The 46,906-nt window shown below is 44.4% G+C and carries 42 protein-coding genes; 1 reads left to right on the top strand and 41 read right to left on the bottom strand.

All coding sequences use genetic code 11. From position 1 onward, the window contains the following. On the top strand, positions 1-220 hold a 220-nt coding region (locus tag ISALK_RS15150; protein ID WP_236660369.1), incomplete at its 5' end, for a Tm-1-like ATP-binding domain-containing protein. A gap of 375 nt (positions 221-595) precedes the next feature. Here ISALK_RS15150 and ISALK_RS12460 read toward each other — a convergent pair. The 41 genes from ISALK_RS12460 to ISALK_RS12260 all read right to left on the bottom strand — a co-directional run. Beyond that, positions 596-1,111, bottom strand: a complete 516-nt coding sequence (locus ISALK_RS12460; protein WP_160722800.1) for an ECF transporter S component — start codon at positions 1,109-1,111, stop codon at positions 596-598. 55 nt (positions 1,112-1,166) lie between these two features. Then, positions 1,167-2,639: a 4Fe-4S dicluster domain-containing protein gene (locus ISALK_RS12455; protein ID WP_160722798.1), complete on the bottom strand. Its 1,473-nt coding sequence runs from the start codon at positions 2,637-2,639 to the stop codon at positions 1,167-1,169. Between the two features lie 22 nt (positions 2,640-2,661). Further along, a complete protein-coding gene (locus ISALK_RS12450; protein ID WP_160722796.1) occupies positions 2,662-2,895 on the bottom strand; it encodes a (2Fe-2S) ferredoxin domain-containing protein in 234 nt (77 codons plus the stop codon). A 15-nt stretch (positions 2,896-2,910) separates the two neighbouring features. Further along, the gene (locus tag ISALK_RS12445) at positions 2,911-4,083 is read right to left on the bottom strand and encodes a SpoIIE family protein phosphatase (protein WP_160722794.1); all 1,173 of its coding nucleotides are present in this window, start codon (positions 4,081-4,083) and stop codon (positions 2,911-2,913) included. Beyond that, on the bottom strand, positions 4,083-5,798 hold the full coding sequence (locus ISALK_RS12440) for a [Fe-Fe] hydrogenase large subunit C-terminal domain-containing protein (RefSeq protein ID WP_160722792.1): 1,716 nt from the start codon (positions 5,796-5,798) through the stop codon (positions 4,083-4,085). Before ISALK_RS12440 ends, ISALK_RS12445 begins: the two co-directional genes overlap by 1 nt. 207 nt (positions 5,799-6,005) lie before the next feature. Next, positions 6,006-6,548, bottom strand: a complete 543-nt coding sequence (locus tag ISALK_RS12435; protein WP_160722790.1) for a tetratricopeptide repeat protein — start codon at positions 6,546-6,548, stop codon at positions 6,006-6,008. A gap of 128 nt (positions 6,549-6,676) precedes the next feature. Further along, the gene (locus tag ISALK_RS12430; protein ID WP_160722788.1) at positions 6,677-9,754 is read right to left on the bottom strand and encodes an efflux RND transporter permease subunit; all 3,078 of its coding nucleotides are present in this window, start codon (positions 9,752-9,754) and stop codon (positions 6,677-6,679) included. Beyond that, positions 9,751-11,043 carry an efflux RND transporter periplasmic adaptor subunit gene (locus tag ISALK_RS12425; protein ID WP_160722786.1) on the bottom strand — a complete coding sequence of 431 codons (1,293 nt, stop codon included), beginning with the start codon at positions 11,041-11,043 and terminating at the stop codon, positions 9,751-9,753. The genes ISALK_RS12430 and ISALK_RS12425 overlap by 4 nt, the downstream gene beginning before the upstream one ends. 23 nt (positions 11,044-11,066) lie before the next feature. Next, positions 11,067-11,789 carry an ABC transporter ATP-binding protein gene (locus ISALK_RS12420; RefSeq protein WP_160722784.1) on the bottom strand — a complete coding sequence of 241 codons (723 nt, stop codon included), beginning with the start codon at positions 11,787-11,789 and terminating at the stop codon, positions 11,067-11,069. Positions 11,790-11,792: 3 nt separating this feature from the next. Beyond that, positions 11,793-13,238 (bottom strand): ABC transporter permease, encoded by a 1,446-nt coding sequence (locus tag ISALK_RS12415; RefSeq protein ID WP_160722782.1) that lies wholly within the window; start codon positions 13,236-13,238, stop codon positions 11,793-11,795. Positions 13,239-13,635: 397 nt separating this feature from the next. Next, positions 13,636-14,706 (bottom strand): sulfate/molybdate ABC transporter ATP-binding protein, encoded by a 1,071-nt coding sequence (locus ISALK_RS12410; protein ID WP_160722780.1) that lies wholly within the window; start codon positions 14,704-14,706, stop codon positions 13,636-13,638. Then, a complete protein-coding gene (gene modB / locus ISALK_RS12405) occupies positions 14,703-15,392 on the bottom strand; it encodes a molybdate ABC transporter permease subunit (RefSeq protein WP_371723970.1) in 690 nt (229 codons plus the stop codon). Before modB ends, ISALK_RS12410 begins: the two co-directional genes overlap by 4 nt. Further along, complete coding sequence (gene modA / locus ISALK_RS12400) at positions 15,389-16,192, bottom strand: molybdate ABC transporter substrate-binding protein (RefSeq protein ID WP_160722778.1); 804 nt, start codon at positions 16,190-16,192, stop codon at positions 15,389-15,391. The genes modB and modA overlap by 4 nt, the downstream gene beginning before the upstream one ends. Before the next feature lie 92 nt (positions 16,193-16,284). Further along, entirely contained in the window at positions 16,285-16,965 is a 681-nt protein-coding gene (locus ISALK_RS12395) for a Crp/Fnr family transcriptional regulator (RefSeq protein WP_160722776.1), read from the bottom strand. 39 nt (positions 16,966-17,004) lie between these two features. Then, the gene (locus ISALK_RS12390; RefSeq protein ID WP_160722774.1) at positions 17,005-18,063 is read right to left on the bottom strand and encodes an aromatic acid exporter family protein; all 1,059 of its coding nucleotides are present in this window, start codon (positions 18,061-18,063) and stop codon (positions 17,005-17,007) included. 123 nt (positions 18,064-18,186) lie between these two features. Beyond that, positions 18,187-19,821, bottom strand: coding sequence for a methyl-accepting chemotaxis protein (locus tag ISALK_RS12385; protein WP_160722772.1), 1,635 nt, complete (start codon positions 19,819-19,821; stop codon positions 18,187-18,189). A gap of 131 nt (positions 19,822-19,952) precedes the next feature. Continuing rightward, the gene (locus tag ISALK_RS12380; RefSeq protein WP_160722770.1) at positions 19,953-20,585 is read right to left on the bottom strand and encodes a nucleotidyltransferase family protein; all 633 of its coding nucleotides are present in this window, start codon (positions 20,583-20,585) and stop codon (positions 19,953-19,955) included. Next, complete coding sequence (locus tag ISALK_RS12375; protein WP_160722768.1) at positions 20,569-22,950, bottom strand: xanthine dehydrogenase family protein molybdopterin-binding subunit; 2,382 nt, start codon at positions 22,948-22,950, stop codon at positions 20,569-20,571. The genes ISALK_RS12380 and ISALK_RS12375 overlap by 17 nt, the downstream gene beginning before the upstream one ends. Then, complete coding sequence (locus tag ISALK_RS12370; RefSeq protein WP_160722766.1) at positions 22,950-23,486, bottom strand: (2Fe-2S)-binding protein; 537 nt, start codon at positions 23,484-23,486, stop codon at positions 22,950-22,952. Before ISALK_RS12370 ends, ISALK_RS12375 begins: the two co-directional genes overlap by 1 nt. Before the next feature lies 1 nt (position 23,487). Beyond that, on the bottom strand, positions 23,488-24,342 hold the full coding sequence (locus tag ISALK_RS12365; RefSeq protein ID WP_160722764.1) for an FAD binding domain-containing protein: 855 nt from the start codon (positions 24,340-24,342) through the stop codon (positions 23,488-23,490). Between the two features lie 322 nt (positions 24,343-24,664). Continuing rightward, positions 24,665-24,994 carry a winged helix-turn-helix domain-containing protein gene (locus tag ISALK_RS12360; protein WP_160722762.1) on the bottom strand — a complete coding sequence of 110 codons (330 nt, stop codon included), beginning with the start codon at positions 24,992-24,994 and terminating at the stop codon, positions 24,665-24,667. Positions 24,995-24,997: 3 nt separating this feature from the next. Beyond that, positions 24,998-25,798 (bottom strand): XdhC family protein, encoded by an 801-nt coding sequence (locus tag ISALK_RS12355; RefSeq protein ID WP_160722760.1) that lies wholly within the window; start codon positions 25,796-25,798, stop codon positions 24,998-25,000. Between the two features lies 1 nt (position 25,799). Continuing rightward, the gene (gene yqeB, locus ISALK_RS12350) at positions 25,800-26,660 is read right to left on the bottom strand and encodes a selenium-dependent molybdenum cofactor biosynthesis protein YqeB (RefSeq protein WP_160722758.1); all 861 of its coding nucleotides are present in this window, start codon (positions 26,658-26,660) and stop codon (positions 25,800-25,802) included. 63 nt (positions 26,661-26,723) lie between these two features. Then, complete coding sequence (locus ISALK_RS12345) at positions 26,724-26,966, bottom strand: hypothetical protein (protein WP_160722756.1); 243 nt, start codon at positions 26,964-26,966, stop codon at positions 26,724-26,726. A gap of 31 nt (positions 26,967-26,997) precedes the next feature. Next, positions 26,998-28,032: a molybdopterin-binding protein gene (locus ISALK_RS12340; protein WP_160722754.1), complete on the bottom strand. Its 1,035-nt coding sequence runs from the start codon at positions 28,030-28,032 to the stop codon at positions 26,998-27,000. Positions 28,033-28,154: 122 nt separating this feature from the next. Next, positions 28,155-29,342 carry a CaiB/BaiF CoA transferase family protein gene (locus tag ISALK_RS12335; RefSeq protein ID WP_160722752.1) on the bottom strand — a complete coding sequence of 396 codons (1,188 nt, stop codon included), beginning with the start codon at positions 29,340-29,342 and terminating at the stop codon, positions 28,155-28,157. Positions 29,343-29,492: 150 nt separating this feature from the next. Beyond that, on the bottom strand, positions 29,493-30,293 hold the full coding sequence (locus tag ISALK_RS12330; protein WP_160722750.1) for a cyclase family protein: 801 nt from the start codon (positions 30,291-30,293) through the stop codon (positions 29,493-29,495). 139 nt (positions 30,294-30,432) lie between these two features. Beyond that, a complete protein-coding gene (locus tag ISALK_RS12325; RefSeq protein WP_201756915.1) occupies positions 30,433-31,686 on the bottom strand; it encodes a YlbE family protein in 1,254 nt (417 codons plus the stop codon). 37 nt (positions 31,687-31,723) lie between these two features. Then, positions 31,724-31,894: a fdrA domain protein gene (locus ISALK_RS12320; protein ID WP_160722746.1), complete on the bottom strand. Its 171-nt coding sequence runs from the start codon at positions 31,892-31,894 to the stop codon at positions 31,724-31,726. Between the two features lie 11 nt (positions 31,895-31,905). Then, positions 31,906-33,462, bottom strand: a complete 1,557-nt coding sequence (gene fdrA / locus ISALK_RS12315; RefSeq protein ID WP_160722744.1) for an acyl-CoA synthetase FdrA — start codon at positions 33,460-33,462, stop codon at positions 31,906-31,908. Further along, positions 33,453-34,310: an oxamate carbamoyltransferase subunit AllH family protein gene (locus ISALK_RS12310; RefSeq protein WP_160722742.1), complete on the bottom strand. Its 858-nt coding sequence runs from the start codon at positions 34,308-34,310 to the stop codon at positions 33,453-33,455. Before ISALK_RS12310 ends, fdrA begins: the two co-directional genes overlap by 10 nt. A gap of 120 nt (positions 34,311-34,430) precedes the next feature. After that, on the bottom strand, positions 34,431-36,119 hold the full coding sequence (locus ISALK_RS12305; protein ID WP_160722740.1) for a PucR family transcriptional regulator: 1,689 nt from the start codon (positions 36,117-36,119) through the stop codon (positions 34,431-34,433). A gap of 10 nt (positions 36,120-36,129) precedes the next feature. Next, complete coding sequence (locus ISALK_RS12300) at positions 36,130-37,275, bottom strand: MFS transporter (RefSeq protein ID WP_160722738.1); 1,146 nt, start codon at positions 37,273-37,275, stop codon at positions 36,130-36,132. A gap of 115 nt (positions 37,276-37,390) precedes the next feature. Beyond that, entirely contained in the window at positions 37,391-38,350 is a 960-nt protein-coding gene (gene arcC / locus ISALK_RS12295) for a carbamate kinase (protein ID WP_160722802.1), read from the bottom strand. 181 nt (positions 38,351-38,531) lie between these two features. Then, a complete protein-coding gene (locus tag ISALK_RS12290) occupies positions 38,532-39,785 on the bottom strand; it encodes a uracil-xanthine permease family protein (protein WP_160722736.1) in 1,254 nt (417 codons plus the stop codon). A 99-nt stretch (positions 39,786-39,884) separates the two neighbouring features. Next, positions 39,885-42,200, bottom strand: a complete 2,316-nt coding sequence (locus ISALK_RS12285) for a xanthine dehydrogenase family protein molybdopterin-binding subunit (RefSeq protein WP_160722734.1) — start codon at positions 42,198-42,200, stop codon at positions 39,885-39,887. 14 nt (positions 42,201-42,214) lie between these two features. Then, the gene (locus ISALK_RS12280) at positions 42,215-42,676 is read right to left on the bottom strand and encodes a (2Fe-2S)-binding protein (protein ID WP_160722732.1); all 462 of its coding nucleotides are present in this window, start codon (positions 42,674-42,676) and stop codon (positions 42,215-42,217) included. Positions 42,677-42,691: 15 nt separating this feature from the next. Then, positions 42,692-43,525, bottom strand: a complete 834-nt coding sequence (locus tag ISALK_RS12275; RefSeq protein ID WP_160722730.1) for an FAD binding domain-containing protein — start codon at positions 43,523-43,525, stop codon at positions 42,692-42,694. A gap of 435 nt (positions 43,526-43,960) precedes the next feature. Further along, a complete protein-coding gene (locus ISALK_RS12270) occupies positions 43,961-44,395 on the bottom strand; it encodes a universal stress protein (RefSeq protein ID WP_160722728.1) in 435 nt (144 codons plus the stop codon). A gap of 263 nt (positions 44,396-44,658) precedes the next feature. Beyond that, positions 44,659-46,152 (bottom strand): amidase family protein, encoded by a 1,494-nt coding sequence (locus ISALK_RS12265; protein WP_160722726.1) that lies wholly within the window; start codon positions 46,150-46,152, stop codon positions 44,659-44,661. 263 nt (positions 46,153-46,415) lie between these two features. Then, positions 46,416-46,906 (bottom strand): sodium ion-translocating decarboxylase subunit beta (locus tag ISALK_RS12260; protein ID WP_160722724.1); only part of this gene is annotated, 491 nt, incomplete at its 5' end.

The following is a 46,906-nucleotide window of genomic DNA, read 5'->3' as shown; positions in this document are numbered from 1 at the left end:
CTTTATTTTCATATATAATTATAACATAAAAGTAAAGGGGATTAAAAAGAATCCTGGAAAATTTTCCATTTTTATTCATACCACACACAGCGCATTACAAAAGAAGCCCCTCATTTCCGCAACAATGTTTGTGGTTACCACTCCCTGTGAGGATACCGCTGGAGAATATGTACAGATAGTCTACACTGACTTCATCAAACAAACTCACGGTTCCTTTTAAGACCGATGAACCGGCAACACTTTTTATCGATTCTTATAAAACTGCATTACCACTAACCCAAGGATCAGCACAATTACAATCAAGGCAACATTCTCCAGGAAGCCGTATTGTCCCTGGTAACCCTCCGGTGCCCTTAAATTATTGTAGATCCCGAACTATGCTCAGGTCATGAGGACCGCAAATATGGCGTTCTTTGTATCAACAAATCAATCAACCGAAGCATACAATAAGATAACCGCCTGCGGGATTTAGAAAGATCCCGCAGGCGGTTATTTTAGTTGAGTGAAAGTTGAGTGAAAGTTGAGTGAAATAGGTTTGGATGACAAAAAGTCCGTCCCCCTGTCACCCCTGTCACCCCTGTCAACTTTTAAATTTTTAACCCTTATGAGGGATTTTCTTATAAAGAAGTAAGGCAAACCCTCCTCCGATCAAGGCCGTATACAACTGAGGAAACATAAAAGCCGTCGTAATCATCGACGGCACCTGTGGTAAGAAAAGCGGTACAACAAATTGAATTCCCAAAGTCATAACCCCAAATTTTCCCAGGGCGGAAATCACCACGGCCACATAGCCATTAATACGTTGAGTTCTATCAAACAACAAGACATAAGTCGTATTTCCCAGGATCACCAAGGGCACCACCGGAAACAAGGGCATAATTCCAAGTATGTAAGCCAACATGGGAGTCATAAACCCTATCATCATGGCACCTTGCTTTCCCACCATCAAAACCGACAAAATTAAGGTCATATTCACTAGAGGACCAACCACCGGCTGCATAAACCGGGCGAAAAATATTTGAAAAACCAAAGCCATCCCCAGAAGTAGTCCTGTTTGTGCCACTTGTAGTTCCCTTTTCTTTTGATGCATAACCGCATTTCCCGGATTCATAATATCAGCTCCTATCCATTTTTTTTATATTACCTTTGAAAGCTTCCCGCATCCCTTACTCTAAATTTATCGAATGATCTCGATGGTACTCTATGGACTGAAGATCAAAAGCCCTTAAGGATTGCTCCTGATCAGGTTCCAAGGCCAACTCTCCGTATTTATCCACCGCCTTTTTATCTTTAGGTCCATGACTTAGAGATGCTGCGCCCCCAATGCATCCCCCTTTACAGGCCATCCCTTCAATAAAGTTATGCTCCAGTCTCCCAAACTTAAGCTTCTTCAATGCTTTATCACATTCAGCGATCCCGTCACAAGTGATGGGACGGAAAGGATTTTCTGCCGGATCTTTTTCCAAAAGCTTGCCCAGGGCCTTGGTCAATCCTCCGGAACGGGCAAATATTCTACCGTAAAAGGATGCATTATCCAGTAGTCTCTCCTCTAGCTGATCCAGGACAATGTCCTGGGAATCCAACATGGCTGCCAACTCTTCAAAGGTCAAGGCATAGTGTGTGGCTCCTTTTAAATCCTCTTTTTGAATTTCTTCTTTTTTTGCGGTGCAAGGTCCTATAAATACCACTTTCCCCTCGGGGTCCAAGGATTTAATCAATCTTGAAATCGCAATCATTGGAGATACCAATGTGGAAAGATGTTTTTTAAGCTCCGGATAGACCTTGTATACATGTTCTACAAAAGCAGGACAACAGGAGTTGGTCATGGTTTCAATTGTTCCAATTACCTTTCGGTATTCCTTGGCCTCTTCCAAGGCCACCATATCCGCCCCGAGGGCTACTTCAATAACATCATGGAATCCAAGTTTTTTGATCCCGGCCATCACTTGTCCGATGGAAGCATAGGTGAACTGGGAAGAAATAGATGGTGCAATAATCGCATAGACCTTCACTTTCGATTCCTTGGAATCTTTCAGGGTTTTGATCACATCATTAATCGATGATTTGTCCATAATCGCCCCGAAGGGACATTGATAAACACAAGCCCCGCAACGAATACACTTTTCTTCGTCGATCACTGCTTTTTTTTGTTCATCAATACGGAGGGCTCCCACTTCACAAGCTCTGCGACAGGGTCTCATAACATCGGCGACGGCATTATAGGGACAAATTTCTTTGCATTTTCCGCATTCGATACACTTTTCCTGATCGATCACCGCTTTTGAACCGATAATGCTGATGGCATCTGTGGGACAGGCTCCGGTACACCTGTGGGCAAGACATCCTCGGCAAGCCTCCGTAATAATAAAGCGATTGATCGTGCACTCATCACAGGCTTCATCAATTACTTCGATGATATTAGGATTCTCTTTATCACCGCCTAATGCCATACGAATTCGATCCATCGTAATCACCCGTTCCTTATGAATACAACACCGAATTCTTGGAGCAGGCCCCGGGTCTGTACGATAGGGGATCAACGGGATTGCCCCTTCCAAATTCCCCTGAAAAGCTGCCCGGGATACTTCTTTTAGAACTTCATACTTCATCTCCTGCACGTGATTTTCAAATTTTCTCATGTTTATGCACCTCACCTTAGCACTAAAGTAGTTTTTCTAAAAAAGCCTCCACTTCCTTTTCCGTTAATGAAACCACCGCGCCTTCATCTACTTTTACCGACACCGCATTTGTACAGTTCCCTAAACAAAAGGCCGCTTTTATGATAAAATAATCTTCTAACTTTTTTTCTTCAACAATCTTTTGCAGACGGTTTACAACTTGATAAGCTCCTTTTAAATGACAGGCACTTCCCACACAAACATGAATCGTTTTCATATTCTTCACCCTTTCCTAATAATAGTGTATCTTAACTTTCTTTCCCAAGGCTTCTAATTGACTTTTTAATTGATCGATCATCCGAAGCTTTATGCTTAAATCCTTTGGTAAATCAGGATTTTGATGGGCGGGATTAATGGCTTTTCCCACATAAAAATTCAAATGGGTACTGTCTTCTAGAAATACCCGGGTTAATAACTCTGCCCCGTTTATTTGCTCTTTGTTTTTTTTAGGGGGCATTAATTCCCTTTTTATTCGATAGTCTTCAATATTTTCTACGACGTGGCTTAGGGTAATCACCCCTTCCGTGACAAAGTCGATCCCTGAAATCTTCCCTCTCGGCGGAATCGAATCCGTTCCGGTCTCAAAGAGGACCTCTACTTCCCTTTGTAATTCCCGACTGACAATGTTAGCTGCAGTCCCTCCACAAACCACTTTTTTTCCTCTCCCTTTCATAAAAGCCTCTACAATTTTCGGATCCTGCTCGGGAGCTTCCGGAGGGCCGGAAAAAACATCCAAGGTTTCAGGTTTTCTTGCTCTTAAGCTGACTACCGTAGTGTCGTCCCCCGGTTTTTGTTCATAAAGATAGGCACAGGTACTCATTAATTTATTGGCAATTCCCTTAGCGGTTTTTTCCATTGCCGACTGCCTTATTAAATACTCCTCCACATTGGACCACTGCCATCCGAGATTGAGCACTCCCCCTACCCCTGCATGAATGACACCGTCACTGACTAAGGTTACCATATCGCCCTCTTTTAATTGAAAAATACTTTCCAGAATTTTCTTTCCATGAATAAACTTCTCTTTTTTTTTCAATTCATAACTTTTGTTGTTTCGCACCATAAATACCGGAGGATTATCATATTCAATGAGGTGAACCTTTCCTGTTTTCGATATTTTCATAATAATAAAAGTGGAGTAAGCAAGTTTTCGAATATTGCATACCGGCAGGGTTTTTGCGATGGTTTCAATGGTCTCATCAATACTGGCCCCTTCCTTTAGCATGGTTCCTGCAATTTTTGTGGTCATTGTTGCTAAGATATTGGCTTTCACACCACTGCCCAATCCATCAGCCAAAACAATGATGGTGCTGTCCTCAGCTTCCACAACTTCTACTTTATCTCCACAGAGCTCTTCTTGCATTTTATTCAAACTGTCATAAGCGAAGTCGTAAAATAATTCCATCACCGCTCTCCTCCCTCTCCAAGAACAATCTCTTTTAATTTGCTCAAGGTAACCTTGGTTTCCGCTGTGGTCTCTCCTAAAAGACTGGCTATTTCCTGGGCTACTCTCATTTGTTTATCAATAACGTTTTGTGCCGCGTGAATGGTCTCTCCCTTAACCCTTTCCAGCTCTTCTTTATTTTTCTCCGCCGATGTTACATCGGTCATAATAGCCATTAAAACCCCTTCATCTTCCAAGTAAATAATATTTGCAATCAGAATTACCCCGTATTGGGGATATTCAACTTTTTTACCAATGGTGTTTACCTTTGTTTCCATCACTTCACGAAACAAGTCCTCGGCAATCACTTTGCTAATGGGCTGATCCTTCATTTGATCACTGGCTACCTGAAATATTCGTTCTGAGGAGGGATTGAATTCTTTGACCTGATAATTAAAATCCACCATGAAAATGGCATTTGGACTATGATCAAAAATTACATTTTTCAAACTCTCCGCCTTTGCCCGCATAAAAGGCAAACACATATTCACTCGAGAGGTCCCCCGTAAAATTGATTCCCCATGGGCCCTACAGGTCCCATACCCACAGGCATCACAGTTAATTTCATCCTCTTTTTTGTTTTTCCCCATACTCCCTAGTACCCCTTCCACTTCTTCTCTGGAATAGCTGGGTATTTCCACGCTTTGATCATATATCAACTTCGTAAGCTCATAGGGGGCTAGTTTGTTGAGGGGGTCCCTCCTTTTACCCTCTTTTACTTTCTTTTCCTCAAGGTATTGCTTCGAGCGTTTGCGCCGAATATAATAACTGATGTCATCCTTGGGCATTCCCGTTCCATTGGTACAGCCCCGTTCACAGGAAGCCACCTCTAAAAATACTCCTTCAAGATCCCCTGCAAGCAAGCATTCTAAAATCTCCTTGCTTTTTTCCACACCGCTAACCAACATTTTCTCAAAGCGATCCGCACCGGCTCTTTCAAGGTTGATTTTATAGGGAATCATACTTCCTTTCATGGAACCTTCTTTATCAAAGCTTGTGCTCGTTAAAGATTGGAGTTCAATCCCCTCTTCTTCCAGCCACTCTTTCAATTCAACAAAAGTGATCACCGTATCCACAGCGCCCCGATTTTGCATTTCTCGAGCTTCCGCTTTTTTTGCCAGGCAAGGGCCGATATATACCACGTGACTGTCCTTACCATATTCTTTTTTTAAGAGTTTCCCATGGGACATCATGGGAGAAATAATGGGAATCATATTCTCCCGCAGTTTCGGATAGTATTTTTCAATTAAATAATTAGTGGAGGGACAGGTCGTTGCTATTAGATTCTTTTTTTCGGTCGTTGCTAAATACTTTTCATAAGCCTCGATCACAAGGTCGCCACCCACAGAAGTTTCTTCCACTCGGTCCACTCCCAGTTTTTTAAGGGCCGTAACCATCTGTCCCACTTCGTCAATCTCGAAAGCTCCGGAAAAGGAAGGGGATAGGCTGACGATTACTTTTTTCGATGAACTGATCGCCTGCTTTGCCTCTGAAACCTTATCGATGATATACAGTGCCTCCTGCTCACAGGTAACGTAACATTCTCCACAGGATATGCAACGCTTCTGATCGATTTCTGCACTTGTTTCAAAAATAGAAATTGCCTTTGGAGAACATACCCGAATGCATTTATAACAATGGTTGCAATGCTCCTTCGCGTAATTAATAAACTTCATATTCCCACCTCCATAGTCATCATTTTGTTATTTTTTTAACGATATATTCTATTATAACGCATCCCCTTTTACTTTCCAATTCCCTTGTAAATATTTCCTTTATAGAAAATATTCAGAAATCTGTATGGATCAAATAAACCAAAGGGGACGGAGGTATTCGGTAGATGATCTACCGAATACCTCCGTCCCCTTTGGTTCACCTTTGGTTTACCTTATGAAAATCAGGGCGATGAGTATCGCGATTACCACAATAATCATCACTTTTTCTTTGGAAAAGTATTGTTTCCTTTCAGAAGAAGCCGGTTTTTTATTCTTCCGCTTCTCCATGTATCTTCGTTTATAATCCTTCTTGAACTTCTTGGAACGGTCATAGTCCCCTTTCTTTTTATAAAGGGCACTTAAATTGTAATAGGGTGTGTCATAGGAGGGATCCTTGGATATGGCCTGTTTATAATAGTTCTCTGCGGCGTCCGGATGGCCGGTTTCCAAATAGATATTTCCCAGGTTCACAATCACGGTTAAGTCCTCGGGACGATGATCCAGGGCTAGGAGAAAATATTCCTCCGCCTTTTCGTATTCCTTCTTTTTGGCATGGATAATGCCTTTGTTTTTAAGCCATGTGGGGTCATTTTCTGCACGACTCAACTTTTGATCGATGATCGCTTCCGCCTCATCCAGTTTCTTGAGATCGATCAGGCCTTTGACTTCTTCCTCCCCCATTTCTTGGGCGTTCTTGTTTTTTTCATCCATGGATACTCCCCCAGTAGTAAAGGATTGAACTGTCTTGGCCAAAAATCCTGTTACTGCAATTATAGTATGCAACCTTGAAAAAGTAAAGCGGAGGACGGAAGACCCAGTTTTTTAGCCCTTTCGGAAAATCAACCCGGGCTTCCTTTTTGAAAAAACCGTAGATTTTTCAAGTCATCCAAGAGGCTATACATCACCGGTACCAGCACTAAGGTTAGTACCGTGGACGCGATTAATCCCCCAATAACCACCGTGGCCAGGGGCGCCCGGACTTCGCTCCCCTCTCCCATGGCCATAGCCATGGGAAGCATGCCTAAAATCGTGGTTAAACTGGTCATTAAAATCGGTCGGAGTCTGGTCACCCCGGCGGTTAACAAGGCCTCTTTACGCTCCATCTTTTGTTGATGGTAGAGCTGATTGGTGTAATCCACCATGACAATCCCGTTGTTTACCACAATGCCCGCCAGCATAATCACACCGACGAAGGCAATAATGCTCAGACTCCGATTGGTAATCAATAGGGCGGCTATAATCCCGATAAAGGTCTGAGGCAGGGTAAACATAATGATCAGGGGATATACCAGAGATTCAAACTGGATCGCCATGGTCATAAACACCAGGACAATGCCCAGAATTAACGCCAGGCGCAGTCCGGAAAAGGAATCCACCATGGCCTCATAGGCCCCGCCGTATTCAATATAGTACCCCTCGGGGATGTCCATTTCCTCTAGGGTGTATTGAATATCCTCCATGGCATCGGATAAATCCCGGTCCACCAATTGAGAGGTTACATATCCCACCCGCATTTCATTCTCCCGCTGAATGCTCCTGGGGGCGGTGTTCACTTCAAAATCCGCCAACTCCCGCAGGGGTACGGAGTAGCCTAAGGGGCTGGGAATATAAAGGTTTTCCACCCCGGGGATATCGATGTCATGATGGTAATCCATGACCATATCCACCATGTATTCCTGGCCCTCCTCCCGAAAGATGGTAACGGTTTCCTCCGTCATGGCAAGATTAATGTACTGTCCGATTTGGTAGGTGGTCAGTCCATGGCTTTGGGCTCTTTTATGATCAATGTCCACACTTACCTGAGGGATTTCTTCATCAAAGGAGGTGTTCAGTTCCCGAATACCCTCCACCTCTTGAATTTCTTCCCGGATGGCATCCGTAATTTCTTCTAATACTTCCGTTTCTTCCCCCCGTACAATGATCTCCACATCGTCACCGATCCCCCCGGAGATATCCATGACCGATACTTCCCTATCCACCCCGGGCCTTTCGGGAATTTCCCGTCGGATTTTTTCACTGATCTCAAAGGCTGATGCCTCCCGTTGATTCAGATCCACTAAGCTGATGTCGATTCTGCCGCCGCTGCTTCCCAACAGCTCCGAACTACTGCCCGAGCCCACCTGGGTAAGGATGTACTCGATGTCCTCAAATTCTTCCAAATACCCTTCCACCCGTTTTACTTCCCCTTCCTTTTCTTCAAAACTTACCCCCGGTGGGAATTCAAAGGCAAGGGATATCACCCCGGCGTCCATGGCGGGGAGGAACTCAAAGCCTACAAAGGAGTATAAAAAGACACTGAAAATCATCAGCACCAAAAATATGGCAATCACCGTCTTTCGATGACTTAAGGCCGTTTGAAGGGTTTTTTTGTAACCGCCCCGCAACCGGTCCATGGCTTGATCCATTTTGGTTGAAAACTTATTTTTCTTCTTCAGATCCGTCCCTTCCGGGATTACCTTTACGGTTAGTACGGGCATCACGGCAATGGCCACGATTAGAGAGGCAAACAGGGCAAAGGTTACGGTCCATGCCAGAGGGGTAAAGATGATCCCGGCTACCCCCTCCACAAAGATTACCGGCAAAAAGGCCACCACGCTGGTGATCGTTGAGGCGGTTATGGCTCCCGCCACCTCCTTGCTTCCCCGCTCCGCCGCCAGGGAGGAAGCCATTCCCTGCTCCCGTTTGGAGAAAATATTTTCCAGTATCACCACCGCATTATCCACCATCATGCCCACACCCAGGGCCAAGCCTCCCAGAGTAATGAAATTCAGAGAATCCCCCCGGAGATAAATCAGAGCAAAGGTCCCCACCACGGAGATGGGAATGGCAATACCCACAATGATGGTGGCTCTGAAATTCCCCAGGAACACCCATAAGACCAGCATGGCCAGGAAGGCTCCCACAATGGCCACCTCAATTAATCCGTTAATGGAGTCTTCAATGAACTCGCTTTGATCAATCACCACTTGAAATTCCATATCCTCGGATAACTGCTCCTCTAACACCGCCAACTCTTCATGGATGCGGTTGGCCACCTCTACGGTATTGGCATCGCTTTGCTTTTGGATCCCTAAGGAAATGGTTTCCTCTCCATCAATGGTGGTTACGGGATGCTGTACTTTATTGCCGTCCACCACATAGGCAATGTCCCCTAACGTTATAGGGGTTCCCGAGGCATCACTGCCCACAAAAACCGATTCGATTTCCCTAAGTTCCTCGAATTGCCCGGAAACTTCCAGGGCATACTCCCGATCCCCATCGGTGAGGACCCCTCCGGAAACATCGATGTTTGACGCCTGGGTTGCCTGCATCACGGATTCCAGGGACAGTTCATGCTCCTCTAGTTTATAAGGATCCAAATACAGGCGGATATCCCGTTCTTCGCCCCCATCCACATCCACCACGGCAACCCCGTCGATCCTTTCTAACTGGCCCTTTACCACTCCCTCCGCCACCTCCGTAAGGGCTTGTTGGTCCCCTTCACCGCTCATGGCAATTTGCACGATGGGTAGCATATCCGGGTCCAATTGCATCACCATGGGGGAGGAAACATCTCCGGGGAGCATCCCTCGAACAATGTCTGCCCGCTCCCTGGCTTCTAGGGAGGCGAACTGCATATCCGTTCCCCAGTTAAAATTCAGCAGAATAACCCCCTGGCCCTGCATGGAATAGGATTTGATCTCATTCAGTCCGTCCAGGGTGGAAAGCCCCTCTTCCATGGGCCGGGTCAGCATATTTTCAACCTCTTGAGGTCCCGCCCCCTGGTAGTCCATCATCATTAAGAGCACCGGCAGTTCCATATCGGGATACAAATCCACAGGAAGCAGGGTAAAAGAGATCATTCCCAGTAAAATCACCATACAAACAATCATCAAAATCCCCGCCGGTCGTTTGATTCCTAAGGAAGATAAATTCATTCTTCTTCACCCTCCTTAGCCACTTCCACTTCCATCCCCTCTTTTAGATCCGAAGGTCCGGCAACTACCACTTGGGCTCCCTCTTTCAGTCCGTCGACCTGCACCATTCCCTTCTCGGATATCCCCGGGGTTACGGATTTTTGCTTTAACTTTTGCTCCTCATCGACTACATACACAAATTCTTCCTCCCCTTCGGAATAGAGGGCGTATCGGGGTACCGCCAACACCTCCTTTGCCCGGGCCGTGGCCAGTTCAATTTCAGCACTCATCCCGATTCGTTGGGCCTCGATTTCTTCGCTTACCACCAGTTTTACCGGGTAAAACCGGCCCCCCTCTTCGGGAATCATCCCTACTTCTGTAACCTGAGCCTCCCTCTTCTCATCGGAGATCGCGGGAATTACCACTTCCGCCAAATCCCCTTCGGAAATCCTCATCAGGTATTGTTCGGAAATCCCGGTGCTTAACTGCATTTTTCCCTCCCCGGCCAGAACCACGGAAGGCGTGACGGGATTTGCCATATCCCCTTCGGTGATGCGAACTTTTAGCACTTCCCCATCGGTGGGGGCTGTAATATAGGTTTTTTCATACTCCTCTTTGGCCCGCTCCAGGATTCTTTTTGACCATTTTATTTGTTCTTCGTAAAAGGATTCCTGGACTTTGGTTCGATCCCCCCCTTCAATGGATTCCACCAAGTCCTCGGCACTTTCTCTTTTTCTCTCGGCCAACTCCACCCTTTTTTCATATTTTGTCAACTCATAGGCTTTTAGCTCTTCGACTTCATAGGCTTCCCGGGCCTCTTTTAAGGCTTCTTTTTGTTCCTGTTCATGGGCCTTCGCCTCTTCTAAGTGTTCTGTCGCCATGGTTAGGGACCAGGTATCCTCCTGTCGGGACTGGGCCAGATTTCCCCGGGCACTGGCTAAGCCGCTTTCCGCCTCCATAATGGCGGATTCCTGTTTTGAGCTGTCCAGTCGAAACAACAGATCCCCCTGTTTTACCTGATCCCCCTCCTGCACGTGAATCTCTTCTACGGTCCCCAGGGTTTTCGGTGTGATTCTCCAGTCATTCTCCGGCACGAAAAACCCCATGGTATGAAACACCTCCTTCAAGTCTTGGGCCGCAACTTCCTGGACCTCTACTAAGGGCAGGGTTTCTTCCTCTTTTACTTGAACCCTATCCTCCTCGGCGTTCACTAAAGTAATCATGATCACCATGGTTAGGAGACAAAGGAAACCGGTTATCATATAAACCGTCGGTTTTTTTGGTAAAGACGCATTTTTTAAAAACTTCATAAGTAAAACCTCCGTAATGTTTGTTATTCTTTAGCATGTTTATGGAGCGTGTTTTCATTCATATACTCTAACCGTCGATTTTTCAGTAAATATTGAACATCCGCTTCATTGGCTACTTTTCGATCATGGGTCACCATAATCACACATTTTCCTTTTCTTCTTGCCATTTTTTTAAAGATCCGAAGCACTTCCTTGGCGGTTTCATCATCTAAATTCCCTGTGGGTTCATCGGCTAAGATCAGATCCTTCCCCCCGACTAAGGCCCTTGCTATGGCCACCCGTTGTTGTTGTCCTCCCGAAAGCTTTAGTACCGGCCGCATTGCCTGCTCTTTTCTTAGGCCCACTTCTTCCAACAATCCTAACGCCGCTTTTTCATTTTTCTCTAACTTCATAATCCCCATAGCTACATAAATATTTTCCAGGGCCGTCATATAATGAATCAGATTGAAGTTTTGAAAGACGATGGCCATATTCTCTTTACGGTACTTTTGCGGGCTGATCTTTTGAATATCCTTTCCCTTGTATTTAACGCTCCCCTCATCGGTGCTTTCCAGCCCTCCGCTAAGGGCCAACAACGTGGACTTCCCCTCCCCGGAGGAGCCCAGCAGGGCATAGAATTTCCCTTGCTGAAAGGTCATATTGAAATCCTTGAGAATCACCACTTTTTCTCCTTTTTCTTCATATCCGAAGGAAACATTCTCAAAGGACAGTAGGCTTTTTTCACTTGGCTTCTCTACAGTAATCATGTGCTAATCCCCCCTGCTTAATATGGATTTCGGGCTATGACGCATGACATTACTCACCGGCAGTAATACTGCCAAAATCATTAAACTGAAACTCATGCCCGTAATTTTACCCTTTTCATATAACCCGGTGCCTATTTCCAGCTCTTCAATAGGTTGTATCTCTTCCGGATCCACCCCGGCCCCTTTGCTCGACAGCCCGATCAGGCGACTTTCCAGCATTTCTCCAAGGGTAGCCTCCCCTTCCCCTTCCGCTAATTGGCGATCCATCAGCCGGTTTCCGAGACTCTCCGAGGCGAAGCCGCCGATCAGAAAGGCAAAAATCAAGGCCACGGCAGCAATCATCAGCATTTCGCTCAGATATTGATAAATAATGTTTTTCTTGCTTTCTCCCATAGAGAGCAGCACCGCGGTTTCATAATTCCGTTCCTTCACCCAAAGCATCAGGACCAAGGACAAAATTGCCAGTCCCCCGATCATCGTGACCAGGATCATTTTCCTTGCAAGGGAGCTTACCTCTTCCACCGGCTCCACCATATAGCGGTATGCCCGGTCATTGGCATCCAGTCTAAAGCTTTCCCAGTCCAGGGGATATTCTTTGGCCTCTTCCAGAAATGTCTGGATATTTTCCGGGGCATCCATGTAATATACCACCCGGTCCGTTCCCAGGGAGGGTAGGACAATATGACTCCCCCCCACCGTAATCTCATTTTCCCTTAAATCCAGAGCCATGGCATAGGGGGTGTAAATCCGGTTTTCCGATCGTATAAGAGAAAGTTGCAGACCATAGCCTCCCATGCGTTCCGATAGTCGACTGCCTTCGGCTTGATAGATCCCTACAATCTCCAAATCCAATTCCCTTCCCTGATCCGCACTTTCCACTTTCAAATAGTCCCCGATACCAAGGTGATTCTTATCTGCCAAGGATTTTTCCATGAGCACCACTTCCCGTCCTTGATCCTCAAGGGTAAGATGACGACCTTCGATAATTTCCACATGATCGGCATCCAACAGGCCGGAAAGCCCGGAATTATGCAAACCCACCACGGCTACGTTCGGTGGAGTTATGGGCGTTCCACTAAAATCCAAGGCCCGCTCCAGATTCGAAGTGCCACCAATGGTTTCAATGTTTACCCCGTTTCCATAGGCATAGGCGATGGCATTGTAATCCACCACGTTTTCCTGCTCCGCCAATAAGGCGGCTTCATGACTTTCGATCACCTTCGGCGCAAAGTCTTTTTCTTCATCCAGTACCGCATCCTGAAAATTGTAGCTTAAGGATACTTGTCCGCCTAAGGTTTCCCGTGCCAATACCCGGGCATCCTCCGCAGCGTAAAGGATGCTCATTCCCATAACCATTAAACTTAAAATCATTCCCATAATAATCAGCATGGTGATGTTTCGACTCTTTCTTCTCTTTAATGAAAGGATCCCTCGATTAAAAAAGTTCATTTTAACCCCTCCCCCAATGATAGTTGATTAATCTTTATAAGACTGCACCAATAGAACAGCTTATCCTGTATTTCAAGAGCCTAACATCCTTTAATGAACTTACTATGAACTTTTCACTTTTTTTCCGGAATTTTTAAATCTGCACACAAAAAAGATGAGAAGATCTTTGATTTTCTCATCTTTTTTGGGCTTATTTTATTGGGATCGGCTGTCAATCGCTTTTGTTATACCGGGAAGCTTCGTATCCTGAGTTCATGTGCTCCCTTTTATTTGGCAATCCAGGAAAAGGCGTATTCCATAAGTCACCGGGACGTTTGGTTTCTTAGCTAATACCACTACTACATGGCAAACAAAACGTCCTCTTGGCTTTAAACGTCCCCTTGGCTTTTTGGCTTCTTCACTCCTTTAGAAACCGGATTCCCTCTTTGGGAATCCGAATTCTAAAAGGTTGGGGTTTGTTTTTTATATTTTCCCACTCTTCCTTGGAAAGCTCCCACTCCAGGTGATCATCCTTCGAATGGGCCGGTGGACGTTTCAAGGTAAGATAACAGAGAACTCTTCTTGGACCTTCTTCATAGGTATTGATCCAGGCAGAAAAGATGTTGGCATTTTCCGGAGAATCCTCTGCCAAGTAAATTTTTTCTGAAGCTATGGTTATAAAAGTTTCCTGTTTGGCCGGAATGTTTTCCACCTGCAACTCAATATCCCACTCCAGGGCTTTGATAACATAGGAGGAAAGGGTTTGAAACTTGGAAAAACTTCGATACCCTGTCAGTTTTGCCACAGAAAGGGTGGGAGGATAGTGATGCAGGGTTTCTCTTGATCCGTAGGCCTCTACCCTTCCCTTGGATAAAACCAGGAGTTTTGGACAGATCCTATAGGCTTCCTCCATGTTGTGGCTGACAAAAAGGGTGGCTCCCTGATATCCCTTTAAGGCCTCCATTAATTCCTTAATCAAGGTGGTCTTTAAGTAGTCATCCAAGGCGGAGAAGGGCTCGTCTAAAAGAAGCGCCTCGGGCTTTCCGATGATTCCCCGGGCCAGGGCCACCCGTTGTTGCTGTCCACCGGAAAGTTGGGCGGGATAGCGGTTTTTTAGCCCCTTAAGTGCCATCAGTCGTAATACTTCTTCGAGTCGATCCTTTCTCTTTTCCTCTTTTACGTTGGTCAGTGGAAAAAGAATGTTCTCTGCCACGGTCATATGAGGAAAGAGCGCATAGTTTTGGAAAAGGTAGCTGACCCTTCTTTTCCGGCTGGGAAGGTTGATCCCTTTTTCGGAATCAAAGAGTACCCGGTTATTTAAAACAATTTGTCCTTCATCAGGGGTTTCAATCCCTGCGATTAATTGTAGGGTAATGGATTTTCCAGAGCCCGAGGCCCCCAGCAAACCCGTGGTCTCTCCGTCGGTTTCAAAAGCCACCTCCAGGGTAAAGTCTCCTATTCGTTTTTTAATATCCACCACTAGTTTCATCTACCCGCTGCCCCCTTAGTAAATCGATTTCTTTGATAATTGTTCCAAAGATTCATCATAAACATTACAACAACCGTCAACAGAGTAATTAGTAACACCCAAACAATTGCCCGGTCCATCTGCCCGCCTTCCACCGCAAAAAAAATCGCCATGGGAATGGTCTGGGTCTTCCCTGGAATATTTCCCGCAAACATCAATGTCGCTCCAAACTCACCCAACGCCCGGGTAAAGGCAAGCACCGTTCCCGCAGCAATCCCCGGCCAGGCAATGGGCACCATCACCTTCCAAAAAATCCGCCACTCGGAAGCCCCTAAAGTACGGGCAGCGAAAAACAGATTCGGATCCACCTGCTCGAAGGCCCCTTTTGTCGTTTTATACATCAAGGGAAATGAGACCACCACTGCGGCAATGACCGTGGCCCACCAGGAAAACACAATTTGGATCCCGATGGAGTGAAGCACCTGACCGAACCCGCTGTTCCGTCCGAAAATCAACAGCAAAAACACCCCCAAAACCGTAGGCGGCAGCACCATCGGCAAGGTAAACAGACTGTCCACCATCCCCTTAAATCGTTTCAGGTAAAAGGTAACGTACCAGGCTGCAATCAGCCCCAACAAAAAAGTGATGATCGTAGAAGCACCGGCGGTTCGCAGGGAAATCCAAAGGGGAGAAAAATCGTTAATCACTGTACCACGTCCTGTCTGTCAGTATTTACGGTAAATCCGTAGGATTCAAAAATTTCTTTTGCTTCCTCTCCCAATAAAAAATCCATCAAAATACGGGCTTCTTCGATGTTCTCTGTATTTTTTAAGATCCCAAGAGGATAGCGAATGGCAGAATGACTGTCGGGATGGGCCGGCATCACGTTTCTTATATTCTCAGAGGAAAGGGCATCGGTTTCAAACACCAAACCCGCATCCACATTGCCGCTTTCCACCCAGGTAAGCACTTGTCTAACATCTTTTCCAAAGATCATCGATTCCTTTATTTCCTCATACACACCGTAGTCCATCAAACTTTCTCTTGCATAGGCACCGGCGGGCACACTGTCAGGCTCCCCGATAGCCACCCGCTGTATCTTTTCTGTTAACAGATCCTCAAAATCCTGAACAAGATCCTGCCCCTTCGGTGTAATGAGCATCAGTCGATTTTCCAGCGGATATACTAATAAATCATCCTCCACCAAATTTTCTTCCTTCAAACCCTCCATATGTTCCAGAGAAGCAAAGAAAAACAAGTCCACCTCCGCCCCTTGTAGAATTTGTTGTTTAAGAGACCCTGAACTTCCGTAATTGATTCTTATCTCAAAGTCAGGATCTGTCTCATAAAAGGCGTCTTCCACTTCCGCTATCACCGGGGTTAGACTTCCCGCCACGGAAAGAGTGATTACCCTATTATCTTCAGTCCCGGTAGAATCACAAGCGACTAGGATCATTACAGCGAGAAACATAACTATCATTAAGAATTTTTGAGTGTTTTGTATCATTGTGGTATCCCTCTCTTTCCTTCATTTGTTTACATTAATTGTACTATACATATAAAAAAAAGTATGTTGCCGCAACAACATACTTCATGCTTTTAACTATCTTCCTTTAGGGTGAACTTATTTTTATGATAGGAAATCAAACCTTCTTTTTCCATTTTACTAAGCTCCGCACATAAACTGCTTCTGTTAATATTAAGGTACTGGGCCAGCTGTTCCCGATCAAAAGGTATGGTAAATGAATTTTCTCCGGTCTTTCCCGAAACAAAGCGCAGGTACATCAACACCCGTTTTCTTAAAGACCGCTGGGTCAACAGTTCGATTTTATACATCCGTCTCATATTTTCATTGGCCAATAGGGTAATCAATTGATCCTTAATGTAGCTATGAACTTTAGGTAAAAGATCTTCTTCGGATACCATCTTCCCATAGGGAAAGCTTAAGAGCGTTACCTCCGAAAGACATCTCATCCGAACCGGACTTCTTTTACTAGGGGTTGAGGCGACTTCAAACCCTATGATATTGGGAGGAACCAGGATTTGTTGTAAGCTTACCTTACCGTCGGGGTCCAATCTTTTACTAACCATTCTCCCGCTGCAAATAAGCCCGATATAATCAACCTGATCCCCTTCATCAAAGATCACTTCATTTTTCTCATATGAGCGGGTTTCCGGTTGTACTTTTGCCAATATCCTCTCACAATCGGATACCGAAAGATCTTTAAAAATAAAAGCCTTCGACATTTGTCTTAAAATTTCTTCTCTCGTTACAAACAAGGTACATTCACTCCATTTAGCTCTTTTTCCATCCCGAGCTTATCCCTTAGTAGTCTTAGTATATTGATTCATCAGTTCTTTAGAATCATATCCTTCTTGCATTTCTCGAGGTTTTTCCTTTTGATTTTCCTGATAAAATTCCATTTTAATCCGTATGAAATTTTCTAAATGGTGAAGAAATACGAAAAGGTGTGCCCGGTCTTCAAAACACTTACGGGTTTCGGGCAGGGGCAGCTGCCGGTAGTATTCCTTAACATCTTCCAGCTTTTTCATAGCCTCCACGCCGTCATTATCAGTGTGGATCTCCTTGGACAAATCCATACAGATTTTACTTAAGGCATCGGCAAACATCTGAGTCATGATTTTTTTCTTTAGGCTGGTCCGCATGGCTTCCAAGGTTCTGAATTGTTTTTTTCTCATGAGCATGTACTGCACATAGTAATGCTCCGAACTGAGATAACGATTATCAATATATCGATAGGAAAGCCGCAGACCTTCTTTGATATTTTTGATCAAACTTTTCATCCGTTCATCCATATCTTGTCCAATGGGACAGGCATTTCTTAAGCTGTATCCGAATATTTCCAGCATGATTCTTAAATCCTCTTCAATTACCTGCTGTTTTCTAATAATTTCCTTTTCCCGATAAGGTATATGCATATTCATTAAAAGACCCGTGGTCAGTCCAATGATCACCAGCCCCAATTGATTTAACATAATCGGGGTGGTTACCTCTCCAAAGCCCAGCAGCTGAGTAGCTAATACCATATTAATAATAAAACCCGACTCCAAATCGAATTTTTTCGCCACGGGAAGAAAGACTACCACAATGATGCCGATGACATAGATTTCATAACCTAAAAGTGCAAATAACAGTCCGGATAAAAACAGTCCTAGAATAGCGGAAATAAATCTTCTGACGGCCACTTTCAATGTTTTACGTTTCGTATCCAGAATGGATAAAATACCGAAAATCCCTGCGGTGGAAGCATGCTCCAGTCCTAAAAATGTAGCAAGATAAATAGCAAAAATAATGGCAAAACCGGATTTTAATACTCTTAAACCGACTCTCTCTTTAATCGAATTCATCAACTTCATAATTCCCAACCTCCTGCCTTTTCATTCCTTGCTATTATACCCCTTTTCCTAGGGAAATTAAAGGGGTAATAGCTTCGGTCAGGTCCCCGTTTCTTTGGTAGCAGTTATGTTGGCTGTTATCTTTTAGTTCAGTCCTTTGAAGTTCAACAGATCTTTAATATTCACCCCCACTTGAATGATGCCCGGTTTATTCTTCTTGGAAACTCCTGCAAATTTAAAGTATTCCCCGTCAATATCCCGTTTTTGTATCTTCTGAACCACTTCTTTGTCGGGATTTTCAAGAATTTGATAAAACTCATAGGCCTGAGATGCGGGATCGTTATCGATGGTAAAGTTAATTCCCTTAGGATTATTACAATACTTTGTAACCCCGCTTTCATTCATAATATAAAACTCCGAGATGTTTGTCTCTTTGGAAAGCTTTATTAAGTAATCGTTGGTAATCAATCCTTGGGCTTCCATTTCCGAAACTTTACCCGCGACCTTCAACAATTCTTTATCCACTTGATTTTCCATGGTTTCGGTAAAATCTGAAAATCGATTGGACACCTCTAGAATCTCCTTGGCATGATGGATGTTTTTCTTTTCGTTATCCACTTGATCTTCAATTTTCCCTTTCATTTCCCACATCATTTTCTCTAAGCTACCGGTAAACTCCGCATTGCTGTTGACATTAGTCGTAAGACTTTCAATCGCTGTATTCTGCTCTTCCATGCTGTAAGATATCCGGTTAATATGATCGGATATTTCTTCCATGGACTTTTGAATGGTTGAGAGTTCTTTCGTGGCTCCTTCACTTTGGGTTTTTATCGCAACCGACTGTTTTGCACAGGTAAAGGCTCCCTGTTGTAATTTCTTAAAGCTCCCTTGTATTTGATCTAAATGCTCTCCGATCCGTACAGAGGTCTCATCACTTTCCTCCGCAAGTTTTTTAACCTCCTGGGCCACCACGGCAAAACCTTTTCCTGCACTGCCGCTTCTTGCAGCTTCAATAGAGGCATTTAAAGATAGAAGGTTTGTTTGTTCAGAAATCCCTTTGATTTCCTGGCTCATTTCTCCAATCAAAACCAGCAGTTTTTCAAGATTATCCACTTCTTCAGTGGTTTTCCCCATCAAAGATTCGATCCCCGTTGCTTCATGCAAGGTATGATCAATGCCCTGGGTGTTTTTCAATATTTTTTGTTTGGATTCCTCGGTTAATTCCTTAAATGTCCTGGTGTTTTCTAAGGTCTCAATATTCGTTCCTAACAGCTCTTGAGAAATCGATGCATTTTCTTCGGCCTCATTCGCACTTTTATGTAAGTCCTGGTTAATCCTTTCAATATTTTGATAAATGCCTTCCATAGCTTCAAGATTGATGGATGCCACATCCTTTAACTGTCCGGAAAAACTCTTAAGCTGGACTTCCGAAAGTAAGACCTGATAGAGTAAACTTTTCATTGTTTCTTCCAGATTCGGAATCGCTTCTCGAAGCTCTTTTGCAAAGGAATCCTCTTTTTTTATTCTTGTGGAATCCGACAAAAAATTCCCTTCACTGTAGCCTTTAAGAATTTCCGTAACTTCCTGCAATTCTTTATTCCTTCTTCTATCCATGAAGGCATTGTAACCGATGAGAATCACGGCGTTGCCCCCGAAAAACATCAATCCCTGTAAAATGAGGGGCAGGGCCTCACCTACCATGTTATACATAAAAAAATTAACCCCCGCGGCTACTATAATAAAGATCAGTAATATAAAGCTTTTCTTTTTGATTGTCATCCACTCCTTTATGTACTGTTTCATAAGCTATTTTTCATCGTCTTATCTTTTTCATCCTACTAAAACAAGCTAATTTCATTATGAGGCAATAGGAAGCTTCAGGTTCCACCCCTTCGCTTCCTATTGTCCACCTACTTATTCACTTTTTCCACCAGCTGCCGATACTCTTCGTAATAGTCTATATCCAGTAGCACCCCTTCATCCTTCACGTTTACATATTCTCCATGCTCCCGGTCATACTTTTTAAGCAGGGTTTTCAGTCCGCCGCTACCGTCATAGGCCAGGATTTTCGAATACATATAAGAAGATATTAGGGGGGGATGTCCCTTCTTTTTGTTGTGGGAAGGATAGATGATGTTCTTTCCCGATTGCTGATACGCCTTTAAGAGGGCATCTATGGTACTGCTTTTTACTAAGGGGATATCCACCGGCAATAGGAAAAAGCCTTTGCTCCCGGAAGGCAGCGCTTGTACTCCCGCCACCACCGAGGAGTACATTCCCTGATCATAGTTTTCATTGTAGACCCAGGGAATATTATACTTCTCTAAAAGGGGTTCGATCTTTTCCTTTTGGTAACCTAAAACCACAAGAATATTACTGATTCCCGCCTCTAGAAAAGTATTCAGGGTGTATTCCAACACCGTACCTTCTCCCAGGGGCAACAAAGGCTTAAAAGCTTTCATTCTGCTGGAGTAACCGGCGGCTATAATGATGGCCGTCCTGTCATTTTTTAAATCCTGCATGTTGCTATTTCGATTCATCATTATTTAAATACTTATCAATGGCTAAAGATACGTTTTCCGGTGTAAAGGGAAGTCGATGGAAGTTGATTCCCAAGGCTTCATAAAGGGCATTGCCGATGGCTGAAGGTACGGAAATCATCGGATGTTCACCAATCCCTCTTGCTCCATAAGGCCCGTCTACTTGAGCCGTCTCGGGCTCCTCGATGTATATCGCTTTGATTTCCCGGGGAATATCCTTGGATGAAGGTATGCGATTGTCCCCAAAATAAGGATTCAAGAGCTTTCTCTCCTCATCAAAGGTATAGCCTTCCATCATAGCAGAACCCACGCCCTGCACAATACCTCCGTACACTTGACCGTCCACCATCTTTTTATTGATCACCTTACCAATATCAAAGGCGGATACAAATTTAAGAATATCTACCTCACCGGTTTCAACATCCACCTCCAGATCCACAGCATGGGCCCCGAAAGTCCACACTAAGCCCGGACGACCTTGACCGGTTTCAGGATCCGGATTGGTAAGTCCGCTGGCCATATAGATCCCATGGGCAATCAACGGCCCGCCAATACCATTTCCGTTTTCATAAGCATATCCCATGGAAAGATCCACGTAGGATAAGCGTCTATGGGTTTGGTGTACATGATAAATGTAACCCTCTCCGTGGGTAAGTTCATCGGGATGACAACGAAGAACCTGTCCGGCTACTTCTTTCATCTGTTGAATCATGTTTCGAGCTGCTTTACGAACCGCATTGCCGCCCATAAAGGTATATTTTGATGCAACGGTGTTCCAGTCATAGGGATGCTTGTCGGTTTCCACATTCCATACCACCTCTACATCCTTGACAGGTACCCGAAGTTCCTCCGCTGCCACCTGAGCCATTATAGTATTAGCGCCCTGCCCAAAATCCACAGCTCCAAGCATGACCTTGACGTGACCGTCTTCATCCATTTGCATAATCGCCGCCGTTGAAGTGTAACTGGGCATTGCCGGTGCTTTTTGAAGCATGGCAAACCCTTTTCCTCTAACCTTTCCGGTTTCCAGCTCCCGCTTTCGCTCTTCCTCGGTTTTTCGGCCTGTCCATCCGATTTCCTTGGAAACGGCCTCAAGACAAGATACTGGATCCCCCGTTGTAGGGTAGATCAGCTCGCCACTGATCGTGGTATCTCCCGGTCGTAAAAGATTTTTCATTCGTAAATCATAAGGGTCAATCTTTAACTTTTGAGCGATTTTATCCATATGCCGCTCTACGGCCCAGTGGGTTTCCAAGTGACCGAATCCCCGGTAGGCGGTACTGAACACCTTGTTGGTATAGATCGTTCTTGAATGCAGTTCAATATTAGGCACTGTATAAGGTCCGGCTCCGGAATAGACAGCGGTTTTCCCGACATTGACTCCGTAGTCCGCATAAGCTCCGCTATCCCAGTCATGGTAAACCTCCATGGCCGTAATTTTTCCGTCTTTGGTCATCCCGGTCTTAAAGCTTGCCCGCATCTCCGCCCGGGTTGGCAGGGTGTTGAATTCCTCTTCCCTGGTCATCTTCAGTTTCACGGGACGCCCTCCGGCGGCTCTGGATAACACGCTGACCAAGGGTTCAAGATGGACACCGGCTTTCCCGCCGAAACCTCCGCCGACATAGGGCACGATGACGTTAACATCGGCCTTCGCAATTCCTAAGGATTTTGCTAAAAGCTGGCGTATAGCAAAGGGGGACTGGGCGGAAGACCAGATTTTAACCTTATCGGAATAAGGATCCGCCTGAGCAATTGCCACATGAGTTTCCATGGGAACATGGGCAACCGCCGGCAGACTGAATTCTTCTTCAAAAATATGGTCTGCTTCTTCAAAGCCCTTCTTGATATCTCCCTTTTTCGTCCGGTTCCAACTTGCAATATTGCTATCTTTTTTAGGGAAAAACACCCCTTCCATATACTCATAGGTGTGAAGATTTTGATGCACCAGGGTTTTGGCCTCCAGGGCTTCATCCAGACTGTCTACAATGGGCAAGGGCTTATACTCTACCTGGATAAGGCTGACCGCTTCCTCTGCAATAGCTTCCGTCTCTGCCACAACCGCAGACACAATTTCTCCCTGGTAGCGTACCTTTTCCCCCGCCATGATGTTTTTATCCACCATATAGAGACCGACCCGCTGGCATGCTTCCTTTCCGGTTACAACGGCCTTTACCCCTTTCAGTTTTTTCGCCTCGGAACAATCAATGGATACTATCTTTGCATGGGCATGAGGTGAAATCAGGACTTTGGCATAAAGCATTCCGGGCATTTCCATATCATGTACGTATGTTGCCTGCCCTGTTACCTTTTCCTGGGCTTCCGCCCGATCATAGCCTTTTCCGATATGATTAAGTTTCTTTTCACTCATTATTTCAACTCCTCTCTTTCCCGCTTTGCTGCTGAACGAATCGCGTTAATAATAGGAACATAACCCGTGCAACGACAGAAGTTTCCTTCAATCGCCTCTTTAATCTCATCCTCCCCGGGATCCGGTTCCCGATCTAAAAGAGACCTTGCAGACATTAACATCCCCGGCGTACAAAATCCGCACTGCAGTGCATCATGTTTAATAAATTCCTGTTGCAAAACGGAAAGTTCATTTCCCCGGCCCAGGCCTTCCACCGTGAGTATCTTTGCACCGTCGGCTTCTGCCGCCAGTATCAGACAGGAGTTCACCGCATTTCCGTTCATAATAAGGGAACAGGCTCCACATTCTCCCTCGCCGCAACCTTCCTTGGTACCGAATAACTTCAGCTCTTTATGAAGCAGCTGCAGCAGTGTCATGGTGGGATCCACTTTTTTTTCAAATCCAGCGCCGTTCACCTCAAATTCGATCGGTATTTTAGGCAAACCGGAGTCCGTGTATTCCAAACAATTTCCTTTTTCCTTCGCTTTACTGCACATTTTATTCAACCCCCTCTTTCATCATCGTCATGATGATCTTTTTCGCCAAGGCACCGGATGCAATATTACGATATTCCATCGAGGATCTTACATCGGAGATGGGTTTGATATGATTTTTTATTTCTTCCTTTAACCATCCGGCGGTTTCCTCATTCAACTCCCGATTTTGCAATTCCTTTTCCAGTTCATGCAGTCGAATCGGTGTGGGAGCCACGGCTGCCATCCCCAGAAAGGTTTCCTTATTCCCGGTGCGCCGTAGGGATATTCCTACAGTAGCAAGGTCATGTCCCTTTACCCGAGATTGTTTCATAAAGTAGCTGCTATCCCCTTCCTTCACATCAGGTAAAGAGATACCGGTCACAATCTCTCCCTCTTCCAGGGCATTTTTTTTAACCCCCGTGAAAAACTCCTCAATTTTAAGCGTTTTTTTTCCTTTCGGTCCTACCATATGAACCTTGGCATTATAGACCAAAAGAGGGCTGGAAAGATCCGCGCCCGGTGAAGCATTACAGATATTTCCCACCAAGGTCGCCCGGTTTCTCAACTGATGAGATGCCAGGGCACCGGCTGCTTGGAACAATGCACGGTATTTTTCCTGAATCATCGGGGATTCGGAAATCTCATTAACCGAAACCCTCGCACCGATATAAAGTCCTTCTCCCTTTGTATATTCCAGCCTATCGAGCCCTTCAACTCCTTTGATATCCAGAATATGATCGGGGTTTAACAGATTGCGGCGCAGAAGCACCAGTAAATCCGTTCCTCCGGCTAACACTTTGGTTTTGGGATGCTTTCCCAGGAAATCCACAGCTTCTTCCAATGTTTTCGGTTTTACGTAATCAAACTTACTTAACATAGCCAACCTCCTTAAATGATCAGTTATTATTATAACTTCCCAACAACACCTACAGGAGTGCCTTTATTAATTCTTTACACCTGCTCCCTCAATCCCGCTCGAATTTTCTGAATACTCCTGATGTATTCATTTTACCATTTTTTCTTGAACAATCTCTTATGAAATGTTTACAAAATTATGTAAATCAATAGCCTTTTCCTTGTGAACTTTTTTATCTCTGCAGCCTTATATTGTTAACCCCGTTTTATGTTTTTAACCAACCTTTGCCTTCGCCCCTAAAAACAAAAGCTGCATAAAGCAGCCCTTGTTTTCAGGAATTTCTTCACTGTCCCATGCTTCGATTAAAGTATTCCAGTTCTTTCCTCATTTTTTTAGAAACATGCTCATATTTCTTCATCAGCGCTAGGGCATCCTCGGTTATTTTCGACCCTCCCCCTTCCTGTCCGCCGATGGATTTATTCAGTAATTGAATGTCCAGCTCCTTTTCTATCAGCTTAATCAAAGACCAGGCTTTACTATAAGACATTTCCATCCTGCCTGCGGCTTTTCTTAAGGAGCCGTCTTCCTCCACATATTTTAGCAATCGATAGGGACCTTCTCCAAAAATTTTTTTATCATTTTCAACAAACCATATTTTCATTTCCGCCTGCATTGTTTACTCATCCTTTAAATGTATAAGATTTCCCTTGTTTTTAATCACTACCATTTCCGTCATAATACTCAGGGCGATTTCTTCCGGGGACGGCCCTTTTAAATCAACTCCCACCGGCGCATACAGCCGATCCAGTCGTTCTTTGGAAACCCCCTTCTCCCTCAAAGCCTGAAGGGTGTTTTTCACTTTGTTCTTACTGCCGATCATACCGATATACCTCAGTTCTTTTTCCAAAAGATACTCTACAGCCGCTTGGTCATACCGGTGCCCCCGGGTTACTACAACGGCGTAAGTTTCCCCTTCCGTTTCTTTTCCCGGCAAGGTCTCTTCCAATTTGCCCAAATTTATTTTTTTAGCCTTCGGGAAACGATCCCTTGATGCATACTCCTGTCGATCTTCAAAAATCTCAACTTCAAAATCCAGGATTTCCGAAAATTGATACAGACTTTTCGAGATATGTCCACCGCCGATGACCCATAGTTGGGGTTTTTTTTGAAAAACACGGATATACACATCCACATCTCCTCCACATTGCATTCCGAGACTGCCCTGCTCGGTATTCAAACCGTAATGAAAAGATCCCCCCGTTCCCGCTTCAATGCATTTTACCGCCTGTCCGGTTACGGTTTTCTCAATCGCCCCTCCCCCTACGGTGCCATAGGTTTCACCCGTTGAAGTGACCACCATCATACTTCCTTCCTTTCCCGGTGAGGACCCGTCGGCTTTGGTGATCGTGGCCAGAGCCACATTTTCCCCTTTTTCCAGGTAATTCTCCAAGGTATTCAACAACTGTAAATCCGTCATATTACCTCCTCCTTTCGATTCTATCCTTACAGGGATTTATTCCTGATCCTTGTTTGTTTTTCAGATGCAGTATTGCTTCTAACACTCCGCCGGAAATGGTTCGTCCTTTGTCGGATACACTATGAATGAATGTAATGTCCTTTCGAGGATCCACATCCCCAATCTTCAGTCCTTTTTGAACTTCCCCCCGGGGAATCATCCCCCGGAGAACTCCGGAAATTTTTGCTTGAACCGGAACCCTTTCTCCCCTTTGGGTTAAAACTTCCGCCACGGTTTCCCCCTTCTCAACAACCGCTCCGATTTCCTTCGATTTTATTATGCTTCCATCGGCCTTGGCGTAGAGAACCCGTTCTTTACCATAGCCCATAATAATCCCGGGAATTCCGGTGTCCGCCATGGCCATACCTTCATAGTAGACTCTTCCTAAATGGTGTCCTCTGTTAGTTTCAATCACCGCATCCACATCCTTGGGCGCTTCAAATCCCGGACCCAGGGCAATCGTAATCGGAGCAAAGTCTTTTATGGCCCCGTCAATTTTCTTTCGTAAAGTTCCCTCAATAAACACATCCGGCTTGATGATTGCTAGAGATTGAAGCTTCGGATCGGAAACAACCGCCACCTGACCTTTCGAAGGCTTTCTCAGCCAGTTTTCAATGTCCGCTGTATGCACTTTGATCCCTTTTACCCCTTCTAAATCAACCGCTCCTGCAATAATCGCTTCGGAAAAGGAAACCGTTCTTCGAATGCATAAGGGTTTTTCAAGTTCTGCAATCACCACCGTAAAACCCACATTCGCCAATCGCAGAGCTACGGCACTAGCTAAATCTCCGCCCCCTCGAATAAGCACCTTCGTTTTATCCATATTTTTACCACCTCATATTTTATCAATTTTCCCAGGGAATTCTATTCTCCCCTTTTAAGCGCCTTATCGAAAATAGGAAAACAGTATACGGCTTAAGGCCACTTCACTGATGTCAATGTCTTCTTTTTTTACAATCTCGTAGATTTCCTTCCACCTTTCCGGTTCAATGTACCCTTCCTTGCAATGGCGGCTTCCGCAGATTTCCACCGTAACTTCTCCTATGTCGATATCCTTCCCTTCCAAATGCAGAACAATGGATTTTGAAATTTTCGCTTTTTTTCCGGGACTGAAACATTTACAAAACATTTAACTTCACCCCTTTATGATTAGTGATTCTTTAGGCTTTTCCCAGAGGACAAATCGGATAATGACACACTGCACAATTTTGACAAAGACCGCCATGGGCCAATTGATTAATATCCTTTTTCGTAATAGTTTCCTTAGCCATAACCCGGGGCAATACCAAATCCAAAATCGTTATTCGATGATACATTCCACAGGCGGGAATACCGAGAATCGGGATTTCCCCTTTATAGGCCAGCATAAACATGGCTCCGGGCAATACTGAGGATCCGTAGGTTACCACCTGATCCGCCGTGTTTTTTATCGCAAGGGGGGTTACATCATCGGCGTCCACGGACATCCCGCCGCTGGTCATAATCATCTCCGCTCCGTCACGGATCAACTCTTCGATTTTTTCCTTGATATCCTCCTCTTCATCCTTTGCATAAACCATTTTATGAAAGACTCCCCCGTATTCTTCGGCCTTTTTTTCCAGCACCGGACCGAAACGGTCTTGAATGCGGCCTTCAAATACCTCGGTACCGGTTACCACAATACCGATTTTATAAGGGATAAGTTCTTTCACGTAAATCATGGGGTTGTTTTGGGATTGTTCCCTCAAGAGTAGGTTTTCGACGGTATCAATCGGCGCTTTTTTAATGGTAAGAGGAATAATTCTGGTCCCCGCCAGGGCTTTCCCCTCCTCTACCACCGTGTTCTGATGAATGGTGGCATACATCAATTGATCCAAATCGTTGACTTTGTACAGTTGTTCCAAGTCGATTTTCAAAAGTCCCTTTTTTTCAGCCACCAAGGTCATCTTCCCTTCCTTCGGACCTTCCAACCGGATGCCTTCTCCCCTGGAAGCTTTTGCAATACGGAGGGCGGCATCGTTTTCATGGTATTCATCCTCTTTCATATCAAGGATAAATACATGGTTTTTTCCCATGGATTTTAATTCCTTGATATCTTCTTCTTTTATGATTTCTCCCTTTTTAAAACGCGCCCCCTTAAACTCTCCGGGAACGATTTTCGTCAAATCATGGGCAAATAGTTTCCCGACAGCTTCTTCCACTTTCACTTTTTTCATAGCCCTCGCCTCCGCTTCTTCGTTATTCATCCCTTCCTATAACGGTATGGAAAAAGAATCGTCCAATTTTCCAGTAAACGGGACGACCCTTTTTTATATCTTGTATTGGTTTCCTTAATTTATTAAAGTACTTTCGTCTTGCGTAATTTTTCGATTTCCTCATCGCTATATTCAAAGTACTCTCGCATAATCTCATCCGTGTGTTGTCCCAAGGTCGGGGCCGCGCATCGAATCTGTCCCGGGGTATCACTAAGTTTAACGGGAATTCCCGGCACTCTTAATTTCCCCGCGGTGGGATGGTCCATCTCCAAGATCATTTCTCTTGCTTTTACCTGAGGATCTTCAATGACTTTATCGATGGTGTTGATGGGACCGTTTGGAACCCCGGCTCCATCCAGAATTTCCTGCCACTCCGCTGTGGACTTTTTCTTCGTGGTATATTCCAAAATTCCTTTCAGGGAATGATAGTTTGTATTCCTTAAAGGATTGGTTTTGTATTTCGGATCATCAATTAATTCCCCAAGCTCCATAGCCTTGCAGAGCTTTGCCCATAGGGCATCGTTTCCTGCGGCAATCATAATTTCCCCGTCCGTAGTTTCAAAGGTTTCGAAGGGAACGATGGCAGGATGACGATTTCCTTTTGGTGCGGGGATTTCTCCGGTTACCACGTGTCGGGCAATGGCATTTTCTAAAATGGCAACTTGAGAATCCAACATGGCCACATCCACTTTTTGCCCTTTACCGGTTTCTTTCACTCGATAGAGTGCGGAAAGTATTCCGATCGCCGTAAACATTCCGGCGTTTATATCCCCCACGGAGGTGCCCACCCGGGTGGGTTTTCCGTTTTCCTGACCGGTAATACTCATGATTCCGCCCATGGCCTGAACAACAGCATCATATGCTGCCCGTTTACTATAAGGCCCTGTATGACCGAAGCCGGAGGCTGCGGCATACACAATCTTCGGATTGATTTTTTTTAAATCCTCGTAACCTAAACCTAATTTCTCCATGGTCCCGGGTCTGAAGTTCTCCACGACCACATCCACCTTCTTGATCATGTCCCGAAGAATTCTTTTGCCCTCCTCTTCCTTAAGGTTCAGGGTAATGCTTCGTTTATTTCGATTCAAACTCATAAAATAAGCACTTTCCTCATTGACATAAGGACCGAAAGCCCTTGCATCATCCCCTTTACCCGGCATTTCAACCTTGATAATATCCGCTCCCAAATCCCCTAAAATCATGGTTGCGTAGGGTCCTGCCAACACCCTTGTTAAATCCAACACTTTTACATTTTCCAATGCCACATCCATTTCATCACTCCTCGGTTTCATCTGTCTAAGTAATAGAGTTTCCCGTTTAAAACAATCCTCAAAATTAACCGCTTGTTTTTTCCGGGTAGTAATTAGCCCGCCTAGAATCTAGGCGGGCATTATCAGCTTTATTCTAAATGATCCGGCTGCTTATTCCGTGTCAAAGGCTACAATTCTTGCCATAGCCGATTCTCCACCGACAAATTTCCATGGGAAGCAACCAACGATCATTCTTCTGTTTAATACCTTGTTCATCTCTCCACCCAGATTTTCTGCATGAATGATTTCATGGGGTTTCGGGAATACGTGGGTGTGCATTGCCTGATAAGTATCTGGCCAGTTATAGATTTCTTCTAATCCTTTACCGTATTTTTCTTGTAAATACTTGTCCGCAAGCTTTGCTTCACCGGGTTCCCAGTCCCGTATTTTTGTATTAAAAGGATGGTCTGCAGATCCGCAATCAACGCCGATCCACTTAATCTCCATTTCTTTTACCCATTCTACGAAATCCATGGATGGTCCGGGATGACGCAGCATATATCGTCGCTCATCGGCTTCCGGTTGGTCCCAACCATATTTATGGTATCCGGTGTTGATAATCAGAATATCTCCTTTTTTCACTTCCACCCGGTCCATAATATCCTGAGGTGTGTAAATTCCGTAGTCTTCCGCCATATCGGAAAGGTCTACGATGGCTGCCGGTCCCATTAACTTATCCATGGGTAATGAAGAAATATCGGATCCTGCGGTATCGAAGTGAAGCGGTCCGTCCAAGTGGGTACCCACATGGTTGGACGTGGTAATTAACTGTCCGTTGGCACCGTTAGGAGATAAGCGCTTAAAAAACTTTACCTGTAGCGGCTCATAGGTTGGCCAGGGCGGAGTTTGAGTTCCGACGTCTTGAGTTAGGTCATAGGTTTTCACGTTGTTCCATAGATCAAAAATGTTCATGTGCAATTCCTCCTTGAGATTTTTATATTTTATATTCTAATTACATTGACAGCATATCCAGTATCTTAGATCTTCTTAATATCATCTACGTCTATATATACCCACAAGGGTATACGATAAACAGCTTACACAGTTTCCACTAGGAAATTCCAACGCTTTCCGCAAAAGCTTCCAAGGCCTCTTCAAAACAGTTCAGCGGTGGTCGAACAAGACCGGCGCCTACCTGTCCCACTCCTGCGTCCTTATGGGCGATCCCGGTGTTGATCACCGGAAGAATTCCCGTTTCCACAACTTTTCGAATGTCGATGCCTGTAGGGGTTCCTTTGAAATCCAATACCGGAACTTTAAAGCTTGTGTTTTCACCCTGGGTAATTTCATACATGCTCTTGGTAAAGTTCATGGCATCCTGAGGCGTCCCTCCTACAAACTGGACAATCGGTATGGCTGCTGCCATGGCAAATCCTCCCGCTCCTGCGGTTTCGCAAATTACACTGTCTCCGATGTCCGGATTGGCGTCTTCTTTGCTATAGCCGGGGAAGAAAAGGCCGTCAATAACCGCTGCGGGACCGGTAAACCATCGGTTCCCCAGACCTGCAACCCGGATACCAAACTCCGTTCCGTTACGAGCCATGCTATAGACGAGAGTGCAATAAGGCGTATTTTCCAAAGGATCCAATGAAGATTTGAAGGCCGGCATGGTCAGATTTAAGAAGGAGTGATCATTTCCATGCAAAAAGGTCAATACATCACTTTTTACCTTACTGTCAAACGAGGTTTGAACCAGGAATGGAGCCAGTTCTCGAATCAGTAACGAGGTTCCCGCCTTATTTCGATTATGTCCCTCATCACCCATTTGGATCACTTGGGCGATTAGAGTCTGTAAATCAATGGGGCCCGATCGTTCTATGGTTTCTTTCAGTACCGGTGCCAGGGTTTTTTCAATCCAGTTCAGGCGATCAATTACTTCTTCGCTATAGGCACCATACCGCAGTACTTTACCTAAGCCTTCATTCAAGGTACAGTAGGCTTTGTTACCAAAAGTAGTGTTTTCTACAATCCAAACGGGCATAGAGGCGGTTATGACACCGGCCATAGGACCCACAGCGCTATGGTGATGACAGGAATCAAAGGTGATTTCTCCGGATTCCGCTAATTTCACGGCCTCTTCTTCGTCTTTTGCAAGCCCTTCGTAAATCAGTCCGCCCATGATTGCTCCCTTTAGGGGGCCGCTCATGTTTTCCCACTTTACCGGGGGGCCGGCATGGAGAATCGTCTTTTTATCCATTTCCGGAATGTCTTCTGCTGCAGTACCTAAACCGATTAAGGTTGGTTGTGCCTTCGACAACTTTTCAAACGCTTCCTGATTGGCTTGTTCAATTTTTTCTTTTAGCAAATGTCTCACTCCATTCTTTATAATCTTTATTCACAGGCTATCCTAGTTGGTTTAAAATATTCCCCAGCTTTTTATTTCCTCCTGCAACGGGTCTCCATTCAACATGAACGACCTCTGTTTTTTGGAGCTTTAATTCCTCCGAGAAGGATTCCAAACCTAAATTTATGACCCGCAGTTCACTGTCAAACAATTTATTAATCTTCGACATATTCATCCTCCTTACGTAATTCGCTTCATGATTTTATCAACAAACTTTACAGCTTGTGCATTCGACGGCAATAGAATAACGCCTGCCTCCTTCAGCTTCTCTTCTGAAGCCTCAAGATCCTGAGGATCTCCTTCCGTACCGCATACCGAAGCTACCACGGTAAGGTGCCCCCCATTGGACTCCATTGCCTCTTTTGCTTGTTTAATGGATTCAATCATTTCCCCGGCAGGGTCCTCATGGGAACCGTACCCCAGTACCATATCCATTAGCACCACGGCTACGTTTTCATCAGAGCCTTCCTGTTTCATTCGCTCTACCCGAGCGGAAGGATCAATCATCGGATGGGGTTTTCCAACCGTAAACTCATCTTCCCCTAAATCAACCACCGTGTTTTCCTTGCTTTTAAATACATCCTCCAGTTTAAACTCCGGCGCTATGGGTTTATTGGAATAAACCCCTTTTAGACTTTCGCTTAAGGCCATCATAGCCTCGTCGGCCAAGGTTCCGCCGGTGTATAATCCCCGGACATACTTTTGCTTATTGCTGTATTGTCGAACTTCTTTTTCAACCATTTCGTCGATCTTTCCTTCATCCATGGTGAATCCGGTAAAGTCCTTCGCCGTCTCTCCCTTCGCTACCGCCACCGCTTTTTGAGCGGTATCCTCTAAGCTTATACAGGCGTGAGCTCCGTAGGATTTGATCATTTCCGTATCGCCGCCGATAAAATCAACCACCACCGGCTTTTTACATTCCTTTACCCGTTCCAAAATCTTCTTTGCTACACTTTCATGGGGCGGCTTAGAAATTAAAACAATCACTTTCGTTTCATCATCGGCTTCCAAGGCATCCAGACCCATTAACATCATGGTTCCGCCGATTTCTTCTTTCAGGTCTCTTCCTCCAGTTCCGATCACCTGGGAAGTTCCGCCTCCGAATTTATCAATCAGTACCGATACTTCCTGGGTTCCGGTTCCCGAAGCTCCTACAATTCCTATATTTCCCGGTTTTATAACATTGGCAAAAGCTAAGGGCGTGTGATTGATAATGGCGGTTCCACAGTCCGGGCCCATCATTAACAACCCTTTTTCTTTTGCATAATCTTTCAGTTTCTTTTCTTCGTCCATGGTTACATTGTCGCTGAAAAGCATCACATGTAAATCTTCATCCAGGGCTTTCATCACTTCGTCATAGGCATATTCTCCCGGGATGGAAAACAATGCAAGATTCGCCTCAGGCATAACTTTCAACGCGGACTTTAAGGTCGCGGGACGATAGTCTTGATCTCCCGAAGCTTTTTTCTTGTTTAAGAGCTCTGTAATTTTAGTCAACACTTCATCCATATCCACGGAGTCTGCGCCTTCAAGACTGACGAAGAAATCATTTTGTGTGCTCTCTTTTACTTCCTCGGTTAACAACCCTAAATTTCCAGCTAATTCCTTGTTCAGAGGAGTTCCCATTCCTACAATAACTTCCTTGATGTCATCGGATTTCTTAAGTTCTTTTGTCACTTGCATCAATACTGCAGAATCATAATAAGCGTTCTTTTTCACGTGCGATTTTATTCCCATTCACTGCTTCCTCCTTCGTATTTCTTAAATAAACGTTCCCCTTCACTCCACATACCGTACATCAGGTCTTCCCCCGAGGTGCTTCCGATGCGGAGCACTTCCTTAAAAGCATGTTCAAAGTCACCGCCGGAAGATTTTGAAAAATAAGAATGCAAAAAATTCATAATCTCTTCGGAACATCTTCCTTCGGCTGCGAAATGAATCAACCATTCACTGGCTGTCGTTGTTCTCCCCTTACTCACCTCTTTGATGGCCAGGGAATAATCCGCTTCCTTTACCGCCGGAGATTGCATTCTCCATGTTTTCCACATGAGAATCCTTCCCGTTAAATAGTCATCCATGGAAGGAGTTAGTCCGTGTCCGAATCCGATCAATCCCTTGGCCGCCTTTTTGATTTTTTCCGAATGGTTTTCTGCCAGGGCCTTTTCCAGGGATTGAAGAGAAGCCCTCACACCTTCCGGTAAGTTTCGATTACCTAAGGCTTCGGCCTCCCCCTTTAAATCAAGATAGGCTTTCATGAATTCCAGTTTTAAACTTTTGTTTTTTTTACTTTCCCCTTGATCAAATGCCTGGGAATGCAAACTCAGGTTTAACCGTTCCACCTTTTGATCCCGAAAGGAAAATCCGATAAGCTCACCCTGCCGGTAACATTCTCTGAGATCCCGGCTGTGATTTAATTTTATTCCGTTCGGCGGCAAATAACGGTTTTCCGTAACCAAGGTTACCCATAAACCTCGAGGAGTATAGAGATTACAAGCTTCCTTAAAGACAGAATGTACCTGGAAGGATTCCTCTTTTTCCTTGGTTAATTCTTCATAAAGTTTTTTATCCATTAATTTAATTTTCATATAATCAACCTTCTATATTAATAATACCTTATTTAGCCCAGGGAATCTTTAGTGAGAATGAATAAAATGCCAGAGAAAGATTTGTGAACTTTTGCTAAATCCCCTGAAATTTCAGAAAGATTAATCTGTTTCGTCAATAATATCATAAATCTTTAATGCAATTTGTAAATTCAGTCGATCGTTATAATCTTCCAAGTCAGCCCCTGTAATTTCTTGAATCCGCTGGATCCGGTAAATAACCGTGTTATAATGGGTGAACATTTCCTTGGATATTTTCTTGCAATTTCCTCCATGCAAAAAATACTCCTTAAGAGTTAATACCAATTCCGTGTTCTTCTCTTTATCATATTCTACCAAAGGACGTAGGATTTCTTTATAAAAGTCATTCAGTTCCGGTTTTAATTCCTCATAGGTTAACAGTTTGTAAATCCCTAAATCGGAATAATGCATAACATTTCGACTTTGATCCATATCAATACTTCGGATCGCCCGTTTAGCCTCCCGGTAGCTCTTCCATAATTCATCGGAGTTCTTGTAATTTCTACCTACACCGATTTCTACTTTATCAATAGATTCCAATTCCGCATAGTGGAGAATTTCATTGCAAAAGGAGAGGATTTCTTTTTTAAGGGTTTTCCCTTCCCCTTCAATTGCAGAACCGTAAAGAATGATGATTTTATCACTTTTATTCCCGCAAATCATATTTCTTTTTTGTTGTTGTAAGACCCGCTGTATTAAGCCCAATACCCGAACATTCACCTTGTGTAACAACTGGGTTTGTATGCTTTTATGCTTATCCACAATATTGTTGGATCCGATGGAAATTACCACGGCGGAATAGGAAATACTCTTGTCAAAATCGAAAAAAGCCGATCTTTCCAGGGCACGATTCCGCTTTACTGGATTTTTCGAAAATAAGTCGTCAAAAAATTCAATTTTATATTTACTTTCGATTTCAAACATGGAAAGTTTACGAAGGATTTCCAGTGCAATAATCGAGCTGGCGGATTTAATCATGCGCAACTCCAAACTTGTCAATTCCTCATTACTGTCCCAAATATAAATGGCCCCAAAATTTCGATCCTGGGTACAGATGGGAATAATATACCTCTTAACCATTTCACCATCAATCTCGTCCCGGGTTTCAAAATGTTTAAAATCATTTTCCAGATCCAAGGCATATTCCGTACCCTTTTCCCGGTCCTTTTTTAAAATCTTTTCTATTTCTTCTTTTTTCGATTCACGGCAGAAAATGACATTTTCTTCAAAGGTATATTCTCTTATAGCCAAGGTGGATTTTTCCAAACTATCGCAAATCACCTGCCCGATGGATTCCAAACCTCCCCCGTGAAGCATGGTGTTAAGCAGACGGTTTTGCACCTTGTCAATGCGTTTTAACAGTTCCGTCTGTCGATTAATAATCTGTGTCAAACTACTTGCAATAACCGTGGAATGCGACAATTCATAGGGAAGCTCGATAATAGGAAATCCCTTTTGATCGGCCTCATCAATAATATACTGAGGAACTTCTTTAATGTAACGATGGGTTTTAATGCCCAGCCCTGCAACCCCTTTATTATCCAGATCAATGATGAGTTTTTGAAAGGATTCCAGATCATCCTTAATCGCATAACCCGTGGTCAACACCAGCTCTCCTTTTTCAACCCAGTCCACAATATCCGGAACTTCCATCACGTTGACCTTTTGAATGAATCGGTCCAACCCTTTCTCGCCTGCTAATACCTTAGCCTCTTTCATAAATTCCAGTTCCATTAATTCTTTCACCATGATCCCGGTTACCTTCGTCATATAACCACCCTCATCTCATTTGTTTTTTCGCTAACTGATAACTGACGATCGGCGACATAATATTATAGATTAAAAACACCGTGAAAATCCAAGATGTATGATCTTCATAGAAAAGAAATACTAGGATATAAAAGATTCCTCTACCCGTTGTTAATAAAAATACCCTTGTAATTAAATTGCCAAGAACTTCACTCTCACTCTCCGCATACTCTTTGGCATAGTAAATTTGTGCCCCGGTTAGAGGTTTGCTGAAAAAAGCATCTCCCAGCCCAATGGTGAGACTGAAAATCACAAAGGTCATAAAACTCGGTCTAAACAGTACGGACATCGATAAAGCCAAGGCAATGACACCGATTTTTGCAAGGGTTTTTCTCTGCAAATAATTTCGTAGTTTTAGATACACATAATACAATATAATGGATGCAACCGCAAAGCTTGTATTTAGATAACCCATCAGCTCTTCGTTTGCCACAAAGGAGTACAAAAACACGCTGTTTGCCATGATGATAAACTGGCCATAAGGTGCATGGATGGCATGAGTCAAAAGAATTCGTCTTTGATCGGGGCAACGGAACAACTTTTTAAAATTCACTTTGAACATATATTGAATATTGGTTTTCGGTAAGGATATAGCGTTTACCATCTGGGCCGCGAGTAGCACTAACAGCACATACACCATAGCCGTAAAACCGAACCGTCCGATGACAAAACCGGATACCGCAGGCGTTCCAATGGATGAAGCCTTGGTAACCATGCCCACCATACTCATAAACTGGTCCGCTTCTTCCCGGTCCAGTTGATAAGCCTGATAAAAGTTCATATTAAAAAAGAAGAGCCCGTCCCCGATTCCGCCGAGAACACCAATCAAAATTGCATAATCGTTTATTCCTTCTTGAAAGATCGCTGCAATAATAAATAAAGATATAAAAGCCAGAGAGGAACCGATATAATTCAACTTCATATTTATAAGTGCTATTCGATTTGCCAGATAAAAGGACAAAAAAGCCGCTACAAAATTAAAAAGATTAAACAAAGCTACACCTTCGATGCTTTCCCCGGTTCTCCATAAATAAATGTTTACGAAAACCATAACAAAGCTCTTGAAAATCGAATATATAGTTTGACTGAAAACCATCTTTTTAATATTTTCTCCCACTCGTTACACTCCTTCAATGTACAATCACTAGGTTAAGACGGCCATTTTTCGGCCGCCTTAACAGTGATTTTGTTATAATGTTCCACAGTTAAGATGTGGTAGCAAGGTGATTTTTTTATCCAATAGTTGTTCCGGTTTTTCCTGCTATTCCCTCTTTCGCTTTATCCAGAGAAGTAATCAGGGTTCGTCGTCCCGGTGCGGATTCTACGAACTTCAAGGCCGCTTTTACTTTAGGTAACATGGACCCCGGGGCAAAATGCCCTTCTTCAATATATCGATAAGCTTCTTTTACGGAAATCTGCTCTAACTCTTTTTGATCCGGTTTGCCAAAGTTAATCGCAACTTTTTCCACCGCCGTAAGAATAATCAAAAGGTCCGCATCAAGAATTTCAGCAACTTTTTCCGAAGCAAAATCCTTGTCAATCACAGCCGGTTTTCCTTCCAATACACCGTTACCCCGATCAACAACGGGAATACCGCCGCCGCCCACGGTGATCACTACATGCCCCTGATCCACTAAAGTGCTCACAACCGGGGCTTCCACCACATCAACCGGCTCCGGAGATGCCACCACTCTGCGGTATCCTCTTCCGGCGTCCTCTTTCATGACAAAACCCAACTCCTGTTCCATTTTTTTTGCATCCTCTTGGGAATAAAAGGAGCCCACGGGTTTCGTCGGATTTTGAAAACCCGGATCATTTTCGTCAACAACCACCTGGGTCACCACCGTAGCAATTTCCTTGGCAACCCCTCTTTGGACCATTTCTTCCCGAACCGCCTGTTGCAGATGGTATCCGATATACCCCTGGGACATGGCCCCGCATTCGGGAAAAGGCATCAATTGGTTACTGTCATCGTGTTCCACCGCCGTTTCATAGGTTGCAATAATCTGTCCCACCTGAGGTCCGTTTCCGTGGGCCAGTATCACTTCATGCCCTTCTTCTATTAAATCCACAATCGGTTGTGCCGTTTCCTTCGCCGTTTCTCTTTGCTTCTTTGCTGTAGTATCTTTGGAATCCGCTTGGAGGGCATTTCCTCCTAGGGCAATTACAATTCTTTTTTTATCCTGAGTCATATTTTCGCTGACAATAGTCAGCTTCACCTCTCTTTCCTCTAGTCTTTTAATGGTGACAATCTTGTTTGCTTACAGTGTAATATTTATCTAATGAAAACACAAGTATCCATAAAGTTTTATGGATACTTGTAAGTGTAAATTAAAGACCGGATTGTTCTCTTTCTGATATTACTTCCTTAACTTATGCAACTTCTCCTCCAGGCAGAATAAGGTTTAAAACAACACCGGATACCGCTGCAATAACCAATGCACTGAATTCAATGTCACCGATTTCAAATCCTACTCCGCCGACACCGAGCACCAGGATTACCGATGCTACAATCAAGTTTCTTGATTTCGTGAAGTTTACTCTGTTTTCAACAACCGTACGAACACCAACGGCTGCGATCATACCATAAAGAAGTACGGAAATTCCTCCGATTACAGGAGTGGGAATCGTATGAATCGCCGCTTCGATTTTCGGAATAAAAGCCAAAGCAATGGCCCATACCGCTCCCATACTAACGACAAAAGTAGCATACACTCGGGTCAGTGCCAATACCCCGACGTTTTCACCATACGTTGTAAGGGAAGGTCCGCCTACAAAACCGGATAGGATCGTTGCGAGTCCTCCACCATAAAAGGTTCTTGGAATCCCCGGGTCTTTTCGAATATCTTTTCCGATGGTACTTCCAATCGCAAGCACATCACCAAAGTGTTCAACAATAGAAACAATGGCTGCCGGTCCTACCAACAATAAAGCGGTGGAGTTAAACTCCGGCAATGTGAATCCCGGAAGTCCTACCATACTGGCTTCTGCTACTTCTGCGGTTTCAATTAATCCAAAGGCCAAGGAACCGAGATATCCTGCCGCCAATCCGATTACAATCGGAAGCACTTTAATCATTCCTTTACCCCAAATATTAACAATAACCGCCGTACCGAGAGTGATCAGTGCCACACCCCAGTGTCCGCTGGCCATATCAATCCCTACAGGGGCTAAGCTTAAACCGATGATCATAATGATCGGCCCTGTAACAACGGGAGGAAACACCCGCTTGACCTTTTCCGGGCCGGCCAATTCCATCAGGTATCCTACAATAATGTATGTAATACCCGCTAGAATTATACCGCCCTGCGCTGCTCGAAGTCCAACCTGTTCACCGGCTATAATCAACGGTCCGATAAACGCAAAAGATGACCCTAGAAAGGCCGGTACTTTTCGGTCTGTCATGAAATGGAAAATCAAAGTACCTGCACCAACGGCAAACAATGTGGCAGAAACACTTAAACCGGTTAAAAGCGGTACCAGAATACAGGCACCAAACATTGCGAGAGTGTGTTGAAATCCTAAAAATACCTGCTGTCCCTTACTGAAATTACTGGATAGGTCTGAAGCTGCTACAAAATCAGCATCATTATCCATGACTTCTTTTTCTTCTTTAACATCACTCATTTACCTTCCTCCTTATAAAAAAATTCGACTCTTTTCTCGCCTCCTTTCCTGTAAGCTTGAATCAAAGGAAAAGCCTAAGACTTTTCCTTTGAAATGTATTTATTTATTATGCTCTTTAAGAGCATTAACAACCCTTTCCGGCGTTAAAGGAAGCTTGTTCATCGCGATGCCCGTGGCATTATAAAACGCATTCACGATGGAGGGAGCTGCAGGAATCATAGCCGGCTCCGCCATTCCCCGGGCGCCATAGGGCCCGTCATATTGAGGATTCTCTGCGATATGAATGGTCATCTCCGGCATATCTCCCGAAGTTGGAATCTTATAATCTGCAAAGTTGGAATTTTGGAACTTTCCGTCTTTCATAATGATTTCTTCAAAGATTGCTGATCCCAAACCTTGGACTACCGCTCCTTCACACTGAGCTTTTACAAGTTCCGGATTGATGGCCTTGCCCACATCAAAGCAGGTTGTTGCTTTTAACACCTGAATGTTTCCGGTTTGTTTATCCACTTCAATCTCTACCCCATAGGCACCATAAGTCCAGAACACAACAGGTTTTTCCGATAAGCCGGTTTCCGGATCGAAGTTCACCACACCTTCCGGTACAAAGGATCCCCGGCCGATAATCGGTCCGTGAATTCCGGAACCGTCTTCAAACTGAAGTCCTAAGGCTAAGTCTCGGACCGGAACCTTTTTAGAGGCATCCTTTTCCCAAACCACATGCTCATCATCTAAAATAAGTTCTTCTTCCGGAACTTCCAGTTTCCGTGAAGCCAAGTTTGCCAATTGTCTTTTTACATCCTCACAAGCTTTGATAATGGCATTTCCTGTAGAATAAGTGATCCGACTTGCAACGGTTTGCCACTCATAGGGAGTATGGTCGGTATCTCCTGTTTTTATTGTGATTTTCTCTACAGGAATTTGCAACCCTTCCGCAGCGATCTGAGAAAGAGCGGTATCCGAACCTTGACCTAAATCCTGGGCACTTACCGAGAGAAATGCCGAACCATCCTCATTAATTCTCACTACAGCGGAAGAACCTGCATTATTCGGCATAGAAGGGGCTTTCATTCCGCAAGCAATCCCCTTTGCCCGAACTTTATTCGGATCCGCCGGTTGCTCTGAAGGCGTGTGATAGTCAATTTCCTTGACCACCGCTTCCAAGCTTTCTTCCAGGCCGCAAGCCGCATCCACCTTTGCACCGGTGGCGGTTGTTCCTCCCGGTTTTTGTGCGTTGATTCTTCGAAGTTCTATCGGGTCCATTTCCATTTCTCTAGCAATGTGATCCATATTCTGTTCAATGCCGAAGTGTATTTCCGCCATACCGAATCCTCGGTAAGGTCCGCCTACGGGATTGTTTGTATATACCGCATAGGAATCACAATGAATATTTTCCACATCATAAGGGCCTACGGCAGCAAACCCGGCAGATTTCGCAATATTTACCCCGTACTCCGTAAACGCGCCGCCGTCCCAAATAAATTCGTTTTCCACCGCTAGTATTTTACCGTTTTTATCCACAGCGGTTTTGAATTTCGAGTGCAGAGCCTGTCGAACATAGGAACTGACAAATTCATCTTCCCGGTTATACGTGAGTTTTATCGGACGATTACCGAGTTTCATTGCCAGGGGTATAATAATTCCTTCCAGGGTTGTGCCCGCTTTTGCACCGAAACCGCCTCCCACCGCCGGTGAGATTACCCGCAGTTTATGAAAGGGAACCTCAAAGGCATCGGACAACGCCGCCCGTACAGCATAGGGTGACTGACAACTCGCCCATACCGTTAAATTTTTCTCACGATCGTACTGAGCTATGGCAACGTGATTTTCAATGGGGGTGTGCTGTATATGGGGAACGTAAAACTCTTTCTCAAAGATCCTATGGGCTTTTTTAAAAGCATCCTCTACATTCCCTTTTCTAAGCTTGAAATGTTCACTGATATTGGTTCCCGGAACCGGTTTAAAAATGGGAACTACCCGGTAATCCCCTAACTCGGGGTGAATAAGGGGTGCATCTTCTTTAATCGCTTCCTTAGCATCGTGAAGAGAAGGCAAGACCTCATATTCCACTTCAATAAGCTCCGCCGCTTCTTTTGCGATCTCTTCAGTTTCCGCAGCCACCGCAGCAACCGCTTCTCCGGTAAACCGGGTTTTATCCACAGCAAAAAACGTTTTATCCGTTAGGTACAGTCCCGCTTTTTTGGGAAAATCCTTCCCTGTAACCACGGCCTTTACCCCGGGGTGTTGCTCCGCTAAGGTCGTGTCGATTTTTAAGATTTTCGCATGGGCATGGGGGCTTCTTTTCACCCCTGCATATAGCATTCTCGGGAGTTTCATATCATCCACATATTTCAAATCTCCCGTGACCTTTTTTATTCCGTCAACCCGTTCCACATTTTGACCAACATATTTCATCTAAGGTCCCTCCTTTATCGGTAGTGTTTTGCTGCTTGCTCTACCGCTTCAATTATTCGTTTATATCCTGTGCATCGACATAGATTACCGCTTAAAGCCGTCTTAATCTCTTCTCTTGTGGGGTCCGGATTCTCCGATAACAACCCTTTTGCAGTCAAGATCATCCCGGGTGTGCAGTATCCGCACTGGAGAGCGCCGGTGGAAATAAAGGTTTTTTGTAATTCGTCCAATTCATTTCCTTGGGATAACCCTTCAATTGTGGTGATTTCCTGACCGTCTGCCTGAACCCCTAACATAAGACAGGATGTTACCGGTTTTCCGTTGAAAAGAATAGTGCATGAGCCGCATTCTCCCCCACCGCACCCTTCTTTTGCTCCCGTGAGATCAAAATCCTCCCGTAACATATTGACTAAGGTTTTATTCGGAGCAACTTCATGTTCTATGACTTCCTGATTTAACGTGAATTTAATTTTCATCAATTACACCTCCGTTTAAGCCATTTGTTCAAGACATCTTTGTACTAAAGTCTTCGCAAGATGGACTCTGAATTCTTTTGTACTGCGCACATCATCGATCGGTGAGATCTCATCATCGATCAAGTCCAAAGCTTGCTTAATCGTATCTTCATTAATTTCTTTTCCTTTTAGAAAGCTCTCTACCTTTGGTAAGCGAAGAGGGGTCGGAGCCACCGCTCCCAAGGCGAACCGGTATTCGTCTCCGATTTTCACTCCGCTGGCGCAAACCGTGGAAAGATCCACGTCTTTTCTTCTGGAGGCCTTTTGAAAACTTCCTTGCAAACCTTCCTCATAAGGTATTCTTACACCTTTTACCACATCGGTTTTTTCTAGAGCCGTTCGCCGAACGCCTTTGAAAAATTCATTAACAGGGATTTCCTTTTCCCCGTTGCTACCCTCTACAATCATTACCGCTTTCAAAACCAGAGCCGGAGTCGCCGTGTCCGCTAATGGAGAGGCATTGCATAGATTCCCCGCCATGGTTGCTACGTTCCGGATTTGACCCGAACCTACTAGTTCTGCAGCATCGGCCAGTAGCGAATAATGTTCGACCACACTTTTATGATGGGCCATTTCGCCCAAGGGAACGCATGCCCCTACAAAAAGACCCTCTTCTTTAGAAAATCTGATTTCTTTCAACTCTTCAATTCCCCGAATATCGATGATCCGATCCGGGTGTAGATGGTTCTCTCTCATCCGGAGAACTAAATCCGTCCCGCCGTTTAGAATATGACTGCCGTCGGGATTTTCTTTTAATCGGTCAATGGCTTCTGCTACGGTTTTCACTTTGAAATATTCAAAGGATTTCATCTAAACACCTCCATGTTTTACAATAAACACTACGCTGAATATATTATTATATTCTTAATTTTCAACTTACAAACATTATACCAAAAAATCCTTTGGTACTACTTAACAACTTTTATTCTAAATTCCCAGAGTTTTTAGAAATATTTCACAACATTTTTGCTAAAGTATTAACAAGTTTCATTCTTTTTTATAGGATTGCGCAGATGATTCATCTCTATACTTTTCTGATTAAGTATTTGCAACAAATTTCTCGTAGTTCTTTCATGGTTGTTCATTCGACATAAACCCTCCAGTTTATTTTTTTATTTAGTAAGTTCCACTAAAGATTTAATATTCATTTTTAGAATATTATAGAACAACAAAAAAAACGCCCAAAGTCTAAGCGCAAAGAAATAAATCAGCGATTAAACTTCAGGCGTTTACCTTTATTACCTTTTATTTTACAACCATTACCGTTGTGCAGCAATTATCCACGATTGCTTTACTAATACTGCCGGGTTTCCATTTATTCAGTCCGGTGGTTCCTCTTGCCCCTACTACAATGAGATCAAATTCTTTCTCCTTTGCGTAATCCGCCAGAACCTGTGCGGGGTCATTTCCTTCAATGATTTTAAGTTCTACCTTGCTATTTTCAATGGTTTTTGCCGCTTCCTGCATCTCCTTAAAGTCCTCTCCGAAAACTTCCTCTGCGGTATTCTCCATATCCCCCATTTTCACTACCCCACCATAGGGTGCGTATTCAATTGCACTATGCTGTTCTACGTGGACCATAGTGATTTCAGAAACATCACAAGTGGATATCAAATTTTTTGCCTTCTCCAAGGCTTTTTTACTGCCTTCCGAACCGTCGTATCCTACTAAAATTTTCATTTTCATACCTCCTCATATAATAATTTTATATTGTAATATGAATATACCCTCATCTTTTACAAATTAAACGAACCCATTTTATAGGCACTAGGTTTTTATGCTTATCTCGGCTTATTATAATGCTTTTTACAACAAACCATTGTCAACTATTAATAAAAATTCTCGACTATTTAAAAGACCAGTAAATGATGACTATTCATCCTTTACTGGTTTTTTTGTCATATTCCGATTATCTACTAGGCGAAATCACTTATGAAGCTCTGTTACGACTCCACCGCCGGTACCTCCATGGGTGACTTGCGACATAAAGTGTTTTGTTCAAATCCATAGACAATTTCAATTAACGTGGCTTCATCCCATTCCCTTGTTAAAAACTCAATCCCCACAGGGATTCCTCCGGGAGCCTCAGCCGTTGCGCTTGTAAATCCTCCAGGGACAACACAGCTAGGAAACCCTGTAACCGATCCGATTACTCCGTTCCGGTCCACTTGGGATTCTCCCACCTTTACCACGGGACGCTTTTGATGAGGATATACGATGGCATCCAGTTGATTTTTTTCCATGATCTCAACCACTTGATTTCTTAGTTGCTTTCGTTTTTTTAGACGATTATGATACTCGGGAGTATCGGTACTCAAGTCTTGGGCAATTTTAATGTTCTCTTCTATTCCTTTGTGAAACTTTCCCGAGTCAATGATTTCTTTCAGGGACCCCACCTTCGCCGGCTCTCCCAAGGCTTCCAGGTATTCATTCAACTCCCTTTTCAATTCATATAAATGAACGCTGACCTCTTTAATCAGTTGATCCGCATCGATGCTTTCATCAAGATCCACCACCACACCGCCGGACTTTTGGATATCCTCCAAGCGTTTATTGATCTGTTCATTCACCTCTGCATGTACTTTTTCTTTGCCAAAAAAGCTTCTTAGAACGCCGATCCGTTTTTTCTTCAATCCATCCCTTTTCAAATGCTTGGCAAAATAACCGGTTTGCATTTCACGGGCCCCGGCCGTTGCCCTATCCTTCGGATCGTAACCGCGGATTACATCCAACAGTTTCACCGCATCTTCCACACTCCGACAAATCGGACCTGCCGTATCCTGGGTAAATGAATAGGGAACAATCCCGGTTTTGCTGATAAGCCCAACCGTCGGTCGAAAACCTACAAGACTGCATGCCGACGCCGGAGACCGTACAGAGTTAATCGTATCCGTTCCGATTCCCACCATTCCAAAATTTGAGGCAACGCTTGCGCCGGTACCGCCGCTGGACCCTCCCGGGGTTCTTGTTAGATCATAGGGGTTAAGGGTCTGGCCTAAAACAGAGCTTACGGTTTCTCCCCAAACGGCGAATTCATGAAGATTTACCTTGGCAATAATAATGGCTCCCGCTTCCTTCATACGTTTCGTGATAAAAGCGTCTTCCTTCGGTATGGACTCCTCCAAACTTAAAGAGCCTGCCGTGGTTTCCATATCCTTCGTATCCACATTATCTTTTAACAAAACAGGAATTCCATGAAGGGATCCCGTCAACCCTGTTTTTTCGTACTTTGCATCCAGCTCATCCGCAATCTTCAAGGCATCAGGATTAATTTTTATGATCGAGTTGATTTTAGGGCCTTTCTGATCATAAGCTTCTATGCGTTTCAAATAAAACTCCACCAGTTCCCGGCAGGTAAGCTCGCCTTCCTCCATTAAATGATGAATTCTTTCAATGGTTGCTTCCATAATTTCTTTACTTTTTAGTGATTCATCCATCTCCACACCTTCTTTCCTATTTTTACGTTTCGAGATGACAAGATGACAAGGGAACGATGACAGGGGGACGGAGTTTTTGTCATCCCCGGACAAACGATGACAGGGGGACGGAGTTTTTGTCATCCCCGGACAAATAACTCCCTTTCCCTGTCAAAACAGCTATCCCTATCAAACCATTTTTAAAAGATGACAAAAACTCCGTGTTGCTGTCAAAAGATCTTAAAAAGATGACAAAAACTCCGTCCCGCTGTCACCCGCTTTTGCTAGCCGCCGAAGAGGGAGAGCATGACGCCGGCGGCGACGGCGGAGCCGATGACGCCGGATACGTTAGGTCCCATGGCGTGCATCAACAGGAAGTTGCTGGGGTTTTCCTTTTGGCCCACGCTTTGGACCACCCGGGAGGCCATGGGTACCGCGGATACGCCTGCAGCGCCGATCAGAGGATTGATGGCTTTTTTCGAGATCTTGTTCATCAGCTTAGCGATGATCAGTCCCGAAGCCGTACCTACCCCAAAGGCCACAACGCCCAGAACAATGATTTGAATGGTTTCAAATTCCAGGAACTGCTCCGCTTTCGCCGAGGCTCCTACACTGATTCCCAGTAAAATCGTTACGATGTTGATCAGTTCGTTTTGCGCCGTTTGCGACAGTCGGTCGGTTACGGTACATTCCTTTAACAGGTTTCCGAACATCAACATCCCGATCAGCGGGGTCGCCGGGGGCAGTAGCAGACTCACAATAATGGCCACTAAAA

The sequence above is a fragment of the Isachenkonia alkalipeptolytica genome (assembly GCF_009910325.1).
GTDB classification, from domain to species: Bacteria; Bacillota; Clostridia; order Peptostreptococcales; family T1SED10-28; genus Isachenkonia; species Isachenkonia alkalipeptolytica.
This window is presented reverse-complemented; position numbering and strand designations above follow the sequence as displayed.

What these genes read in the sequence shown, in the direction of transcription:
- ISALK_RS12375 (WP_160722768.1), bottom strand. Translation starts at nt 22,950, where the DNA reads ATGAGTGAAAAGAAACTTAATCATATCGGAAAAGGCTATGATCGGGCG.
- ISALK_RS12340 (WP_160722754.1), bottom strand. Translation starts at nt 28,032, where the DNA reads ATGAAAAAAGTGAAAGTGGAAGAAGCTGTCGGGAAACTATTTGCCCAT.
- ISALK_RS12280 (WP_160722732.1), bottom strand. Translation starts at nt 42,676, where the DNA reads ATGAAAATTAAATTCACGTTAAATCAGGAAGTCATAGAACATGAAGTT.
- ISALK_RS12355 (WP_160722760.1), bottom strand. Translation starts at nt 25,798, where the DNA reads ATGACGGATTTACAGTTGTTGAATACCTTGGAGAATTACCTGGAAAAA.
- ISALK_RS12415 (WP_160722782.1), bottom strand. Translation starts at nt 13,238, where the DNA reads ATGAACTTTTTTAATCGAGGGATCCTTTCATTAAAGAGAAGAAAGAGT.
- ISALK_RS12320 (WP_160722746.1), bottom strand. Translation starts at nt 31,894, where the DNA reads ATGTCGAAGATTAATAAATTGTTTGACAGTGAACTGCGGGTCATAAAT.
- ISALK_RS12345 (WP_160722756.1), bottom strand. Translation starts at nt 26,966, where the DNA reads ATGTTTTGTAAATGTTTCAGTCCCGGAAAAAAAGCGAAAATTTCAAAA.
- ISALK_RS12450 (WP_160722796.1), bottom strand. Translation starts at nt 2,895, where the DNA reads ATGAAAACGATTCATGTTTGTGTGGGAAGTGCCTGTCATTTAAAAGGA.
- ISALK_RS12445 (WP_160722794.1), bottom strand. Translation starts at nt 4,083, where the DNA reads ATGGAATTATTTTACGACTTCGCTTATGACAGTTTGAATAAAATGCAA.
- fdrA (WP_160722744.1), bottom strand. Translation starts at nt 33,462, where the DNA reads ATGGGAATAAAATCGCACGTGAAAAAGAACGCTTATTATGATTCTGCA.
- ISALK_RS12275 (WP_160722730.1), bottom strand. Translation starts at nt 43,525, where the DNA reads ATGAAATCCTTTGAATATTTCAAAGTGAAAACCGTAGCAGAAGCCATT.
- ISALK_RS12365 (WP_160722764.1), bottom strand. Translation starts at nt 24,342, where the DNA reads ATGTTAAGTAAGTTTGATTACGTAAAACCGAAAACATTGGAAGAAGCT.
- ISALK_RS12335 (WP_160722752.1), bottom strand. Translation starts at nt 29,342, where the DNA reads ATGGATGTGGCATTGGAAAATGTAAAAGTGTTGGATTTAACAAGGGTG.
- modA (WP_160722778.1), bottom strand. Translation starts at nt 16,192, where the DNA reads ATGATACAAAACACTCAAAAATTCTTAATGATAGTTATGTTTCTCGCT.
- ISALK_RS12420 (WP_160722784.1), bottom strand. Translation starts at nt 11,789, where the DNA reads ATGATTACTGTAGAGAAGCCAAGTGAAAAAAGCCTACTGTCCTTTGAG.
- ISALK_RS12270 (WP_160722728.1), bottom strand. Translation starts at nt 44,395, where the DNA reads ATGAAAATTTTAGTAGGATACGACGGTTCGGAAGGCAGTAAAAAAGCC.
- ISALK_RS12370 (WP_160722766.1), bottom strand. Translation starts at nt 23,486, where the DNA reads ATGTGCAGTAAAGCGAAGGAAAAAGGAAATTGTTTGGAATACACGGAC.
- ISALK_RS12290 (WP_160722736.1), bottom strand. Translation starts at nt 39,785, where the DNA reads ATGAGTGATGTTAAAGAAGAAAAAGAAGTCATGGATAATGATGCTGAT.
- ISALK_RS12390 (WP_160722774.1), bottom strand. Translation starts at nt 18,063, where the DNA reads ATGAAGTTGATGAATTCGATTAAAGAGAGAGTCGGTTTAAGAGTATTA.
- ISALK_RS12440 (WP_160722792.1), bottom strand. Translation starts at nt 5,798, where the DNA reads ATGAAGTTTATTAATTACGCGAAGGAGCATTGCAACCATTGTTATAAA.
- ISALK_RS12455 (WP_160722798.1), bottom strand. Translation starts at nt 2,639, where the DNA reads ATGAGAAAATTTGAAAATCACGTGCAGGAGATGAAGTATGAAGTTCTA.
- yqeB (WP_160722758.1), bottom strand. Translation starts at nt 26,660, where the DNA reads ATGGATAAAACGAAGGTGCTTATTCGAGGGGGCGGAGATTTAGCTAGT.
- arcC (WP_160722802.1), bottom strand. Translation starts at nt 38,350, where the DNA reads ATGACTCAGGATAAAAAAAGAATTGTAATTGCCCTAGGAGGAAATGCC.
- ISALK_RS12330 (WP_160722750.1), bottom strand. Translation starts at nt 30,293, where the DNA reads ATGAACATTTTTGATCTATGGAACAACGTGAAAACCTATGACCTAACT.
- ISALK_RS12410 (WP_160722780.1), bottom strand. Translation starts at nt 14,706, where the DNA reads ATGAAACTAGTGGTGGATATTAAAAAACGAATAGGAGACTTTACCCTG.
- ISALK_RS12360 (WP_160722762.1), bottom strand. Translation starts at nt 24,994, where the DNA reads ATGCAGGCGGAAATGAAAATATGGTTTGTTGAAAATGATAAAAAAATT.
- ISALK_RS12460 (WP_160722800.1), bottom strand. Translation starts at nt 1,111, where the DNA reads ATGAATCCGGGAAATGCGGTTATGCATCAAAAGAAAAGGGAACTACAA.
- ISALK_RS12285 (WP_160722734.1), bottom strand. Translation starts at nt 42,200, where the DNA reads ATGAAATATGTTGGTCAAAATGTGGAACGGGTTGACGGAATAAAAAAG.
- ISALK_RS12310 (WP_160722742.1), bottom strand. Translation starts at nt 34,310, where the DNA reads ATGAAAATTAAATTAATGGATAAAAAACTTTATGAAGAATTAACCAAG.
- ISALK_RS12380 (WP_160722770.1), bottom strand. Translation starts at nt 20,585, where the DNA reads ATGATGAATCGAAATAGCAACATGCAGGATTTAAAAAATGACAGGACG.
- ISALK_RS12430 (WP_160722788.1), bottom strand. Translation starts at nt 9,754, where the DNA reads ATGAATTTATCTTCCTTAGGAATCAAACGACCGGCGGGGATTTTGATG.
- ISALK_RS12265 (WP_160722726.1), bottom strand. Translation starts at nt 46,152, where the DNA reads ATGGATGAATCACTAAAAAGTAAAGAAATTATGGAAGCAACCATTGAA.
- ISALK_RS12435 (WP_160722790.1), bottom strand. Translation starts at nt 6,548, where the DNA reads ATGGATGAAAAAAACAAGAACGCCCAAGAAATGGGGGAGGAAGAAGTC.
- ISALK_RS12425 (WP_160722786.1), bottom strand. Translation starts at nt 11,043, where the DNA reads ATGAAGTTTTTAAAAAATGCGTCTTTACCAAAAAAACCGACGGTTTAT.
- ISALK_RS12305 (WP_160722740.1), bottom strand. Translation starts at nt 36,119, where the DNA reads ATGACGAAGGTAACCGGGATCATGGTGAAAGAATTAATGGAACTGGAA.
- ISALK_RS12385 (WP_160722772.1), bottom strand. Translation starts at nt 19,821, where the DNA reads ATGACAATCAAAAAGAAAAGCTTTATATTACTGATCTTTATTATAGTA.